55 protein-coding genes and 1 pseudogene (1 of these 56 cut by a window edge) are annotated in these 56,190 nt (G+C 58.4%); 31 read left to right on the forward strand and 25 right to left on the reverse strand.

Annotated elements, in window-relative coordinates; all coding sequences use genetic code 11:
- Window positions 1-369, forward strand: the 3' end of a protein-coding gene (locus tag F8N12_RS10965; RefSeq protein ID WP_150580449.1) for an SDR family oxidoreductase. 456 nt of this gene lie to the left of the window's left edge; the window shows 369 of its 825 coding nt (coding positions 457-825); the start codon falls outside the window, past its left edge; it ends in the stop codon at window positions 367-369.
- Between the two features lie 95 nt (window positions 370-464).
- Here F8N12_RS10965 and F8N12_RS10970 read toward each other — a convergent pair whose 3' ends face one another.
- The 4 genes from F8N12_RS10970 to F8N12_RS10985 are packed head-to-tail and all read right to left on the reverse strand — an operon-like array spanning window position 465 to window position 5,262.
- Complete coding sequence (locus F8N12_RS10970) at window positions 465-1,328, reverse strand: HlyD family secretion protein (protein ID WP_150580450.1); 864 nt, start codon at window positions 1,326-1,328, stop codon at window positions 465-467.
- 25 nt (window positions 1,329-1,353) lie between these two features.
- Window positions 1,354-1,554: a DUF1656 domain-containing protein gene (locus F8N12_RS10975; protein ID WP_007896379.1), complete on the reverse strand. Its 201-nt coding sequence runs from the start codon at window positions 1,552-1,554 to the stop codon at window positions 1,354-1,356.
- Complete coding sequence (locus F8N12_RS10980) at window positions 1,544-3,736, reverse strand: FUSC family protein (RefSeq protein ID WP_150580451.1); 2,193 nt, start codon at window positions 3,734-3,736, stop codon at window positions 1,544-1,546. Before F8N12_RS10980 ends, F8N12_RS10975 begins: the two co-directional genes overlap by 11 nt.
- Window positions 3,733-5,262: an efflux transporter outer membrane subunit gene (locus F8N12_RS10985; RefSeq protein WP_150580452.1), complete on the reverse strand. Its 1,530-nt coding sequence runs from the start codon at window positions 5,260-5,262 to the stop codon at window positions 3,733-3,735. The genes F8N12_RS10980 and F8N12_RS10985 overlap by 4 nt, the downstream gene beginning before the upstream one ends.
- A 380-nt stretch (window positions 5,263-5,642) precedes the next feature.
- Between F8N12_RS10985 and F8N12_RS10990 the strand changes: the two genes are divergently transcribed.
- The 3 genes from F8N12_RS10990 (at window position 5,643) to F8N12_RS11000 (ending at window position 8,454) form a co-directional block, all read left to right on the forward strand.
- Entirely contained in the window at window positions 5,643-6,611 is a 969-nt protein-coding gene (locus F8N12_RS10990) for a LysR family transcriptional regulator (RefSeq protein ID WP_150580453.1), read from the forward strand.
- 201 nt (window positions 6,612-6,812) lie between these two features.
- On the forward strand, window positions 6,813-7,787 hold the full coding sequence (locus F8N12_RS10995) for a 2-hydroxyacid dehydrogenase (RefSeq protein WP_150580454.1): 975 nt from the start codon (window positions 6,813-6,815) through the stop codon (window positions 7,785-7,787).
- A gap of 157 nt (window positions 7,788-7,944) precedes the next feature.
- Window positions 7,945-8,454, forward strand: a complete 510-nt coding sequence (locus tag F8N12_RS11000) for a DUF2165 domain-containing protein (protein ID WP_150580455.1) — start codon at window positions 7,945-7,947, stop codon at window positions 8,452-8,454.
- A gap of 19 nt (window positions 8,455-8,473) precedes the next feature.
- On the opposite strand, the gene F8N12_RS11005 is transcribed toward F8N12_RS11000, so the two are convergent.
- Window positions 8,474-9,376: a DMT family transporter gene (locus F8N12_RS11005; RefSeq protein WP_150580456.1), complete on the reverse strand. Its 903-nt coding sequence runs from the start codon at window positions 9,374-9,376 to the stop codon at window positions 8,474-8,476.
- 137 nt (window positions 9,377-9,513) lie between these two features.
- Here F8N12_RS11005 and F8N12_RS11010 point away from each other — a divergent pair, with 137 nt between their 5' ends.
- Window positions 9,514-10,389, forward strand: coding sequence for a helix-turn-helix domain-containing protein (locus tag F8N12_RS11010; protein WP_150580457.1), 876 nt, complete (start codon window positions 9,514-9,516; stop codon window positions 10,387-10,389).
- 76 nt (window positions 10,390-10,465) lie between these two features.
- Here the strand turns inward: F8N12_RS11010 and F8N12_RS11015 are convergent, their stop codons facing one another.
- The 4 genes from F8N12_RS11015 to F8N12_RS11030 all read right to left on the reverse strand — a co-directional run bounded on the left by F8N12_RS11015 (window position 10,466) and on the right by F8N12_RS11030 (window position 13,552).
- A complete protein-coding gene (locus tag F8N12_RS11015; RefSeq protein ID WP_150580458.1) occupies window positions 10,466-10,792 on the reverse strand; it encodes a DUF3325 domain-containing protein in 327 nt (108 codons plus the stop codon).
- Complete coding sequence (locus F8N12_RS11020) at window positions 10,792-12,372, reverse strand: PepSY-associated TM helix domain-containing protein (RefSeq protein WP_150580459.1); 1,581 nt, start codon at window positions 12,370-12,372, stop codon at window positions 10,792-10,794. Before F8N12_RS11020 ends, F8N12_RS11015 begins: the two co-directional genes overlap by 1 nt.
- Window positions 12,369-12,674, reverse strand: a complete 306-nt coding sequence (locus tag F8N12_RS11025) for a DUF3649 domain-containing protein (protein WP_150580460.1) — start codon at window positions 12,672-12,674, stop codon at window positions 12,369-12,371. Before F8N12_RS11025 ends, F8N12_RS11020 begins: the two co-directional genes overlap by 4 nt.
- A gap of 146 nt (window positions 12,675-12,820) precedes the next feature.
- Entirely contained in the window at window positions 12,821-13,552 is a 732-nt protein-coding gene (locus F8N12_RS11030; protein WP_150580461.1) for a Crp/Fnr family transcriptional regulator, read from the reverse strand.
- Window positions 13,553-13,749: 197 nt separating this feature from the next.
- On the opposite strand from F8N12_RS11030, the gene F8N12_RS11035 reads away from it, so the two are divergent.
- From F8N12_RS11035 to F8N12_RS11055, 5 genes are all read left to right on the forward strand, one after another.
- A complete protein-coding gene (locus tag F8N12_RS11035) occupies window positions 13,750-14,577 on the forward strand; it encodes an enoyl-CoA hydratase/isomerase family protein (protein WP_150580462.1) in 828 nt (275 codons plus the stop codon).
- A 165-nt stretch (window positions 14,578-14,742) separates the two neighbouring features.
- Entirely contained in the window at window positions 14,743-15,951 is a 1,209-nt protein-coding gene (locus tag F8N12_RS11040) for a CaiB/BaiF CoA transferase family protein (protein WP_150580463.1), read from the forward strand.
- A 78-nt stretch (window positions 15,952-16,029) separates the two neighbouring features.
- Window positions 16,030-17,322, forward strand: a complete 1,293-nt coding sequence (locus F8N12_RS11045) for a CitMHS family transporter (RefSeq protein ID WP_150580464.1) — start codon at window positions 16,030-16,032, stop codon at window positions 17,320-17,322.
- Window positions 17,323-17,412: 90 nt separating this feature from the next.
- The gene (locus tag F8N12_RS11050) at window positions 17,413-18,813 is read left to right on the forward strand and encodes an OprD family outer membrane porin (RefSeq protein WP_150580465.1); all 1,401 of its coding nucleotides are present in this window, start codon (window positions 17,413-17,415) and stop codon (window positions 18,811-18,813) included.
- A 147-nt stretch (window positions 18,814-18,960) separates the two neighbouring features.
- The gene (locus F8N12_RS11055) at window positions 18,961-19,116 is read left to right on the forward strand and encodes a hypothetical protein (protein WP_150580466.1); all 156 of its coding nucleotides are present in this window, start codon (window positions 18,961-18,963) and stop codon (window positions 19,114-19,116) included.
- Between the two features lie 106 nt (window positions 19,117-19,222).
- Here F8N12_RS11055 and F8N12_RS11060 read toward each other — a convergent pair whose 3' ends face one another.
- Together F8N12_RS11060 and F8N12_RS11065 are read right to left on the reverse strand one after the other, a co-directional pair.
- Window positions 19,223-19,630: an HPF/RaiA family ribosome-associated protein gene (locus F8N12_RS11060; RefSeq protein ID WP_150580467.1), complete on the reverse strand. Its 408-nt coding sequence runs from the start codon at window positions 19,628-19,630 to the stop codon at window positions 19,223-19,225.
- A gap of 213 nt (window positions 19,631-19,843) precedes the next feature.
- Window positions 19,844-20,791 (reverse strand): LysR substrate-binding domain-containing protein, encoded by a 948-nt coding sequence (locus F8N12_RS11065; RefSeq protein ID WP_150580468.1) that lies wholly within the window; start codon window positions 20,789-20,791, stop codon window positions 19,844-19,846.
- Between the two features lie 134 nt (window positions 20,792-20,925).
- Here F8N12_RS11065 and F8N12_RS11070 point away from each other — a divergent pair, with 134 nt between their 5' ends.
- Both F8N12_RS11070 and F8N12_RS11075 read left to right on the forward strand, forming a co-directional pair.
- Entirely contained in the window at window positions 20,926-22,302 is a 1,377-nt protein-coding gene (locus F8N12_RS11070; RefSeq protein WP_150580469.1) for an L-serine ammonia-lyase, read from the forward strand.
- Window positions 22,303-22,627: 325 nt separating this feature from the next.
- Window positions 22,628-22,945, forward strand: coding sequence for a DUF3509 domain-containing protein (locus F8N12_RS11075; RefSeq protein ID WP_150580470.1), 318 nt, complete (start codon window positions 22,628-22,630; stop codon window positions 22,943-22,945).
- On the opposite strand, the gene F8N12_RS11080 is transcribed toward F8N12_RS11075, so the two are convergent.
- Entirely contained in the window at window positions 22,942-23,442 is a 501-nt protein-coding gene (locus F8N12_RS11080) for a phosphate-starvation-inducible protein PsiE (protein ID WP_028623406.1), read from the reverse strand. The genes F8N12_RS11075 and F8N12_RS11080 overlap by 4 nt on opposite strands.
- A 342-nt stretch (window positions 23,443-23,784) precedes the next feature.
- On the opposite strand from F8N12_RS11080, the pseudogene F8N12_RS11085 reads away from it, so the two are divergent.
- Window positions 23,785-24,039, forward strand: a pseudogene (locus F8N12_RS11085) (YebG family protein); the annotation flags it as partial.
- A 207-nt stretch (window positions 24,040-24,246) separates the two neighbouring features.
- Here F8N12_RS11085 and F8N12_RS11090 read toward each other — a convergent pair.
- Window positions 24,247-25,266 (reverse strand): Glu/Leu/Phe/Val dehydrogenase family protein, encoded by a 1,020-nt coding sequence (locus F8N12_RS11090; RefSeq protein WP_150580472.1) that lies wholly within the window; start codon window positions 25,264-25,266, stop codon window positions 24,247-24,249.
- A 174-nt stretch (window positions 25,267-25,440) separates the two neighbouring features.
- Between F8N12_RS11090 and F8N12_RS11095 the strand changes: the two genes are divergently transcribed.
- Window positions 25,441-26,244 (forward strand): SirB1 family protein, encoded by an 804-nt coding sequence (locus F8N12_RS11095; protein WP_150580473.1) that lies wholly within the window; start codon window positions 25,441-25,443, stop codon window positions 26,242-26,244.
- A 117-nt stretch (window positions 26,245-26,361) separates the two neighbouring features.
- Here the strand turns inward: F8N12_RS11095 and maiA are convergent, their stop codons facing one another.
- From maiA to hmgA, 3 genes are read right to left on the reverse strand one after another with little or no spacing between them, the layout of a single operon-like run.
- The gene (maiA, locus tag F8N12_RS11100; protein WP_150580474.1) at window positions 26,362-26,997 is read right to left on the reverse strand and encodes a maleylacetoacetate isomerase; all 636 of its coding nucleotides are present in this window, start codon (window positions 26,995-26,997) and stop codon (window positions 26,362-26,364) included.
- A 12-nt stretch (window positions 26,998-27,009) separates the two neighbouring features.
- Window positions 27,010-28,314 carry a fumarylacetoacetase gene (gene fahA, locus F8N12_RS11105; protein WP_150580475.1) on the reverse strand — a complete coding sequence of 435 codons (1,305 nt, stop codon included), beginning with the start codon at window positions 28,312-28,314 and terminating at the stop codon, window positions 27,010-27,012.
- A 3-nt stretch (window positions 28,315-28,317) separates the two neighbouring features.
- Complete coding sequence (gene hmgA, locus F8N12_RS11110; protein ID WP_150580476.1) at window positions 28,318-29,622, reverse strand: homogentisate 1,2-dioxygenase; 1,305 nt, start codon at window positions 29,620-29,622, stop codon at window positions 28,318-28,320.
- A gap of 162 nt (window positions 29,623-29,784) precedes the next feature.
- Here hmgA and F8N12_RS11115 point away from each other — a divergent pair, with 162 nt between their 5' ends.
- Window positions 29,785-30,606 (forward strand): IclR family transcriptional regulator, encoded by an 822-nt coding sequence (locus F8N12_RS11115; protein WP_150580477.1) that lies wholly within the window; start codon window positions 29,785-29,787, stop codon window positions 30,604-30,606.
- 56 nt (window positions 30,607-30,662) lie between these two features.
- Here the strand turns inward: F8N12_RS11115 and F8N12_RS11120 are convergent, their stop codons facing one another.
- The 3 genes from F8N12_RS11120 to F8N12_RS11130 form a co-directional block, all read right to left on the reverse strand.
- Window positions 30,663-33,200, reverse strand: coding sequence for a helix-turn-helix transcriptional regulator (locus F8N12_RS11120; RefSeq protein WP_150580478.1), 2,538 nt, complete (start codon window positions 33,198-33,200; stop codon window positions 30,663-30,665).
- Between the two features lie 138 nt (window positions 33,201-33,338).
- A complete protein-coding gene (locus F8N12_RS11125; RefSeq protein ID WP_150580479.1) occupies window positions 33,339-34,706 on the reverse strand; it encodes a DUF1329 domain-containing protein in 1,368 nt (455 codons plus the stop codon).
- A gap of 23 nt (window positions 34,707-34,729) precedes the next feature.
- Window positions 34,730-36,523 (reverse strand): DUF1302 domain-containing protein, encoded by a 1,794-nt coding sequence (locus tag F8N12_RS11130; RefSeq protein ID WP_150580480.1) that lies wholly within the window; start codon window positions 36,521-36,523, stop codon window positions 34,730-34,732.
- Between the two features lie 850 nt (window positions 36,524-37,373).
- On the opposite strand from F8N12_RS11130, the gene F8N12_RS11135 reads away from it, so the two are divergent.
- Window positions 37,374-39,314, forward strand: a complete 1,941-nt coding sequence (locus F8N12_RS11135; RefSeq protein WP_224787695.1) for an S-type pyocin domain-containing protein — start codon at window positions 37,374-37,376, stop codon at window positions 39,312-39,314.
- 1 nt (window position 39,315) lies between these two features.
- On the forward strand, window positions 39,316-39,576 hold the full coding sequence (locus F8N12_RS11140; protein WP_150580481.1) for a bacteriocin immunity protein: 261 nt from the start codon (window positions 39,316-39,318) through the stop codon (window positions 39,574-39,576).
- A gap of 47 nt (window positions 39,577-39,623) precedes the next feature.
- On the opposite strand, the gene F8N12_RS11145 is transcribed toward F8N12_RS11140, so the two are convergent.
- From F8N12_RS11145 to F8N12_RS11160, 4 genes are all read right to left on the reverse strand, one after another.
- Window positions 39,624-40,535 carry an SDR family oxidoreductase gene (locus F8N12_RS11145; protein WP_150580482.1) on the reverse strand — a complete coding sequence of 304 codons (912 nt, stop codon included), beginning with the start codon at window positions 40,533-40,535 and terminating at the stop codon, window positions 39,624-39,626.
- Window positions 40,536-40,777: 242 nt separating this feature from the next.
- Window positions 40,778-41,680, reverse strand: a complete 903-nt coding sequence (locus F8N12_RS11150; protein WP_150580483.1) for an alpha/beta fold hydrolase — start codon at window positions 41,678-41,680, stop codon at window positions 40,778-40,780.
- Entirely contained in the window at window positions 41,680-42,462 is a 783-nt protein-coding gene (locus F8N12_RS11155; protein ID WP_150580484.1) for a class II aldolase/adducin family protein, read from the reverse strand. The genes F8N12_RS11150 and F8N12_RS11155 overlap by 1 nt, the downstream gene beginning before the upstream one ends.
- Before the next feature lie 149 nt (window positions 42,463-42,611).
- Window positions 42,612-43,067: a flavodoxin gene (locus F8N12_RS11160; protein ID WP_150580485.1), complete on the reverse strand. Its 456-nt coding sequence runs from the start codon at window positions 43,065-43,067 to the stop codon at window positions 42,612-42,614.
- A gap of 102 nt (window positions 43,068-43,169) precedes the next feature.
- Between F8N12_RS11160 and F8N12_RS11165 the strand changes: the two genes are divergently transcribed.
- Together F8N12_RS11165 and F8N12_RS11170 are read left to right on the forward strand one after the other, a co-directional pair.
- Entirely contained in the window at window positions 43,170-43,646 is a 477-nt protein-coding gene (locus tag F8N12_RS11165) for a PAS domain-containing protein (RefSeq protein WP_150580486.1), read from the forward strand.
- 54 nt (window positions 43,647-43,700) lie between these two features.
- Complete coding sequence (locus tag F8N12_RS11170) at window positions 43,701-44,306, forward strand: hypothetical protein (protein WP_150580487.1); 606 nt, start codon at window positions 43,701-43,703, stop codon at window positions 44,304-44,306.
- Window positions 44,307-44,321: 15 nt separating this feature from the next.
- Here F8N12_RS11170 and F8N12_RS11175 read toward each other — a convergent pair whose 3' ends face one another.
- Window positions 44,322-45,290, reverse strand: coding sequence for a MerR family transcriptional regulator (locus tag F8N12_RS11175; protein ID WP_150580488.1), 969 nt, complete (start codon window positions 45,288-45,290; stop codon window positions 44,322-44,324).
- A gap of 222 nt (window positions 45,291-45,512) precedes the next feature.
- On the opposite strand from F8N12_RS11175, the gene F8N12_RS11180 reads away from it, so the two are divergent.
- The 11 genes from F8N12_RS11180 (at window position 45,513) to F8N12_RS11230 (ending at window position 54,578) form a co-directional block, all read left to right on the forward strand.
- Window positions 45,513-46,067, forward strand: coding sequence for an antibiotic biosynthesis monooxygenase (locus F8N12_RS11180; RefSeq protein ID WP_150580489.1), 555 nt, complete (start codon window positions 45,513-45,515; stop codon window positions 46,065-46,067).
- A 304-nt stretch (window positions 46,068-46,371) separates the two neighbouring features.
- Entirely contained in the window at window positions 46,372-47,082 is a 711-nt protein-coding gene (gene folM, locus F8N12_RS11185) for a dihydromonapterin reductase (protein ID WP_150580490.1), read from the forward strand.
- Between the two features lie 21 nt (window positions 47,083-47,103).
- Window positions 47,104-47,679 carry a GTP cyclohydrolase I FolE gene (folE, locus tag F8N12_RS11190; RefSeq protein ID WP_150580491.1) on the forward strand — a complete coding sequence of 192 codons (576 nt, stop codon included), beginning with the start codon at window positions 47,104-47,106 and terminating at the stop codon, window positions 47,677-47,679.
- 2 nt (window positions 47,680-47,681) lie between these two features.
- Window positions 47,682-48,062, forward strand: a complete 381-nt coding sequence (gene folX / locus F8N12_RS11195) for a dihydroneopterin triphosphate 2'-epimerase (RefSeq protein ID WP_150580492.1) — start codon at window positions 47,682-47,684, stop codon at window positions 48,060-48,062.
- 106 nt (window positions 48,063-48,168) lie between these two features.
- A complete protein-coding gene (locus F8N12_RS11200) occupies window positions 48,169-48,465 on the forward strand; it encodes a DUF1244 domain-containing protein (RefSeq protein WP_008026968.1) in 297 nt (98 codons plus the stop codon).
- A complete protein-coding gene (locus F8N12_RS11205; RefSeq protein ID WP_150580493.1) occupies window positions 48,458-48,796 on the forward strand; it encodes a HopJ type III effector protein in 339 nt (112 codons plus the stop codon). The genes F8N12_RS11200 and F8N12_RS11205 overlap by 8 nt, the downstream gene beginning before the upstream one ends.
- 217 nt (window positions 48,797-49,013) lie before the next feature.
- Window positions 49,014-50,264: an aspartate aminotransferase family protein gene (locus F8N12_RS11210; RefSeq protein WP_150580494.1), complete on the forward strand. Its 1,251-nt coding sequence runs from the start codon at window positions 49,014-49,016 to the stop codon at window positions 50,262-50,264.
- Window positions 50,265-50,491: 227 nt separating this feature from the next.
- Window positions 50,492-51,466, forward strand: coding sequence for an amino acid ABC transporter permease (locus F8N12_RS11215; protein ID WP_150580495.1), 975 nt, complete (start codon window positions 50,492-50,494; stop codon window positions 51,464-51,466).
- Between the two features lie 5 nt (window positions 51,467-51,471).
- Window positions 51,472-52,263: an amino acid ABC transporter ATP-binding protein gene (locus F8N12_RS11220; RefSeq protein ID WP_412072142.1), complete on the forward strand. Its 792-nt coding sequence runs from the start codon at window positions 51,472-51,474 to the stop codon at window positions 52,261-52,263.
- A gap of 47 nt (window positions 52,264-52,310) precedes the next feature.
- The gene (locus F8N12_RS11225; RefSeq protein ID WP_150580496.1) at window positions 52,311-53,144 is read left to right on the forward strand and encodes a transporter substrate-binding domain-containing protein; all 834 of its coding nucleotides are present in this window, start codon (window positions 52,311-52,313) and stop codon (window positions 53,142-53,144) included.
- 150 nt (window positions 53,145-53,294) lie between these two features.
- Entirely contained in the window at window positions 53,295-54,578 is a 1,284-nt protein-coding gene (locus F8N12_RS11230; RefSeq protein ID WP_150580497.1) for an NAD(P)/FAD-dependent oxidoreductase, read from the forward strand.
- Window positions 54,579-54,752: 174 nt separating this feature from the next.
- Here F8N12_RS11230 and trxB read toward each other — a convergent pair whose 3' ends face one another.
- Complete coding sequence (trxB, locus tag F8N12_RS11240; RefSeq protein WP_150580498.1) at window positions 54,753-55,715, reverse strand: thioredoxin-disulfide reductase; 963 nt, start codon at window positions 55,713-55,715, stop codon at window positions 54,753-54,755.
- A 314-nt stretch (window positions 55,716-56,029) separates the two neighbouring features.
- On the opposite strand from trxB, the gene F8N12_RS11250 reads away from it, so the two are divergent.
- A partial coding sequence (locus F8N12_RS11250; protein ID WP_412072143.1) for an EI24 domain-containing protein occupies window positions 56,030-56,190 on the forward strand: 161 nt, incomplete at its 3' end.

Consider the following 56,190-nt stretch of genomic DNA (forward strand, 5'->3'; position numbering starts at 1 on the left):
TTGAGTGATGCCTTGCGCATGGAACTCGCGCCGTTTGGAGTGCGCGTGATGGAAGTGCAGCCGGGCGCGATCGCTTCGAGTTTCGCCAGGAATGCCGGGCATGAGGCGGAACAGCTGATCAGCGAGCAGTCACCGTGGTTTCCATTGCGTGAGGGCATCCGCGCAAGGGCTAAAGCATCCCAGGACAACCCCACCCCGGCCAGTGAGTTTGCCGCTGGATTGCTCACCGCCGTTCAACAGGACAAGCCGCCGCGACTGATTCGCCTGGGTAATGGAAGTCGGGCATTGCCGCTGCTGGCAACGTTGCTGCCCAAAGCGCTGCTGGAAACGACGTTGATGAAACAGTTCGGGTTGAAGGGCCAGCTTTGAGACCGCGCTAACGCCATCCCGGGCAAGCCACACTCCCACAGGAGCGCGGCATGGCATGGAATCGGGGTGAAGCGATCGCGAGCTCGATGCACCGGTCATGCACCCTCACCTGGCTTCACCACCACCGTACACGTGATCCCCGCCGCCAACAGCACCCCCGCCGGCACTTCATCGATGTGAATCCGCACCGGCACCCGTTGCGCCAATCGCACCCAGTTGAATGTCGGATTAACGTCGGCGATCAACTCGCGGCTTTGCGGGTTGTCGCGGTCGTAGATGCCGCGAGAGATGCTCTGCACATGCCCCTTGAGCACTTCGCCGCTCATCAACTGCATGTCGGCTTTATCGCCCACCTGCACGTGCGGCAGTTTGGTTTCTTCGAAAAAACCGTAAACCCAGAACGAGTTCATATCGACCACAGCCATTTTCGCCTCGCCGATGCGCGCGTAGTCACCGCGATGTACATTGAGGTTGGTCACGTAGCCGTCCACCGCTGCGCGCACTTCGGTACGTTTGAGATTGAGTTGTGCCGCTTCGAGTTGCGCCTGGGCATGTTGATAGTCGGCGAGCGCGGCGTCGGCGATGTTGCTGGCGTCGTCGCGGTTCTCCCGGGAGATCACCAGGTTGTCCATGTCGGCGCGGCGGTGTGCGTTAACCTTGCGCATCTCCCAGGTCGACTTGCGCGAAGCCACCAGCGACTGCGCCTGTTTGACCGCAATGCGGTAATGCTCGGGGTCGATGCGCATCAACAGATCACCCCTTTTTACCAACTGGTTATCGCGCACCGGCACCTCGACCACTTCGCCGGTGACGTCGGCGGCGACGTTGATGATGTCGGCGCGCACGCGACCGTCGCGGGTCCACGGCGTATCCATGTAATGTACCCACAGGGTCCGGCCGATCCAGAGGGCGAGGGCCAGCACCAGCAGCGTGGCGAGCAGGCTGAACAGCTTTTTCATCAGAGCCTTCTTCAGTGATAGAGAGTCAACGGTAGACGGTCAGCGCCAAGGCGCCGAACAGACAGGTAAACAAACTCAGGCGCAGCAGCGCCGGGTGCCAGAAAAATCGGTACAGATCGAAGCCGGACAGGAACCGATCAAGCGCCCAGGCCAGCGCCGCGGCGATGAAAAACATCAACGTCATGGTCGGCATGTACACGCCGTGGAAAGCAATTTCACGAGGCATGTTCGTGTCCTTCGGAAGGGGTTTGCACGCGGGCCGCGAGCGGCGATTGCGGATCCAGCAATGAGGTGCGGATGAAGTGCAGATAACTCTTAACCCGGCGCAAGGCCGAGGTGTCGAAGTGCGGCGCGAACGGTTCGTCGGTGGCTTGCACACGACTGATCGCATGGTCCACGGCGATCAATGCACGTTGCAGATTGCCTGGGTTCGGTTGCACGAACAGCCGCATCAGCGAACGACCCATGACGCGAACGGCCTGACGCCACGGTTGTGATTCGGCATAGGCAGGGTGTACCGGAAGAATCGCCTGCTCCTTGCGCAACTCGATGATCGCGTGACCGACTTCCAGCACCACGAACATCCAGCGCAGCAGGTCGCGTTGTACTTGCGGCTGGCCGGCGGCCAGACCGTAAGCCTGATGCAGCAAGTCGCGGGTGCGGCTCTCGAAACTGGGCGCCAGCCCCTTCAGCTTGCCGCTGATCGCATGCACCACTTGCCCGCGCAGATCCTGCTCGAGACGGCGCCACAGCCAGCGACTGTTTGGCGGCAGAATGATCGCGCCGGCAGCCGCACACACCAGCATGCCCAGCACCATGGCGAGGTAGTCGTTGATGAACGCGTACGGGTTGTAAACCGTCAGGTTGTCGGGCACCGACCCGGTGCTGAAGAAGATCAGCAAACCGAGGCCGACACCGGCGTATTGCGGTCGCGAAGAAAGGAATGAGCCGAGCACGATGACCGGTGCGAGCATCACGCAAAGCAATGGAAAACCGTCGATCCACGGAAACACGAAAAACATCTCGAAGAAGCCGATCAGCGCGCCTAGCAAGGTGCCGCAGGCCATCTGAAACGCCATGCGCTTGGGGTTGGGCGTAGCCGCAGACAGGCCAACGGTGGCCGCCGCAATCAAGGTCATGGTCGCACCGCTCGGCCACGCCGTGACCACCCAATAACTGCCGAGTACCAGCAGAATGAAAGCCGCGCGAATGCCCGAGGCTGCAGAAGCCATCCAGTTGGTCTGCGAGGTGAACGGCTCGTGCCAAAGTTCCCGGGCATGGCTGTGATCGGCCAGCGACGCGTGGGTTTGCGTATAGCCGTGCAAGTCGTCGACGAAGCGATAGAGCAGCTCATAGGCGGTGTGAAAGTCCAGCAATTGCGCTTCGCTCGGATGGCTTTCCTGAAATGCTGCACGCAGGCTGCGAACCCGCGCCGGCAAGTCTTCCTTATAAGCGTTCAGCGCAGTCACCAACCGCACCGCATCGGGACTGGTCAAGGCGCGACCGCTGAAACCGTCGAGCACTTCAGCGAGGTCCTGCAAGCCCGGTTTGATCGCAGCCACGGCATGATCCTCATCGCTGCTGCGCAAGCGTTCGAGCAACTGATGCAGGGCATTGAAGCGCGTAGTGATGCTCATGAACTCGCTGTTCAAACGACTCAGCCGGCCGTTGCGCCGACGCATGTGCGGGTCCTCGAACACGGTGACGCTGCGCAGCCCTTCCAGGCCAACCGCCTCGGCGATGAAGCGTACATTGCTCGCTTCAAAAGCCTCGCGCTGGCTGCGACCGCGCAAGCCGTCGGTCACAAACAAGGCGAACACGCCGAAGCGCTGATACAGGGCGTTGCGCATTGCCGCACTCGCGGTTTGCGGGAGTATCGCGGCGCTGACCAGCGTGGCGCAGAGAATGCCCAGAGAGATTTCCAGCACACGCCACACCGCCGCCATGAATGCGCCGTCCGGGTGCGCCAACGCTGGAAGGCCGACCATCGCAGCGGTATACCCGGCCAGCACAAAACCGTAGGCGCGAAAGTTACGGTAACGCGCGGCACCGGCCGAACAAATGCCGACCCAGATCGCCAGCGAGCCGAGAAACAGTTCAGTGTTTTGCGCGAACAAGGCAATCAGCGCGACCATCACTGCCGAGCCGGTCAGAGTCCCGAGAAAGCGGTAGAAACTTTTCGCGAACACCTGACCGCTTTGCGGCTGCATGACGATGAACACGGTGATCATCGCCGTGCGCGGCTGCGGCAGTTCCAGACGCATCGCCAGCCACAGCGTCAGAAACGCCGCGAGCAAGACCTTGAAGATGTACACCCAGGTCACGCCGTCGCTGCGTGCCCAGTCGAAGAAACCCCGGCGCCATTCGAGGGAATAGAGCCAGCGCAGCGGTGCGGGCACGGGAATCATGGAATCCTGCTCAATGAACTGAAGTCCGGACGCGACATTGGCGGGCGTGAGGGTGCGGCGATCCGGCTGTCCTCCGGTACATCGTTGCCCGCGCCAAGCCCGCCGCCGAGCGCTGTCACCAGTTCGGCATGAGCGCTGAGACGCCTGGCCTGAACCTGCTGCTGGACTTGCTGCTGCTTGAACAACAACGTTTGCGCGTTGAGCACATTGAGGTAGTCGGTGAGGCCGCGCTGGTAGGCAATCATCGCGATGTCGTAGGTCTTTTGCGCGGTGGCCACCGACTCGGCGGCGAAGGTCTGCTGTTTGTCCATCGATTCGCGGCGGATCAACTGGTCGGAGATATCTTTCAAGGCATCGATCAGTGTCTGGTTGTACCGCGCCACGGCGATGTCGTAACCGGCGGACGCTTCACCGAGTGAAGCACGCAACCGCCCGCCGTCGAAAATCGGTAGCGAGATCGCGGGCCCGACGTTGTAGTTGAGTTTCCTGCCGGTCAAAAACTCCAGCGCGCCACCGCCGGTGGCCATGTAGCCGAGACTGCCAACCAGGTCCACATTTGGATAGAAACCGGCATGCGCGACATCAATGCCGCGCGCCTGTGCGGCTACTTGCCAGCGACTGGCAACCACATCCGGGCGTTGACCGAGCAACTGCGCCGGCAGGCTCGACGGCAGTTTCAGCGCCGCACCCAGCGCCAGCGACGGCCGCTGCAACTGCGCGCTTTGCCCCGGGCCAAACCCCGCGAGCGCCGCCAGCTGGTTACGGCTCAGGGCGATGGCTTCGTCGAGCGCATCAATCTGCCGGTGAGTTTCCGGCAAAGGCGTCTCGGCCTGGCTGACTTCGAAATGAGTGCCTATCCCGCCGTCGAGGCGTTTCTGCGCGAGTTCGAGCATCTGCTTCTGCTGCAGCAGGGTCGCGGCGACGATGTCCCGTTGCGCGTAATGCAGCGAGAGTTCGATGTAGGCACGCACGACGTTGCTCTGCAGCTCGAGTTGCGCCAGACGCGCTTCGGCGGCGCTCATGTGCGCGATGTCGACCGCGCGTTCGCTGGCATTGCTCTCACGACCCCAGAGATCAAGGGCATAGCTGAAGCCCAGCGCAGCGTTGTTGTCCCAGGTGGTTGTATCAGCCAGCTCGCCCGGTCCGTAGAACTGATCGTTGGGCCAGTTATGCCGTTTGAGGCTGGATTGGCCGTTGATCTGCAGCGACTCGGCGGATTCCGCCAGGCCGGCCATGGCTTTGGCCTGACGTACCCGCGCCGCAGCCATGGCCATGCTCGGGCTGCCTTGCAGTGCAAGGTCGATCCAGCGATTCAGTTGCGGGTCGCCGTAGGCTTGCCACCATCTCGAAGCAGGCCAGTGCGCATCCTGCTCAGCGCTGCGGATAGCTTCGTCGGTGGCCAGTTCATTGGCGTCCAGTGCCTTGCCCTGCGCGGCAATCCCGCCGGTGCCGATGCAGCCGCTGATAATGAGGGGTAAAGCCAGAACACTGAGCGCTTGAAAGACGATGTTGATGCGACGCGGCACTGCTGAGATTTCCTGAAATGGATGGACGTACGAGGTTCACCGGTGCTGGCTTCATGTGGCGAGGGGGCTCGCCCCCCGTTGGGTTGCGCAGCGCCCCCAAGTCTTGAACATGCGTTTTTCGGAACGATCGCATTCACTTGTTTTACGTTTGCTGCGCCAACGAACGGGGGCAAGCCCCCTCGCCACGCGAGCCCCTTCGCCACATACACTTGTCGGCGACGCCCGGTTGTTACAACGGCGCGATTCTAGGGGGCGGCCGGAAAGGCGATAAGCCGGCAAACCTGTGAATCTTTGTTACCGTTCACGCGATAATCCTCAGGTCGGGGTCTCAGACCTTGAAACCATGTGTCACAATTTGCCATCGCACCCGAGAGCACCCCATGGACACTTTGCAAAACATGCGCGCCTTCAGCTACGTGGCCGAGGCCGGCAGTTTCACCGCTGCGGCCGTGCAGCTCGATACCACCACGGCCAACGTTTCGCGCGCGGTCTCCAATCTCGAGGCCCATCTGCAAACCCGACTGCTCAACCGCACCACGCGGCGCATTGCCCTGACCGAGGCCGGCAAACGCTACCTGTTGCGTTGCGAACAGATACTCGCGTACGTCGAAGAAGCCGAAGCCGAAGCCAGCGACGCCCACGCCCGCCCAGCCGGACAGCTCAAGGTGCATACCATGACCGGCATCGGTCAGCACTTCGTGATCGATGCGATCGCCCGCTATCGCAAGACTCACCCCGATGTCACGTTCGACCTGACCATGGCCAACCGCGTCCCGGACCTGCTCGACGAAGGCTATGACGTGTCCATCGTGCTTGCCAGTGAGCTGCCGGATTCGGGCTTTGTTTCCCAGCGCCTGGGCATCACTTACAGCATCGTTTGCGCCTCCCCGGCGTACGTCAAAGCCAATGGCTGCGCGCACAAACCCAGCGACCTGCTCAACCATGCCTGCCTGCGCCTGGTAAGCCCGGTGATTCCGCTGGAAAAGTGGACGTTCGACGGTCCGGAAGGCCAGGAAATGGTCACCATCAACAGTTCACCGTTCCTGGTGAATTCCGCTGATGCAATGAAAACCGCGATCATCAGCGGCATGGGGGTAGGCGTTCTGCCGGTGTATGCGGCCATTGAAGGCTTGCGCAACGGCACGCTGGTGCGGGTAATGCCTAACTACCGGTCTCAGGAACTCAACCTGTACGCCATCTACCCTTCGCGGCAGTACCTGGATGCGAAGATCAAAACCTGGGTCGAGTATTTGCGCGGTTCGCTGCCGGAAATTCTCGCCGCGCACCAGGCGGAACTGGTGGCGTATGAAGTGAGCGGCAGTCTGGCTGGCGCGCGGCTGGCGAATTAGCCCTGGACGCCGTTCCTCCTCTGTAGGAGCCGGCTTGCTGGCGATGCGGCCAACCAGCCCTGATGTTCAGGCCACAATCGCTATCGCCAGCAAGCCGGCTCCTGCAAAGTTCGCGCGCGTAAGGCCGCTTGGCCGCTCGCACAATAGCAAAGAAGAATGTTAGCGTGCTTGGCATCTCCACGCCCGACGAGCCTTCCTCTCATGAAAAAGACTGTCCTCGCCTTCAGCCGCATCACGCCTGACATGGTCGAGCAACTGAAGTCAGACTTTGACGTCATTGTGCCGAACCCGAAAAACGGCGACATCAATGCCCAATTCAACGAAGCCCTGCCCCACGCCCACGGCTTGATCGGAGTCGGCCGCAAGCTCGGCCGTGCGCAACTGGAACATGCGCGCAAGCTCGAGGTGGTGTCCAGCGTCTCGGTCGGCTATGACAATTACGACTTAGGCTATTTCAACGAGCGCGGCATCATGCTGACGAACACCCCCGACGTGCTCACCGAAAGCACTGCCGACCTGGCGTTCGCCTTGCTGATGAGCAGCGCCCGCCGCGTGGCCGAGCTGGATGCCTGGACCAAGGCCGGTGAATGGCAGGCCAGCGTCGGAGCACCGTTGTTCGGCTGCGATGTGCATGGCAAAACCCTTGGCATCGTCGGCATGGGCAATATCGGCGCGGCGATCGCCCGCCGTGGCCGTCTCGGTTTCAACATGCCGGTCATCTACAGTGGCAACAGCCGCAAAAGCGCAATTGAGCAAGAGCTGGGCGCGCAGTTGCGCAGCCTTGATGAGCTGTTGGGCGAAGCGGACTTCGTTTGCCTGGTGGTGCCGCTCAGCGAAAAAACCAGACACCTGATCAGTCACCGCGAATTGGCACTGATGAAGCCCGGCGCGATTCTGATCAACATCGCGCGAGGCCCGGTGGTGGACGAGACTGCGCTGATTGAAGCACTGCAAAGCAAGCGCATTCGCGGCGCCGGGCTGGACGTTTATGAGAAAGAACCGCTGGCCGAATCGCCACTTTTCCAGTTGAAAAATGCCGTGACGCTGCCCCACATCGGCTCCGCCACGCACGAAACCCGTGAGGCGATGGCCAATCGTGCCGTAGCGAATTTGCGCAGTGCCCTGTCGGGTGAGCGACCGCAGGATCTGGTAAACGCGCAAGTCTGGAAAGGTTAATAAAAGGGCGGGCGTACATAACGCCTGCCCTTTTTTGTATGCCGGCATATCACTGATACACACCTTGCAATTCAGCCGCCGCCCAAACTAATGGGTCACACGATAAGCTCTCCTTACTTGCCCATCATACCGGGAACCCATTTGGAGAACGCGCATCGTGAACTATCTGACAACTGCTCAGATCATTAGAATCAGCAAAGCCCTGCTTATGTCATTTGTAAGTATCTTTGGATTACTGGTGATGTACAGCAACTTCACCGACTACCCCACCAATTACGAATACCTGGGCCACATCCTCAGCATGGACACGGTTCGGGCTGACGCCTTGTACAAGTACCGCGCCATCACTTCGCCGATGGCCCATCATCGTATTTACTGGTTGATCATCACCCTTGAAGTGCTTTCTACCTGCTTTTGCGTGGTGGGCACCTATCACTTGTATAAAAATATAAACAGCAGTGCAAAAAAATTTCACGAAGCAAAGAAATTCTCGCTGATTGGCTTGTTGATCGGCATTACCATTTATTATGTTGGTTTCCAGGTTATCGGCGTTGAATGGTTCAACATGGATGAGTCGGAGCGCTGGAATTATAAAGACTGGGCGCGGCATATTGTCGACTTCTTATTGCCTTTGATGATGTATATGGCGCTAAGGATCGATCGTTGAGCCTTAGTTGCCTGATGTATCAGGCAAGGCTTCGATGTGCTTGCTCCTGCGGGGCTTTGGGTTTGCGAAATACCAGCACATTACCCAGCATTACCAACACCAGCCCCGCAAGGGCCGGCGCGGTCCACTGGTAGCCTTCTGCGTACGCCGAAACGTTGAGCGCCACCACCGGGAACAGCACGGTGCAGTAGGCCGCACGCTCCGGCCCCATACGTCCCACCAGCGTCAGGTAAGCGGTGAAGCCGATGACCGAGCCCGGAATGACCAGGTACAGCAGCGAGCCGATGTAGCGCGCAGTCCACTCCATATCGAATGGAATACCTTTGACCAGGCACCACACTGACAACATCGCTGCACCGTAAGCCATACCCCAGGCGTTGGTCGTCAGGGGCCTGAGCCCTGCTTTTTGCTGCAGGCTTGAAAGCATGTTGCCTGCCGAAAAGCACAGCGTGCCGAGCAAGGCCAGTGCCAGGCCAAGCAGTGTCTCAGGGCTGGCGGTGTGACCGGCCAGCTCCGGCCAGAACAACAGGCCAAGCCCCAACAGACCAAGCGCGCCGCCCATCAACACATTGCGAGCAATTTTTTGAGAAAAAAAGACCCTCGCATTCAGCGCATTCCACAAGGTCGCCGTCGAGAACACCACGGCGACCAGGCCACTCGGGATCCACTGGCTGGCCGTCAGGAAACACATGAAATTGATGCAGAACAGGCACAAGCCCTGCGCCACACAGATGAGATGCCCGCGACGGTTCATCACTTGCAGCTTGCGGCTGAGCAACAACATCACGAACAGCACCAGCGCGGCGAGACCGAAGCGATAGACAATCGATGCCGGAATGGCCACCACACCCAGTTGCCATTTAAGGGCAATCCAGGTGGTGCCCCAGATCAGCACAGTCAGCAAGTACAGGGAAAGGTTCATGGCATGGCTCCTCAGCAGGCGCTCAGTGTCCCGCTACACGCCTTGCCGCACTTGCATAATCTTGCGCTTTTGTCAGCGCACGGGCTGGCAGATCCGGGTCTACGGAGTAGGATGCAAATCGACAGAGAGAACCAATCATGCCCGCACTGGAAACGCTGCAAGTCTTTCAAGCCCTCAATCGCTCGCCCCATGCTCGTCTCGAGCACAGTGCCGAGCTTGGTGACGGCATGGCTGCGGCTTTGTGGAGCAACCATCATGACGCGCAGGATTACGCAGGGCCGAGCCATCACACACTGTCGTGCTACATCGCTGGCGGGACTGGCACATTTCGCCGTGATCGACCCGGCACCAAAGGTGCTCCGGACAAACTGTGCACGCTCCCGGCCGGTCATGAGTCAGCCTGGGTAATCAACGGTGACATCCGGCTCGCTCATGTCTATTTCAACCCCGAACAATTCGCCCTCGGCTGCGTCACCTTACTGGACCGGGAGCCTCGCGAACTCCAGCTGCACGAAAACACCTTTCTCGATGACCCGCTGCAGGCCCGCCGTTTCAGGCAGTTGATCCTGCTCAATTGGGACGAGCCTGGCGAACGTCTGCTAACCAGCAGCCTGGCCCATGAAATACTCAGTCACGCGCTGCTCAGTCAGGTCGGCCTGCGTGAGGGCTTGCGGCTCAGGGGTGGATTGGCGGCACATCAGCGCAGGCAATTGGTCGATTTCATCGACGGCCATTTGGCAGAAGCCATCAGCCTGGGACAACTGGCGGGGTTATGCGCGTTATCGGAATATCACTTCGCACGGATGTTTCGCGCAAGTTTTGGCTTGCCCCCGCATCAGTATGTTTTGGCGCGGCGCTTGAATCGGGCGCAGGCATTGCTGCGCAGCACCTCCAGGCCTGTGGGAGAAATAGCATTGGCCTGCGGCTTTGCCAGTGCGAGTCATTTCACCAATCGGTTCCGCCAGGGGCTGGGTGGGTCGCCCAAAGAGTATCGGCAGGCGTTCTTGCGTTAGTAATCAGCGCCTGCCCACAGAGCACGATGACGCGGTCTTGCGCCAAACTGTAAAGTGCCCGGACAGCAAAAACTGCTCAAGTTTGCGCAAATGCCACGACGGGGCTGACGAGCAGGCTCAGCCCGGCCAATGCCAAGGCAAGTCGTGGGCGATAGGGCATCAGCAACACCAGCAGCAAAGCGCTGAGCATCAATACCGCACACCACTCGACAAGGCCGAGGCCCCATCCGGTCGAAGCCACCGCCGCCCACAAAGACAAACCCAACAGCGACCATCCACCCAGCCTGATCGCTCGGCAACGAGCAGTCGATGGCTTGCGTCCAAGCAGCTCGACATGGTGACGGTCCATCGATAAACACAGCGCGCTGAAGCCGCCGTAACAGAGCAACAGGGCCAGCAACATCAGTTCGCCTCGTGCTCAAGTGAGATCGATTGTCGGCGCCGGCGCAGCACCACTTCTGACCGCCCTGCCCGTTGCATTTTCCACGCCGCCCAAGCGAAAAACAGGCCGCTGCCCAGGCACGTCAAATCGAACCCGGCCATGGCCCAATCGCCCTGCGTCAGCGTGAATCCCAAGTGATAAGGCGTAGTCAGCGCATTCAACAGCGGCAGCGCGGCGAACACCAACGCCGCCAGTGCCAATTGCTCCACCCATGCCCTGCGCCCACGGCGAACCACGGCGTGCAGCAGACTGAGCCCCCACATCAGGAAGAAGCTGTTGACTTCCCAGTCCGAGCGCCCAGGCATCTGCGCCGGCAGCAACCGATTGGCCCAGAAGAATGCAGCCACGCCGATCATCAGCCCCGACATGCTGGCAATGTTCAGCACTTCCACCAGGCGCAACTCGAAGGGCATGACGCCGCTCTTCACATGTTTGAGTTGGCGTTTGCCCAACCAGATCACCAGCCCTGTGCCGATCATCGCCGTACCGGCCAACCCGCAGAAAAAGTACAGCCAACGCAATACCGGGTCGGCAAACCGGCCCATGTGCAGGCCGTAAAAACTCCCGGCGACGGCTCGCGGCAGGGATTGTTCAGGCGTCGCACCCAGCAACTGCCCGGTCACGCCGTTGAAGGTCACCGCGCTGCTGAAATCATAAACCAGGCGATCGCCGGCATCGCGCAACAACACCACCGAGGCGTTGACATCGCCGGGATTATTCACCGTAAGCCGTCCGACATTACCGCCCGACCACAGCTCACGCGCCTGTTGCAACAGCGGCGCGAGCGGCGCCAACGCCGCCGGTTTACCCGCCAGTTCCGGGGTAGTGGATGCCGGGAAAATTTCATCATAAAACCCCCGGGCATCACCGTTATACGAAGCCAGGATGCTCGCCGGCATCACCATCGACATGAAGATCACCAGGCTGCTGTAGGTAATCATCAAGTGAAACGGCAACACCAGCACACCGACCGCGTTATGCCCGTCCAGCCAGGAACGCTGGCCCTTGCGCGGGCGGAACGTGAAGAAGTCCCGGAAGATTTTCTTGTGGGTGATGATCCCGCTGATCAACGCGACGAACATCACCATCGCAGCAATGGTGGATAACCAGCGACCCCACGGGTGAGGCATCTGCAACTGAAAGTGGAAGCGGTAGAAGAATTCACCGCCCATGGTGGCGCGGCCCTGCACTTCGGCACCGGTCTGTGGGTCGAGGTGTTTCTGGGTGAACTGGCCGCGCTCACCGCGCTTGGCCGGGGTTTGCTGCCATCGCACAGACAGGCCTGGGTCACGGGCATCGGGCAGATCGATGAGCCAGCGCGAGGCGCCTGCTGCGTGCTGCTGCAGATAGTCCTGCGCCAAGGTCATGCTGGCTTCGGAGCTTACGGAACGCGCCGCAATCTCTGGCTGCATCCAATGGCTGATCTCGTCCTTGAAGTAAGCCAGGGTGCCGGTCAGGAAAATGGCGAACAACAGCCAGCCGAAAATCAACCCGGCCCAGGTGTGCAACCAAGCCATTGCCTGACGAAAGCCTTCTTTCATGGCTGGCCCGTCCAGTAAGCGAGACCGGCAAGCGCAGCCAGCAACAGGCTGGCCACGATCAGCCCGAACCAGGCTCGACACGCGCTGTGGCAGGCGAAACACCACAGCACCGCGCAGAGATAGGCAACGAATGAGGTCATCATCCCGGTCACCGCCGCGTCGGCCCGGGCCATGGGCAACCACAACGTCAGGCTGACACTGGCCAGCGAAGCAACGACGTAACCGCCCAGAACAGCGGCCAGCGCCCGCGAAGCGACGGCCATGCGGTAGGAAACAGGGAGCGTGGGGATTTTGCCTTTCATGTCTCAACCTGAAACGGGGTGACGCCTCGTGCTAATCACGGCGCCAGCAAGGGCGCAATAATAATGATAAATATTCTCATACGCAAAAGGGATCTGACGCTATGCACGTCTGGCGCAACGATGCCACTGCGTCTGCCTGGTCGAGCCTAGGCGTGCAGGGTTTCAAATTCTTCGTTGTGAAGATAATTGGCTTTCGAAAGCTTCGTCAGACGTTCAAAATCTACTATTTCGACCCCCCTGTAACGGGTGCTGAGTATTCCCTGATCGGCCCAGCCCGTTAGAATCCGCCCGACACTTTGGCGCGTCGCCCCGATCATCCGCCCCAGATCTTCTTGTGAATGAGACACCACGAGCTGTGCGTCATGCGCCTGGGCGACCTCAAGCAAACACAGCGCGAGCCGGCAAGGAATGGGCAGAAGCAGAGAACGCTCCAGCAGCCAGAACATATGTTGTAAGCGTCGCGCGCTCCGCTGGAGCAGTCTGATAGCCACCGACGGGTAGGCTTTCAGCAGCTGTTCGAAGTCTGGTTTCGTCAGCTCAAGCAGCACCGTGTCGCCGATGGCTTGGGCATGGTGTGAGCGCGGACTGTTGTTCAGCAAAGACAACTCACCGAACCACTCGCTGATACCGAGCACTGCGGTTAATAGCTCATCGCCTTGAATATTCTGCCGGGTAAAACGCACCCTCCCCTGCGCGATAATAAACAAGGAAGTGGCTTTATCGCCTTTTAAAAAAACTGTTTGCCGGTCATCGAAATAATGCTCTCGAAAGAAGGTTATTGCGAAAGTGACCGCGTCTACTTCGCAGCCTTTAAGGAGGGTGCTGCCGACGATTTGCGCGAGGGCCTCTGCCCCTACCAGCGGTGTTCTTGATGTCATTTGAGGCCCTGTTTTTTTATGATTTTATTGATCAATTGCCCGCTATGTTGCAGTCCTTGTCAGTGCAGGAACCCTAGTATAGGCACACGACGCGAGAGCAAGGGCGATACCGCCGCTCGCCGAATGCACGCCGAGTGGCATCTGCCAACTTGGACCCAGGCGGCCGATCAGGGCCATCCAACACAGAGGACACGCACATGAGCGAAACATTGGTAAAGCCTGCAGTGGAGGAAGGAACGCTTCCCATTCTGACCGTCTCCGGGTACCGCGCGGAGATTCGCCTGAACCGGCCAAAAGTGCTCAACCGTCTGCAGCCTGAGGACGTCCTGGCCTTACGCAAGATGTTTTCGCAGATCAACAATAATCCAGAGATTCGGGTCCTGGTGCTCACAGGCACTGGCCGGGTGTTCAGCTCGGGCTTTCACCTCGGGGACCTTGCTCAGCGACGCGCGAGTTCGGACGCTCCCGTGAAAGCGGAAGAACTGCAAGATTCACCCGACAACTTTGGCGCAATGACGGTGGAGCTGGAGAATCTGCGAGTGCCGACCATTTGCCGCCTTAACGGCAGCGTTTATGGGGGCGCCACGGACCTCGCTCTCAGCTGCGACTTCCGCATTGGCATGCAGGGCACAGAGATGTTCATGCCAGCTGCTCGCTTGGGTCTGCATTACTACTCTGAGGGCCTGGTGCGCTGGTCGCATCGCCTGGCACCCGGGGCGGCAAGAAAACTGTTCCTGACCGCGAAAACCATCAGTGCCGAAGAAATGCTGCGGGTGGGTTACCTGACTGAGTTAAGGGCTCCAGAAAACCTCGACAAGACTGTCGACGAATGGGCAGAAAACCTGGCCGCGATGGCGCCACGCGCTGTTGAAGGCATGAAGCAGGCACTCAATGAGATTGACCGCGGTGAGTTTGACCGCGTCGCTTCGGATGCGCGCAACGCGGCGAGTCTAAGCAGTGAAGACGTGCGGGAAGGTCTTGCAGCCTGGCATGAAAAACGCTCGCCCGTGTTTGTTGGACGCTAACACTTATTTCAATAATAAATTTCAAGATAATAGATTTTAAAACAATAAATTCTAAAAACAACAACAGATACTTTGCCGCATTTCAGGCCGTAAGGCATCAGGAGAAAAACAATCGATTGTGTACCTCCTGAAAGATCTGCCTGTTATTAAAGAGAGACTCGCTCAATGAACAACGGACCATTGTTTGGACTCAAGGTTATTGAACTCGCCCAGATTATGGCGGGCCCCACCTGCGGGATGATGTTGGCCGACATGGGAGCGGACGTCATTAAAGTAGAGAAACTGCCGGGGGGCGATGATGCACGTAACTATAAGGAGGAGTCAGCAGGAGAAATATCCCACTCTTTTGCGATGCTGAATCGAAACAAACGGAGTATCGCGCTCAATGTCAAGAAACCGGAAGGTCGAGACGCATTACTGCGCATGATCAAGGACGCAGACGTAGTCATAGAAAACTACCGCCTGGGTACGATGGAGAAACTCGGGATCGGCTATGAGACATTAGCAAAGATCAATCCTGGCCTGATCTACTGCTCGATCTCCGGCTATGGCCGGACCGGTCCCAAAGCCAAGGAAGGCGGGTTTGACCTTATTGCGCAGGGCTTTGCCGGCTTGATGAGCGTGACTGGAGAAAAAGGCGGCCGACCGATCAAGGGTGGAAATTCGGTGGCAGACATCAATGCCGGGATCCTGGCGAGTGTGGGTATCCTCGCTGCCTACGTACATAGGCTGAAGACCGGCAAGGGCCAGTTAGTTGAAACTTCGCTATTTGAAGCTGGGCTGCAGCAGATGTATTGGTTTGCAGCGATGTATTTCGCAACGGGAGAATCCGCGGGCGCATCCGGTTCTGCACATCCACTTATTGCACCGTATCAGGCCTTCGAAACGGCTGATCGCTGGATTACCCTTGGCGGTGCCAACCAGCGAAACTGGGTCAAGATCGCCGAGGTTCTTGGTCATCCTGAGTGGGCGCAAGAACCTCGCTTTTTGACAGGCCCCCTGCGTAAGAAGAACGAGGAAGCGCTGGTCGCACTTATCGCGCCAGTGCTGCTTACCGAGTCTGCAGACCACTGGATGTGCTTGTTAGAAGCAGCAGGGGTACCAGTGGGTCCGGTCAATACCATCGCGGAAGCACTTAACCATCCACATACACTAGCTCGGGAAATGGTGGTGGAGACTGAGCATCCAACCGCGGGGCGGATGAAGTCCCTTGGATTGCCGATCAAGTTCTCAAGAACACCCGGCGGTGTAAAACGCCCCGCAACTTTGCTCGGCGAGCACAGCCGGGAAGTTATGCACGAATATGGTTTCTCGAACGCAGAGATCGAGCAGATGCTCGCGTGCGGGGCGTTATTTGCAATCGAGTCAGCCTAGGCGGTGTCTGGAACACCAGTTCTGCCCTAACCACCGACAGGGTGGTTCACTCATTACAAAAATAAGAAGGAAAGTGATATGGCTTGGATTGGATTCGGCATGGTAATCACCTTCATGGTGCTGATCATGACCAAGCGGCTATCGGCTGTGGTCGCGCTTACTCTTGTCCCCGTGGCTTTTGGTCTGGCCGCGGGCCTGGGGGGTGAAATGGGTGGCATGATCATGGGCGGCATGCGTCAAGTCGCGCCCGTGGCGATCATGCTGATATTCGCGATACTGCTGTTCTCGATCATGTACGACGCGGGCCTGTTCGAGCCCTTGGTCAAGGCGATTACACGCTCTGCCGGGAACGACCCATTACGGATTACCTTGGCCACAGCCTTTCTGAGCGCGGTCACCTCGCTGGATGGTGATGGCACCACCACGGTGTTGATTGTGGTGACTGCTTTCTTACCGGTCTATCTGCGCATCGGTATGAACCCGCTGATCATCGCGGTGCTCATACTGCTGACCAATACCATGATCAATATTGTCCCTTGGGGAGGTCCGTCGGCCCGGGCAGCCAGCGCGCTGAACCTGGATGTGATGGACATTTTTGTGGGGTTGATTCCAGCAGCCATGCTGGGTCTGGTGTATGCGGGCGGCATGGCCTGGTGGTTTGGCTTGCGTGAACGCAAACGACTCGGCTGGGTGGCGGGCAGGAACATGCTCTTGCCGGAAATCGGCAAGAAGGTTGCGGAAATTGATCGCAGCCATCAGCGGCCCAAGCTTGTATGGGTAAACCTCGCCCTGATGTGTGGGATGGCCGCAGCTATGGGGACTGGGCTGGGACCCTTGCCGGCAGTCATGGTTGTCACTTTCGCGCTGGCGCTGGTGATCAATTATCCGCGCCTGGCTGAGCAAAAGAAACGCATTGCCGCCCATTCAGCGAATGCCATTACTGTAGCGATGCTCATATTCGCGGCGGGTGTGTTTACAGGAATACTCACCGGCTCCGGTATGGTCGATGCCATGGCCGCGTCAATCCTGGCGATCATTCCGGACTCTGCGGGCAGTTCCATGGCGCTGATTACGGCTTTCGCCTCCCTGCCCATCACGTTCTTCATATCCGATGATGCGTACTACTTCGGCATCATTCCTATCCTGGCTGCCGCCGGTGCGGAATATGGCGTCGACCCGATGCATATCGCTCGCGCCTCGATGATGGGCCAGCCGGTCCGCGCGCTCAGCCCGTTGATAGCACCCATATATGTCATCGCTGGCCTCCTCACCAAAGAGGTAGGTGAGTTGCAAAAGTTTGCACTGCTGCCCGCCATCGGTGCTTCGCTGGTCTTCATCGTGGGTGCCTTGCTGACCGGCGCCATTTCTTAACGCTAAGGATGATCTTGAAGTGTGCTGCCGCCCTGTCGCGGCGGCGAAGGGTTTCTGATGTCAAAAATAAATATAAAACGGACAGTTCAGATGAAAAACAAGAATGCGAAACTGGCAGTTCTTTCAGTGGCTTTATTGGGTGCCCACCCATCCGTTATTGCTTCAACCATTCATGATTCCAATCGCACTCATAACGCGGGGAAGTTCAATCTTTACCTGCGCGCAATCCATATTGATACCCGTATTAAAAATGATCTGATCGAAAAAGACTTCGGCGGATTCCCTACCGGCGATCGGCTGGGCGGTACGGCACTGGGTATTATTGCTGATTACAATTCGGGCTACTGGCAAGACAGTATCGGCTTTGATACCTCTCTTTATGGTGCGGCTCAGATCGATGCGCGGCCTGAAGACCGGGACCTGCTTGATGACACCTCGGGCGATAATCGCTCCTTTGCCAAGTTAGGTCAGGCCTACGTCAAGTTGCGCCGTGGTGGTGAAAACTGGACTGCCGGGCTTCAAGTCGGGCGCGGCAGGTTCGATGCAGGCACGGTGGTGACTTCCGATACCCGAGCAGTTCCCGCAAGCCTGCAAGGTGCCCGCGGGCAACTCCTGGTAGAAGGTCTGGACATAGGCCCGCTGCCAGGCGTGCTGTTTATCGATGGCGCCTACATCAATGGCGCCTCCCCGCGGGACCGTGAGGATTTCGACAAGATCCTTAGCGAAAGCGGAGCCGGGATCGACACCATCAAGACCTACAGCATTGGCTACGACGCCAAGTTGTTTGCCCTCAAGTACTCGCGAGGCGTGGCGAAGGATTTCAATAAGAACAGCAGTTACGGTTTGACGCTGCGGGCCCCCATCGGCGAACGCGGTGGGGCGATTTTAGAATCCTACTACTATGACCTGCGCGCGGCAGGTAACGTCTGGGATCGTGACTGGGCCGCCGGCGATGCGGGGTTCGACGACAAGGCCAGTTGGCTGAATATTAACCTTGGGCTGGAAATTGATAACTGGAGCGGCGGTATCTCCTACTCCAACACTAAGGCCGAGCTGACCAACGGGAAGTTGGGTTACGCCTATTTTGATCATGGCGACAATGTGGACGGCTCGCTCGAGGCGTGGACCCGCTCAGGCAGCGATTTCAACAATGATGGAGAAGAAACCTGGCAAGTAGCTGCCAAGTACGACTTCAAGGGTAACTCCCTGGGCGGGGTGCCATTGGATGGATTCAACTTCACGGCGCTGTTCAAGCGTGGCAAGTTCGATGCGACCAACCCGTTTACCGGAGCGGGCTCAGACATTCAGGAGAACGAGGTGGGGTATCTCCTCAACTACCGATTTGACGAACCTGATTACCAAGGACTTTCAGTGGGAGTGTTATTCACTCGCTACTGGATAAACGAAGACTTTGTAGCACTGGTATCGGCGCAACCAGAGAACGTTGTAAGCGGTAAAGACTTGCGCGTGTATCTGGATTACGCATTTTAGCCTTGCGCAGCGGGACCGGAGGCGCTGGAAGCCGGATAGATTCATTGAACGCTTTAGCCCCGCCTGAATCCAAATTTTCACCCCGGCGCTCACATCACCGTATCGCGCCGAAGAGTATCTGACTCATCGCCAAATAAAGGAATTCTCATGACCGACCCACGTAACATTGCCCACGACAAAAAAGTTCAGCAAGAGAAGAAGAACCATGGCGAAGAAATTGCGCCGGATGCAGAGCACACACCTCAGCCAGGTATGAAACCAGCGCTCAAGCACGACGATGACGAACAAAACGAGAACGCTTGAACCCGGCAATACCCTGATCTGAAGATTCAGTGTGGCGGCGCGGCACCAACAAAAACGGGCCTGCATGTGCAGGCCCGTTGTGTGGAGTTGAATGGTCAGTCAGGCATTAACCGTTCTGGGTAGCCTGTTCGTTTTCAAGAAACTCGTCTTCAAGCAGCGCATCGGCTGCTACATGCTCAAAGGGCACGACGGCGGCACGGGGTTTGCCCCGCAACTTGCCGAACAAGTGGTCCAGCGCGTGTTCCAGCTTTTCAGCTGCTCCGTCAATGGCCTGTTCCAGGGAGTCTGCCTTGTGGGTGACTGAAATAGGTTGATGGCCTTTTGGCCGCGCTTCCAGCTGGCAGCGCATATCGTGGGGACCGGGCTTGTCGCCATTCTCGTCCCGCAGATGGACCTCGATGCGGGTCAGGTCCTCTTCATAACGTTCGAGCGTGCTCTCAATGGTAGTACGTACCCACTCCTCCAGTCGGATGCTGCTTTGAATATGGTTATCACTGTTGACTTGGATTTGCATAGTTCATCCCTTATTTCAGCTAGCTCGCGAGAGGCCGTTCAGCTCGCCCTTGGGCGTCATCACTGTGACCTCTTACTTACACAATCGGTTCGCCCGGAGAACAATTCAACCCCTCAAAAAAGATAAATATTCATTCGCAAAAAAAGCCGGACATTAGCCGAAAGCGCTGTTAAGGTCGGGAGTTGGGTCGCCCCTCTCCCGCGCCGGATTTATTCACATCTGTTGCTCTGCCAACGGATGCAAGCTGCGAAAAACCTCCGCCTCTTCCACCAGCCAGTCATGCACCACGCGCACGCCCGGATGACTCAGTGCACCGGGCGCGTATAGCAGCATGTAGCGTTTGTGATTGGGCACCGCGAGGCCAAATGGCACGATCAACGCCCCGCGCTCCAGCTCATCGTTGAGCAACGTTCGTCGCGCAATGGCTACACCCATTCCGGCTATGGCCGCCTCAATGGTCAGGTGATTGCGATTGAAGGTATGACCGCGCCGTACATCCGCGCCCTGGAAACCGATGGCGTCGAGATAGAACTCCCATTCCGCATATTCGTAGCTGCCGCGCCAGGCAGTGATGTCATGTAGCAGCGGGAAATGGATCAGGTCCGCCGGACCGTGCAGCGGCGGTCGGCCACGCAACAGACCAGGCGCACACACTGGAAAAATCTGCTCGTCCAGCAGGGCTGTGGATAACAGCCCGGGATAGCTGCCGTCGTTGAGGTCGATCGCCAGATCGAAATCTCCTTCATGCAACGGCACACTGCTGTCTTCGGCGACCAGGCGTAGCTGAATGTCGGGGAAGCGCTGCTGCAACCGCGGCAATCGCGGCGTCAGCCATTTGCTCAGAAAGGATGGAATTGAACGAACGCGCAAGATACCGCTGATTATTCCTGCATCGAGCCGGCGTAATTCCGCATCGATGCTGCCGTAAGCCTCGTTGACGGTGACTGCCAGGCGCTGCCCCTGCGCACTCAACTCGACGCCTCGGGCGCGGCGATGAAACAGGCGGAACCCCAGGCGTTCTTCCAGTTGCCGCATCTGCTGGCTGACTGCCCCCGGCGTGATGTGCAGCTCCTCGGCGCATCGCGTGAATGAGAGGTGCCGGGCAGCACAGGAAAACACGTGCAGCCAGACGTAAGTCTGCGCATGCAATTGACGACTCATCGTTTAGTCCTGCTAAAGGGTATCTTAGGAATTTTCGTTGGTCACGTAGAACGCTAACGATCAGTATCGTCGACATTGCGCTCGTCCTACAAAAATGGCAGCGATTTTCTACCATTGCTTGTATAGGGTTTAGCATGGCTATCAGTGTTTTCGATCTGTTTAAAGTGGGTATTGGTCCTTCAAGCTCACACACCGTCGGCCCTATGCGCGCTGCTGCAACCTTTGCTCAGGCGCTCGCCGACCAGCGAATACTCGGTGACACGCGTCGCGTTGAAATCCGCCTGTACGGTTCGCTTTCGGCTACGGGCGTCGGACATGCCACCGACCGCGCCTGCGTCATGGGCTTGATGGGCGAATGGCCGGACAGTATCGACCCTACGACCATCGATGGCCGTATCCAGGCGTTACGCGAAACCGGCGAGCTCAGCCTGGCGGGGAAGATCACCATTGCCTTTGACTGGCAGCGTGACCTGCTGCTGCTCGACGAGAGCTTGCCCTACCACCCTAACGCCATGTCCCTGACCGCGTTCGGCGAGACCGGTGAACTGTGGGAGCAGACCTATTACTCGATCGGCGGCGGTTTCATCGTTGAAGCAGCTGAAGCCGAGTCGGGCATCGCGCCCACCAGCGACGTCGTCCTGCCATACGAATTCTCCACAGCGGTCGAGTTGCTCACGTTGTGCAACGAGCATGGCCTACGGGTATCCGAATTGATGATGGCTAACGAACTGGCCTGGCGTAGCGAGGCCGAGATCCGGCAGGGCCTGTTGCATATCTGGTCGGTGATGCGCGAATGCGTCGAGCAGGGTCTGCGTCACGAAGGCATCCTGCCTGGCGGTCTCAATGTGCCGCGACGTGCGGCGAAACTGCACCGCAGCCTGTTGGAAATCGGCAAGCCGAATGTCATTACTTCCACGTTGTCGGCAATGGAATGGGTCAACCTGTTCGCCCTTGCCGTGAATGAGGAAAACGCCGCCGGCGGGCGCATGGTTACTGCACCGACCAATGGCGCGGCGGGGATTATCCCGGCGGTACTGCACTACTACATGAAATTCAATCCGCACGCCTCGGACGATGACGTCGTCGCGTTCTTCCTGGGTGCCGCCGCGGTCGGCATTCTCTGCAAGAAAAACGCGTCGATTTCCGGCGCGGAGGTCGGATGTCAGGGCGAAGTCGGTTCAGCGTGCGCCATGGCGGCTGCAGGCCTGGCGGACATCCTCGGAGCGACGCCGGAACAACTCGAAAATGCTGCTGAAATCGGCTTGGAACACAATCTCGGCCTGACCTGCGATCCGGTCGGCGGACTTGTTCAGGTCCCGTGCATCGAGCGCAACGCCATCGCAGCAGTAAAGGCTATTAACGCCACGCAAATGGCCCTGCGCGGCGACGGCAAACACTTCATTTCACTTGATCGGGTAATCCGGACCATGCGCGACACCGGCGCCGATATGCACGACAAGTACAAGGAGACTTCGCGCGGTGGCCTGGCGGTGAACTGGGTGGAGTGCTGATCGCACCGCTTGAGGACGTTTCCCTGTTCCTGCCCGAAAACGGGCAGAAATCGGCAACCCGGCTCTTTCGGCCATTACGCCCCCTGTAGCAGCTGGCGAAGCCTGCGTCTGGTTTGCGCTGCGCTCTAACGTCAAACCCGGCCGAGCCAGACGCAGGCTTCGCCAGTTGCATAGGTCATAGAACATTGTCCGACAATGTTTGCGGCATGCCCCTTGCTAGATCACCCCTGAAGGTAATCGCTGTACGAGCCGATGGTCCGGTGTTGCGAACTAATCCCGATCCCGGTCGTCAACAACTGCACGTTCAATCAGGCGGTGACGCATCATGGACAACCCTTTTCAGCTCATTACCGACGCGTTTGCGCCGGATTATCAGGTCAACCTGAGCATTCAAGGACTCGACGGCAACATCATGCTGACTCTGTCCAACAGCGGCCGCGTCGTGGCCAAACGAATGATCAGCGCCGAACAGCGCAATGACCCCAAGCGTCTGAAACGTCTGGTGCAAAGCATCCAATTTGGCATCGCCATCGAACAGGGCCACAGCGCCATGTCGATCCTCGAAGCCATGACTGACAGCGACAGTCGTAGCCTGCCGCCACCACTGAGCAAAGGTCAGCCACGACCTGCGATGGGACTTTAAATTTCGCCCTTCTCGACCTCGGGATGTTCGCCGGATCCCGCACCGACCTTGCGTTGCGGGTGCTCGATCTTAACTGAAGGAAATTGTGACGAGGCATAGCGCACCACGAGGATCGCAAACGCCAGCAACAATATCCCGCCGCACAGATAAATAATCCCCAGATCGGGCGGGTTATGGTGTGACACGTTGGAGATCAGCAACCGCGTCAGTGCGGTGATCGCCACATAGATCAGAAAGCGCACAGGCATATGATTGGTCTTGAAATAGATGCCGACCATTGCCCCCAACTCGAGATAGATGAACAGCAACAGGATGTCATCGATCTTGATGTGCCCTTCTTCGAGCATCCCCAAAAACTCCATCACCGCCGCCCACGCGGTTACTGCACCGATGGCGAACAGCGCCAGATAATGGAACGTCTCGACGAAGAGATTGCCCAGCGACTCGGCCAGTTGATGCACGTTTTGCCGTAGTTTTTCGGCCCAGTTGATTTTCACGGTGATACTTCCTTAGCTCGGCTCGAGCGGATGATGCGCGATGGACGTGACGGTTCTGCATGCAGAAAAAAGGCCATTCACGGCTGTGACATGATGGCGAGGCGCCCTGAAACAAGCGCCGTGGCGTTTGGTCGCACCCTGGCAGGCCTCGGATCCGCAGGGGCAGGCGGGCGCAGATTCCGTCTTGACTGCCAAACGCATCCACAGCGACCTGACAAAGCCGGAATTGCGTCTACATTGAAAAGCCACTATCCAAACCGCAGCGATTCGCTTATCCTTTTCGCTGTATATAAATACAGTAGTCGATACAGACAACTTTTGTGAAGGCATGTGAGGTGGTGAATGGCCGTCGAAGTGGTATACCGCAGCAGCCGAGATCTGGAGCGCTTGTTCATGGATAAAGCCGAAGCTGACCGTCATGACAAAATGCTCGAGCTGGCCGAGTTGCTGGCTGAAGTGCTGCACAAAGCCGTTCCGTCCCTGACTGAACAGCAAGTAGAAGAAGCCGGGATCTACATGGCGAAAAATCGCGATGTGTTCGCCAAGGCATTCAAGAGCCAGCCGGATGCCTTGTCCGAATTGCTGAGCGCGCCAGCCGAAGTGATCGAGCCGGTTGCAGAAGCTGAGCCTGATCAGGCGGATGTTGCGCCAGTCAAACCCGTCAAGGCTGCAAAAGCTGTGAAATAAGCAGCTCAGAATTGAATAGGCCCTGATTCGAACGGCTCAGGGCCTTTTTAATGGCAAGATCTTGATCAGTATCCCGCAGGAGCCGCCGCAGGCTGCGATCCTTGATGCGCACGCAGGTCAACGATACAAAACCCTCTGCGCCAACTCGTCCGCCACCCGCGCCGGGGAGCGCTTCTCCGCTTGGGCGTGAGCAAAGACTTCGGTCAGTCGCGAGCTTATTTTCGACAGGTGCGCGGTGATAGTGGTGAGCTCTTCGCCCCGGTGCTTGAGCGACACGTAGATCAGGCCGCCGGCGTTGATCACATAGTCGGGCGCGTAGAGGATGCCGCGCCGCTCCAACTGATCGGCAACGTCCAGATGGATCAGTTGATTATTTGCTGACCCAGCCACCGCCGAGCAGCGCAACTGCGCGACCGTGACGCTGTTGAACACCCCGCCCAGCCCGCACGGCGCAAGAATGTCGCACGGTGTACTGAGCAGGGAATCGTTGGCAACCGGATGCGCGCCCAGTTGTTCCATGGCCAATTGCACCTTGCCGTGATCGATGTCGCTGACCAGCAGTTCGGCACCGGCGGCGTGCAACTGCTCGGCGAGAGCGAAACCGACATTGCCCAAGCCCTGGATGGCCACGCGCAGGCCTTCAAGGTTATCGCTGCCCAGTCGGGCCATCGCCGTCGCACGAATGCCCGCGAAGACACCCATGGCCGCATGGGGCGCCGGATCGCCCGCCGAGGTCGTACTGGTGACGTGTTGTGTTTGTTGGGCAATGCAATCCATGTCTGCCATCGAAGTGCCGCTGTCGATGGCGGTGATGTAGCGCCCGTCGAGCTGATTGATGCAGCGACCGAACGCTTCAAAGAGCGCGCTGCGGCTTTCCACATGGACCGGCCGCATGATCACGGCCACACCACCGCCCTGCGCAAGGCCGGCCAACGCGGCCTTGTAACTCATGCCTTGAGCCAGGCGAATAGCGTCCTCAACCGCAGACTCGTCGTCCGGATAGGACAGGTAACGGCATCCACCCAAGGCAGGTCCCAGGCGGCTGTTATGAATGGCAATGACCGCCTTCAGCCCGGAGGTCGGGTCGACGCTCAGATGCAGCGATTCAAGGCGAGTGCTTTGCATGAGAGCGAACATCGTAAAGCTCCCGAATCACTTCTTGTCAGACGCCAGTATAGGCCTGCACCCAAAAAATGCTGAAGCGGACCGGAATAAGCGCTGCCTTTATTCAGGCTTTCAGACATAACCCTGCGCGGTACTGGACGAATGCTGCAGACGAGGCTAAAAACGAGGCATTGCCCGGAGACTTTGATGACACCGCGCCAACACTTCTTCGATTGCCTGCACCGATCACCGCCTGCGCTGTTCGAGGCAGCGCTATGGATTGCAGTCGAGCACGACAAGGACGTGAATCCGCAGGCCGTCATGACGCAGTTCCAGGAACTGCATCAGCGCGTCAGCTACGGCTTGCCGATGTTGCCGGTCAGCGAACTGGCGCAACCTCTGCTGCGCCGTCTTAACGATCTGGGTTACGCCCAGGATGATTTCACGCCGCTGCGCCCGCAGGTGGCGCTGCTCGACAAGGTGCTGGAACGTCGCCGTGGTCAGCCATTGGCGCTGGGATTGATTGCACTGGAACTGGCCAGAGTGCTGGAGATTCCGCTGGTGGGAGTCAATTTTCCGGGGCATTTTCTGCTGCGGGTGCCCGGGGCCGATCACCTCCTCGACCCGTGCGGAGGCCGCCGCCTGTACCCCAACGATTGTCGCGAATTGTTGCAACGCCAATATGGCCCGAACATGAAGCTCAGCGCAGATCATTTACTCACCGCCCAGCCGGTGCAAATGCTCCAGCGTCTGTCACGCAACCTGCGCCAGTTGCATCTTTCCCACGATGATTACATCGGCGCGTTGATCGACGCCGAGCGGGTGCTGGAATTGGGTAACGCAAGCGCCGCGGACTATCTGGCACGGGCCAGCCTGTATCAGCGACTCGACTGTCCGAACGCCGAGCGATTTGATCTGGAGCACGCGCTGATGCTCAGCGATGATCCGATCCAGCGCATTCGACTGACAGAGCGACTCGGGCATTTACCCCCCAACTCAATCGTCCATTGAGCACAAGGTCCCGTAGAAGCAAGCTAGCTCGCGATTCAGCCAACGCGGTTCATCAGCCAGACCGCCCCACCGTTCATCGCGGGCAAGGCCGGCTAACACGAGTTTTGCGGTCAGCCTTCAAGGGGTATCTGGCTGATTGGCCGGGTGCGCCTTGATGAATGCTGGATGAACTGCGGCCAATGCCGCTACCCGACGAATCCGTGGATACGCCTCAAGGGAAATAGCGAAACGCTCAGCCGCGTACAACTGCGGAATCAAATACACGTCTGCCAGACCCGGTTCGGCGCCAAAACAATAACCTTTGTCGCCAATCAGTTGCTCGACCGTCGCCAGCCCCTGGCTTACCCAATTGCCGATCCATTCAACCACCTGCGGTTCATCATGGCCCCACTGACGCAGCTTGTTGAGCACGCTGACGTTGTGCAGCGGATGCACATCACAACCTATCACCGCCGCAATGCCTCGTTCACGGGCCCGCGCAGCGAGGTCTCTGGACAGCAACGGGACCTGTGGATAACGCTCTTCCAGGTACTCGATGATGGCGGGCGACTGGATCAGCAACTCGCCCTCCTCGGTGCGCAGGACCGGCACGCGCCCTTGCGGGTTGATCGCCAGATATGCGGCCTGCCGGTGCTCGCCCCCGGACGGGGCGATCAGGTTGATCGGCAGCGCTGCAACGTCCAGTCCTTTGAGGGCCAGCGCGATACGCACACGGTACGATGACGTTGAGCGATAGTACGTGTAGAGCTGCATGCCTCGATCCTCTTAGCGCGCCGGAGTCACGGTGCCGCGGCACTCGCCGAAACCGATAGACGCAAATCCTTCCCGGCTGCAGCGTGCACGCAGGATGATTTCATCACCGTCTTCGAGAAATTTGCGCACCTCGCCCGAAGCCAGTGCGATCGGCTTTTTGCCGCCCTCGGTGATTTCCAGCAGGCTGCCGAATTGTCCATTTTCCGGCCCCGACAAGGTGCCCGACCCGAACAGATCTCCGGCCTGCAACTGGCAGCCGTTGACACTGTGGTGCGCAACCATTTGCGCCACGGTCCAGTACATGTGTTTGGTGTTGCTGGACGTCAGGCGATGGGCCGGCAGTTTTTGCTCGCGCATGGCCTCGGTAAGCAGCAGCACTTCCAGTTCGATATCAAATGCGCCGCCGGCCTGATCGCGTTTATCCAGCAAGTACGGCAAAGGCTGCGGATCGCCTTCAGGACGTGCCGGTTGCGCACGACGAAAAGGCTCCAGCGCTTCAGCCGTCACGACCCACGGCGAAATGCTGGTGATGAAGCTCTTCGACAGAAACGGACCCAGCGGCTGGTACTCCCAGGCCTGAATGTCTCGAGCCGACCAGTCATTGAGCAGGCAGAAACCGGCAATGTGCTCGGCAGCGTCGCCGATGGCGATCGAATCGCCCATGGCGTTGCCCTGACCGATCCAGATCCCCAGTTCCAGCTCATAGTCCAGGCGCGCACACGGACCGAAGGTCGGCTCGGTTTGCCCGGCCGGCAAAGTCTGGCCTTTAGGTCGACGCACGTCGGTGCCGGAGGGGCGAATGGTCGAAGCGCGACCGTGATAACCAATCGGCACGTATTTGTAGTTCGGCAGCAGCGGGTTGTCTGGACGGAACAGTTTGCCGACGTTCTGCGCGTGCTCGATGCCGACGTAGAAGTCGGTGTAATCGTTGATTTTCGCCGGCAGGTGCATCACACAATCCGCCGCCAGTGGCAGCAGATTTGCGCCCTGTGCTTCGATCTTGCCATGCAGGGTGCTGCCCTCTGCAAACAACTCCATCAGGCGCTCGCGCAGGGCGACGCGCGCGGGGCGGCCCGATTCAAAAAAAGCATTCAACTGACCGCCACGAGTTGCTTCGACGGCGGCTTTCGCTGCGCCATCGAACAGACCGGCGTCCAGCGCCGCTTCCAGATCGAAAATATGCTCGCCGATGGCCACGCCACTGCGCGGCGCCGAACCCTGCACGCTGAACACACCCAGCGGCAGGTTTTGCAGCGGAAAATCGGCGTGATCGTTGGCGGAGGCAACCCAGCTACGAGTGATGGAAGTCTGAGTCATGGGTTATCTCCGGGTTGGGTCGAAAGTCGCGGGCAGGGTCGCCCAGCACGCGTCATAACTGGTTTGCAGTTGCGGGCAATCCAGCGCGAAACGGCTGGGGCGCAACACCTGGCTGGTCTCGAACATGAACGCCATGGTGTTGTCGATTTTTGTCGGTGCCAGCTCGGCATTGATCGCGCGGGTGCAGGTCTCGCCATCAGGCCCGTGAGCGCTCATGCAGCTGTGCAACGAAGCGCCGCCGGGCAGGAAGCCCTCGGCCTTGGCGTCGTATTCGCCTTTGATCAAGCCCATGAATTCGTTCATCAGGTTGCGGTGGAACCAGGGCGGACGGAAGGTTTTCTCCGCCACCATCCAGCGTGGCGGGAAGATCACGAAGTCGAGATTGGCCAGACCGTGGACACTGGTGGGCGAAGTCAGGACCGTGAATATCGACGGATCGGGATGATCGAAACTCACCGTGCCGATGGTATTGAATCGGCGCAGGTCATATTTGTAGGGCACGTTGTTACCGTGCCAGGCGACCACATTCAGCGGCGAATGATCAAGCTCGCACGCCCACAACTCACCGAGGAATTTCTGCACCAGCGTGGTCGGTTGCTTGAGGTTTTCGTAGTGCGCGACCGGGGCCAGAAAGTCTCGTGCATTGGCCAGGCCATTGCTGCCGATCGGCCCCAGGTCCGGCAGACGCAACGGCGCACCATGATTTTCCGCGAGGTACCCGCGGGCTTGCGCGTCGAGCAGTTCGATGCGGAACTTCAGACCGCGAGGCAGCACGGCAATTTCCAGCGGCTCGATTTCCAGCACGCCCAATTCGGTTACGAGACGCAGACGACCCAGTTGCGGCACCAGTAGCCATTCGCCATCAGCATTAAAAAACACGCGCTCCATCGAGCGATTGGCGCGGTAACTGTAAATGCTGATACCGGCCGGTTTCTCCGCGCTGGAGTTGGCGACCATGCTCACCAGGCCATCAATGAAATCGGTGGGTTCGGCGGGAATCTCCAGCGGGTTCCAGCGCAGGCGATTGGGGGTCACGTCACCCAAAGGCCCGCCAGCCAATTGCCGATCCAGTTTGACGAACGCCGGATGATTGGCTGACGGCTGAATACGGTACATCCAGGTCCGCCGTGCTTCACTGCGCGCCATGGTGAACGCGGTGCCGGAGAACAGTTCGGTGTAGAGGCCATACGGGGCTTTTTGCGGAGAGTTCTGGCCGACGGGCAGCGCGCCGGGCAACGCTTCGCTGCTGAAATGGTTGCCGAAGCCGGACTGATAGGCGAGCTCGGTCGCCGTTGAATCGAGGTTCATGGAGCCTCCTGAACAAGGATCAGGCAATGGCCTGTCACTCATTACAAGAGAATTGGCAGGCCCGTTTATTTTTATCGTAATTCAATTACGCATAACGTAATTTGATTGGTTATGACCGTCAAGTTATAAAGACGCCCATTCGTCCCGGGATCGACAGCCTTCATGGAAACGCCGCGCACCAACGACAAGCAAAAAGTCCGCTCGGCGGAGGTCGGCACTGACATCCTCAAGGCCTTGGCAGAGCTGTCGCCCTCCACTTCATTGTCGCGCCTTGCCGAGCACGTGCAGATGCCCGCGAGCAAGGTTCACCGTTATCTGCAGGCGCTGATTGCCAGCGGTTTTGCCGAACAGAACACGGCCACCAACCACTACGGCCTGGGTCGCGAAGCTCTGCGTGTGGGGCTGGCCGCGCTCAACAGTATGGACGTGCTCAAGGTTGCCGCCCTGCCCTTGGCGGAACTGCGCGATGAATTGAAAGAGACCTGCTTTTTGGCCGTGTGGGGTAATCAGGGCGCAACCGTTGTGCATATCGAACCGGCGGTGCGCGCGGTGACGGTCGTGACGCAACTTGGCTCCGTACTGCCGCTGCTTACCTCGTCTACAGGTCTGGTATTCGCTGCATATTTGCCCAAGCGCGAAACTGTGGATTTGCGCGAACGGGAACTGCAGGCCTGCGCTGTTCACGCCTTGGCCGACGCTCAGGACTATGAACGACTGAGTCAGCAAATTCGTGATCGCGGCCTGCACCATGTACACGGCCTGTTGATGCCCGGGGTCGATGCGCTGTCGGCTCCGGTATTCAATGCAGTTGGAAACGCAGTGGCAGTGATGACGATCGTCGGACCGGCATCGCTGTTTCACGCCGACGAAAACGGCCCGGCGGCGCAGCGATTGCTGGCGGCGACTCGGGCCGTGAGCTGGCGGATGGGGTACGAAGAGCGTGCCGGCTCAGAGCAGAAAACCGTGGATAAAATCGATGACTGAAGTGCTAACGTCACTCGGGGTCAGATTCGGGGGTTTGAATACTGGGCAATGAACATTTAGCAACCTGCCCCCATTGTCTTCAACCTGGCAACCGCCTGCGTGCGCCGTTGAACGCCCAGCTTGCTGTAGATCCGTCGTACATGGGTTTTAACCGTATGCAGGGAAATATACAGTTGTTCGGCGATTTGCTGGTTGGAGTTGCCCAACGCAATCAGGCTCAGCACTTCAAGCTCGCGGGCACTTAGCACTCCCGCATCGACGACCTGCGCGTCGACGGGTAGCTCGCCCTGCAAGCGGCACAGCAGTTCTGGCGCTCGCAACTGTAATTCGCTTAACGCCTGCTGAACATTGCAGCGGCTTACCAGCTCCAGCCCTGCGTCCAGCGCAGAGCGTGCAAGCGTGGGCTCGTCAATCAGGTCAGCCACTTCACACATCGCCAACTGCAGTTCGGATTCGAGCGCCAGCATGCCGTGCTGCTGCGCGTGATCAAGCAACGCCTGCAAACGATCCAGGGGCTTGTGCGCCTGATGCAGACGGGTCTGCGCCAGCACCAGCTGATATTCGATGCGGGGGATGAGTTCCAGTGTTGCCGGGGGCGCTTGTCGCGCATGCGGCCCACGGTAATGACGCAACACGCGGGTCAGCGCTTCGCGGGCCAATTCCGCACGTCCCTGTTGCAGCCAGATATGACTGCTCAACTGCAACAGCGCGCCACGGTAGACCGTGTCGGGGATCTGCCGCTGCTGCATCAATCGCTCGGCTTCTCGCAAGCGATCAAACGCCTGTGCGTAATTACGCTGGTTCGCGGCCAGTTGCGCCAGCCCGAGAAAACCATACAAAGCGCGTTTGTCCTCACTTTGCAGGCAATCTTCCAGCCCCGAACGAAAGAACACCGCTGCCCGTTCATCCTGCCCCTGGCACAGCGCCAATCGCCCTCTACGCAAAGCTACCCGGCCGATTAACGGTGTGGGCCGGTCAGCCTCACGACAGAGCCGTGCATGCACGTCCGCCAGCAGCCGCTCGGCCCGGCAAGGCGCGCCACGCTGTTCCAGCAATTGCGCGTGATCCAGCTCCAGCAGCCCTTCGAACAACAACGAACCATGCGCGCGTGCCAGGCATACCGCTTCGCGGTTTATCGTGTGCGCAGCATCGAGGTCGCCATTGAGCAGCGCCTGCTGCGTCAACCCGGACAGGCACAGCAGCCGGGATGACCAGGCGCTGATGTCCAGTTCCACGAGCGCCTCGATGAAATGCGCGCGGGCGCAAGCCATACGCCCCTGCAAATGCAGAAGCCACCCCTGTTGCGCCTGCCAGCGTGCCAGCAGCTGCCGGTGCAGGGTATCACTGGGTTGTGGCGCGAACCGGACCATTTGCTCGATACAGGCAGCGGCCTGTTCGAACCGCCCGGCGAACAACAACGCCGCTGTAATCAGCCCAACCCGCTGCGGCGTACCCAGTGTCAGGTGGTCGCCCAAAAACTCATGCAGGCGCAACAACAATGTCACGTTGTTACGGATGAACAAATGCTCGAAGCTGAAATGTTGCAACAGGCTGACAGCCGATTCGAACTCCTGCGCCAACATTGCCTGTTCGAACGCGCCTTGCCAGTCTTCGCGGGCACTGAACCACTGACACGCACGACGATGCCAAGAGCGTCCAGCGGTGCTTTGCTCATCGCGAATGGCCAGCGCCACCGGCACGAACACTCGTAACCAATCGGCGGAGTCTTCCCACGGTTCGATGAAACAGCCCATGTCCTGCAATGAATGCAACCACTGCGCACCTTCGCCGGTGCCGAACAGGTGCTCACACAGGCTGGCATTGAAACGAGGCAAGTGAGCCAGCACTTTCCACACCTCTACCAGTTCGGCAGGCAAGGTGTTCAGCAGCTCATGTTGCAGGTAATCGAGCAGCGTCGCAGAGCGAACCTGCTCGCAACCTTTGTGATCCCCTTCCATCATTGCGATGCGCACCCCGGCGCACCAGCCGCCGGTGCGTTCGAACAGTTTTTCAGCGCTCGGCAACCGGGACGTGGGCGCTACCCGGCCGGGCATCTGTTCGATCTCGGAAGTGGTAAAAGCCAGCGCGCGCCCTTCGCACTCGAACAACTCGTCATCGAGCAACAGCCGCGGCCAGTTGCATGACGGACGTCGGCGCGAACTCAACCACCAGGTGAGTGCCGGGCTGGCGATGGCCAGAAGGCGATCCAGCAAGCGATCAAATTCAGGATCAGGGGCGCGGCACAGGTCATCAAGAAACAGCCAGGTTGGCTTTTGCAAACGACTCAGGCAATCCACCAATACAGCCTCATCGGCCGCCTCCAGCCCCAGCACCTGGCCCAGTCGCTGCCGTAAATCTGCAGCACTCAACGATACACCTGACATTGGCAGCCAATGCACCCGGCAGTGTTCCGGCGCCTGCAACAGGCATTCGACCAGCAACGCACTTTTGCCGCTGCCGGCAGGCGCGCACAGCAATTTCACCCGGGCTGTCGAGGCCAGCAACGGTTCGATCAAGCGTTTGCGCGACAAATGATGAGACGACAAACGGGGCAGAAATCCCGCAAGGTCTGGCCACTGGGTCATGGCAGTCATAGGAAGGCGCCTTCTTATAGTTGTGCCGTCACCCTAGCCCTCTCTGTGCAGCTTGTTGAGAAGTATTCAAAACGCTTATTGGCCCTCATAAAAAAGGTGACCGCAAAGTCACCTTTTCCGTACCACCTGTAGGACTGCTTACCTCACACCTGTGCTCCGCAGCGCTGCTGGCGTGTAGTCTCCCGCTTTGGCATCGATACCAAATTCAAAACTGCGCTTCTCCTCGTTTTTCATGCCAAGCGCGATATAGCGACCAGCGATCAGGTCATACAGCGCTTCCACCGTATAAGCCGGTACCTGATGATCGTAATAGAACTGCGCGTGGCCTTCGGCAACCCGCCAGAGTTGACCGCGACCGTCATAGTGATCGGCCAGTGCCACCTGCCAGCTGTCCTCATCGATATACATGTGGCGCTTGGCATACACGTGGCGCTCGCCAGGCTTGACCGTGGCCACGACCTCCCAGACGCGGTGCAATTCGTATCGGGTCAGGTCCTGGTTGATATGCCCGGCCTTGATCACGTCGGTGTATTTGAGGTTGGGCGAGTCGAGCTTGTAACTGTTGTACGGAATGTACATTTCTTTTTTGCCGATAAGTTTCCAGTCGTAGCGGTCCGGCGCGCCGGAAAACATGTCGAAGTTATCGGTGGTGCGCAAACCGTCGGACGACGTACCGACGCCGTCATAGGCCACTTGCGGAGCACGACGCACGCGTCGCTGGCCGGCATTGTAGATCCACGCCTTGCGCGGTTCCTTGACCTGATCGAGCGTCTCGTGAACCAGCAGCACGTTACCTGCCAGGCGCGCCGGCGCGGTGACTTCCTGCTTGAAATAACTCAGGACGTTTTCGTCGCTGCCCGGCTTCAAGTCACCGAGCAAGGAAGGCACCGCCACTTCATCCTTGAAGCGGATCACGGTGAAATCACCATTGGACTGCGGCGTCGCCTGAGTGATGGTGCGGCGCAGGTTACCGCCGTGATACCGGGTGACGTGGTTCCAGATAACCTCAACGCCATTTTTCGGAATCGGGAACGCGTAATAGCGATTGCCGGTGAAATTGGCCAACCCGTTGCCGTCATTGATCGGCGTGACATTGAGGGCACTGCGTTTGGCTGACTCGTAGATATCCGCTGGCACAGCCACCGTGCGATGTGACGGATAAACCGGGATTTTGTAGGTCTCTGGATAGCGCTTGAACATCGCTATCTGGCCATCGGAGAGTTTGTCCTTGTACTTGTCCACCGTTGCCGCGGTGATCGTGAACAGCGGTTTTTCATTGGCGAACGGGTCAGCCAGGAATCCTTTGCTGTCCACCGCACCGGCGTTCTTGCCGATGCCACCGGTCCAGGCCGGGATCGAGCCGTCGGCGTTGCCGGCCTTTTCCGCGCCCAGCGGTGTCAGGCTGGTCCCCAGTTTGCTGGCTTCTTCCGGCGACACCGCGGCCATCACGTTGGCAGCCAACAGGCTCAGGGCCAGAACACCATATTGCAGAATCATCTTGCGCATTGAAATCATCCTTCTCAGCCAGATCAGAAGTTCACGCCGAAGCTCAGCGCCAGGAAGTCGCGATCTTCCAGGGTGTTGTAGTCACCGCCGAAGAAATCGGTGTAACTCAAGCTCGCGGTGTAGGTGTTGCGGTAGTCGGCATCGACACCGACGCTGATCGCTTTCGCGCCTTCATTGAACAGGCCGTTGGGGCCATAGCCGGCGACGTCGTGGGACCACGACAGGTTGGGTTTGAAGTTGATCCCGGCGATCACGTTGTTGTACTCAAGGATCGCGCGGGCCCGGTAGCCCCAGGAGGTCGACGTGACAAAACCGTCGGTGTCACCGCCAAAACCGTATTGGCCGTACACCGAGTCGCGGCCGTAACGCAGTTCACTTTTGTCCTCCAGCCCGCCGACATGCACCACCGCCGCTTCACCCACCAGGGTCAGCCGATCGGCGCCTGCCACTTGATCGATGAAGTGCGTCAGGGTGCTCTGGATCTGCGTCACGTCCTTGCGCCGATAACCTTTGTTGTCAGCCCCCGGAGCCGTGGCGATCGGTGATGCTGCGCCACCGGAAATGGGGTTGAGCAGGGCCAGCGTCAGGTCATTGGTATTGATCTGCACCGGCAGGTTGGGACGGTAGCTGATCTCGCCGGTCCACGCCGTGCCGGTCGGCAAGGTAGTGGAGAAACTTGCGCCATACAGGCGGATGTCTTCCGGATACTCGAGATAATACTGACCGCGACCCAGCATCACGCTTTGCGCAAGACCGCCACCGCTGCCAGGCGCAATGCCATTGGCCGCACCGATGATGCCGGGGATTCGCGCCAGCGTGCCGGGACCGGCCGTCGTGGTGCCAACGTTCGGTGTGCGGCTGTGATAATTCATGAAGTACAGACCGTACTCGGTGTCATCGCCAAGCCAGCGCAGGGCCGTCCCCCATTGTCCGGAATCGCGGGCGTCGCGGTCACCACCGCGTGGCACGATCACACCTTCGCGACTGACCTGGAAGCCTTGGCCGAATGCCGCCGCAATCGGTTGCAATGGCGCGATTGCCGGGCTGGCAACGGTGTAGCCGGTAGTGCAACCATCTGCTGCTACGTCTCCACCGAAGAAGGTGCCGCAGTTGTCGAGAACCGTCTGGTCCCACTCCAGCTGATAGAAACCTTCCACGGTGAGCTTGTCAGTCAGGCCCTGCGAGGCGAACAACATGTTCACCGGAATCAGGCCCTCCTTGATCTCCGCGCCGGGGCGTCGAAACGCGGAAACGTCCACCGGATTGATGCTGTTGATCGAGTTGCCGATGAAGGTACTTTCGCCCCAGCTGACCACCTGTTTGCCGGCCCGCGCGGTACCAGGCAAATTGCCGATCGAATAATTGTGATAGACGAAGGCATCGAGGATCTGCGCACCGGAAGACTTTGAGCCTTCCTTGCGGTTGTGATCGCTGATCGGCTTGAACTCGCGGTCTTCGTCCTTCAGTTCGAAGTCGTACCAGTACTTGCCACGGACGAACACGCCGGTGTCGCCATACTTCAATTCGAGGTCATGGATGCCCTTGAAGATCTTGGAGAAGGTTTCACCTTTCTTGAAATTCAGACGCCCGTCATCTCCGGTCGACGCCTGGCCGGTTCCGCCGTTGGGAATGCCCACCAACGAGCTGTCGGCATCGCGCATGCCCCAGCTCGCCCCCACAGACAGCGAGGAGTCGAAAGTCCCCTCGATTTCCCCGATATTGAATGAAACCGCCTGTGCCTGGGCGCAACAACCCATGGCCACCGCAGCGGCGAGCGCGTGCGGTTTGAAGATGGCGCGCATTGTTGTTTTTGTCATGCGTCTTCCCCGGTGAGTGACAGAAGGCCCCACCCTACTGCCGCACGCCGAGAGCGATAAGCGCACGAAGGAGGTATTTGGCGTGTACCTCGAAAGGATGAACGGGCTTGTGGTGGGGGGATTTGCGCGGGGTATGGGCGGACTGGATGAAGGGTTATCAATGGAACGCATGAGGCAAGGCCACCACTGTCTGTAGCAGCTGGCGCAGCCTGCGTCCGGCGGTCCGGCGGTCCGGCAGGTGCGATGTGCACTCCATACGATTGATTGACGACTGCTACGCAGCCGGACGCAGGCTGCGCCAACTGCTACAGGGAAATTTGTCGTGGACTGTTGCCGAGGCTGCAACAGTGCTTGTCTGGAATCACTATTTTTCCTTTGCGGACAAGGGCTTATTCTCAGCGCGATGCAAGGCAACTGACGGGTAGCACCTGGCGATGGAAACTGCTCCGCTCAGTCCGCCGCGAAAAATTCAGATGATTTGAAGCGTTTCGAATTATCAACCCGCGTTCTCTGACGTTGATTTGTTGCTCCTTGATCCACGTCTTGCTTTGGCCGCTGCGTTTGCAGCGGCCTTTTTTATGGGCAGGAATAACAGGTATCGCGACACTGAACGCCTACGTCGCGGGATACAGTAGTGTAAGAGAAGTCCTTTTTTTCAAAAGGATAATGTGCATTTATAAGCTGCCCGAATGATTCTTCCTTCATGAATTAATTAAATGAACCACTGGATTTTCAGACCCTGAAATTTAACTTTTACATTATGATGACCAACAAGTAGCAAGAAATTAATTTCAGCTTTATAAATGAGATATTTCGCAAAACAAACTGCACGCACATTCAAGGAAAGAATATGCTCAATCAAAATTTCACGCTGCCTGCGACTTACGTAGGGAAACAGCCGGTGTCAGGTCTGGACTCAGTCGGAGGAGGATTTTCGAATATACCCAGTCAGGGCATGTCAGTTCACCACATGCTCAACAACATACAGATTCAAGTATTCAATCAAATAGATGCGGTAGTATCTTTAACCTCTAGCACATACATGACGCAATCTTTGCAATTACCGCAGACAATCGAAAATGAACTCTCTGCCGTCAGAGCAGAAACAGCCAGCGGATCGCAATCTCCCACTGCAGCAGCTCTTCGGGAAATCGGTATAACGAGTACACTTATTCACCGAAAAGAGGTAGAACTAAGCAGCACAAGGATCCTGGCTAATTCATTTTACGGAAGTAATCCTCATGATAAAACCATGGCGCAATTTTCCGATAGAGCGAGCCAGATTGATCGTAATATTTATAATATTAGCCCCATAATTCAATCATGGGCAGATGCTTACCAAGCCGAATACTCCGCCAGACTTTTAACCCAATCCATTGAATTATTGATTCAGAAACGCGCCAACTTGCAGAGCCAATTGGCCATCGCACAGGCTGAAGAACAGAGGCTCTCGGCAGCGCGAGAGGAAGCACAACGAGTAGCGGCGGAGCTTGTCCGGGCTAATGAGGAAGCCGAGGTCCGCGCCCGAGAGCAAGCAAGACTTTCAGCCCTTGAAGAAGCCCGACGCGCGGCTGCAGAGCAGGCAAAAATTGCAGCAGAGGCACTTGCGCAGCAGGTGGCAGCAGAACAGGCGCGCGTTGATGCACTTGCTGAGTTGAAGCGGCTCGAAGAGCAGCGGCAAGCGGAAGAAAATGCAAAAATATCGACACTTCCGTTGTCAGGTTTTACAGCGGCGACCGGCCCCCTCTTCGCTGGCACAGCCGGGACGGTGGGAGTTAGCGCGGCAACATCGCTGGCGATCAGATCCGCTCTTCAATCAGCACTCTCCGCAGCTATCTCGGCCGCCGTCGGTTCAGCCGGTGCCGTGGTCAGCGGATTCGCGGCTCTGGTATATCCCTCGCCTCTAGGCAATAGCGACCTTTACACTTTGAGCGTTCCGCTCGCCGACCTTTCGCCAATTGCAGATCAGAACTTGAGGGCAGGCGTGCAATCAAGTGGCCCCGTCAGACTGACTGTCGGCATTGGCTCAAAAGCTAACCGCAACGCGATCGAATATTTTGTTGTCGCCCTGAACGGCACTGCAGTGCCTTATGACGTGCAAGTCCAGCACGCCACGTACGATCCGGCCCGCAACGTCTATACGACTCAGAGCCCGGACGTGCATTCCATTGGCATGACCTGGACGCCGATTGTTAAACCAGGTGACGCATCAACATCCTTGCCCTCGGGCCAGCCGGGAGTTGTCGTTTACGAGGGTGCCATCGTTACAGCCCTCGAAGGACGTATTGATCCATTCCCTGAACTGGATCTCGACACTCTGCGAGGCTTCATCACCGTTTTCCCTGCAGATTCGGGGATACCTCCTATCTATACGATATTCAGGGATAGGAGGAATGAACCTGGTGTAATTAGCGGATTCGGGCAGACAGTTTCGGGGGATTGGGTAGGTGCCGCATCAACGATGGATGGCGCACCGCTTCCAACTCAGATTGCAGATATACTTCGAGGAAGGGAATTCTCCAGTTTCAACGCTTTTCGGAGAGCCTTTTGGAAGGCGGTTGCGGCGGATCCTGTCTTGAGCTCACAGTTACCTCGGATGAGTAAAATAGAAATGCAAAAAGGACTTTCCTTAAAAGCGCCTTTAGCCGATCAAATCGGGAAAAGGACGAAATACGAGCTTCACCATTTAAAACCTATCGGTGAAGACGGAGCAGTCTACGATATTGATAACATTCGAATATTGGGACCCAGGCAGCATATCAATGCCCACTCCACCAAAGGGGAACAGTGAGATGACTCTTAAAAACAAGCTGGAAGATTACACCGAATCTGAATACAAGACTCTTATCGAGCGCTTATTCGCAGGTGATTACTCCTCGGAAGCCGAGCTGGACGAAATCGTCGAGATCATCGTCATTACGTCTGAGCATCCGAATGGCTCAGACATTATGTATTACCCATCGGCTGGAGCTGAAGATAGTCCAGAGGGGGTATTGAACACCATAAAAATCTGGCGCGCAGCTAATAACAAATCCGGATTTAAACCCGAGTAATGTACATCAACAGGGGCAGGACATGAATTCTGCCCCTGTAGCAATCTTTAAATCGAATACCTCTGCAAATTCCCCATCATTTCCTTCAACGCGTCAATATTATCCTTCGGATGCACCGCGCCTTCGAAATCACAGATCTGCGCCCAATTCGCCGCCACATCGTCCGGCGAGAATCCTACCCGTGGATCGAACCCGGCACCCAGGCTGCGCTCCCAGCGAACCTTGCCCATCCAGCCGCCACCCACTTCAAACAGGCCCGACGTTTCCTGACAGTTTTCGCTGGCCAGATAGACCACCAGCGGGCTGACCAGTTCGGGCTTGAGCTGTTCGAACACTTGCGGCGGAATCAGGCCTTCGGTCATGCGCGTGCCGCCGGTGGGAGCGATGGCGTTGACAAGAATGTTGTGCTTACGCCCTTCGATGGCAAGGGTGCGGGTCAGGCCGTAGAGGCCGAGCTTGGCCATGCCGTAGTTGGATTGACCGAAGTTGCCATAGATGCCCGAGGTCGAGGCGGTGAAGATCACTCGGCCATAGTTTTGCTCGCGCAGATGCGGCCACGCCGCGCGGGTAACCTTATAAGCGCCCTCAACGTGGACGCGGTAAACCAGATCCCAGTCGGCATCGTCCATCTTGTGGAAGGTCTTGTCCCGCAGGATCCCGGCATTGTTGACGACCACGTCGACGCGGCCGAAAACATCCAGCGCATTCTGGACGATTTTGTCGCCATCGGTGACCGAGTCGTGGCTGGCCTCGGCAACACCGCCCGCCTGACGAATTTCCGCTACGACGCGGTCCGCCGCCGATGCGTTTGCGCCCTCCCCCTGAGCCGAACCGCCGAGATCATTGACCAGCACTTTGGCTCCCTGCGCGGCGAATAGCAACGCGTGCGCACGCCCGAGGCCGCCGCCGGCCCCGGTGATGATTACGACTTTATCTTCGAAGCGCACAGACTCATTCATGGGAGGACTCCAGCAGGCCAAAGGGACGATGTGTCCGAGTGTCAGGCACGGCGCCGCGGGTCACAATGAATACGGGTGGGGCTGAATGGTGTTCGATAAGGCTGGGGGATGATGCGGATTTGGGATTGGGGGGACCATTAGAGATCGCAGCCTCGTGTTACTCGACAGCTCCTACATCGGGATCACCGATATCCCTGTAGGAGCTGTCGAGTAACACGAGGCTGCGATCTTTCAGCATCGACTCAGGAAAAAGCCACCTTACGCGGCAAAGGGATCAACCGGCCGCGAAACGCCAGATAATGCTGCAGCACCTGCACCGGCGCTTCGGTCTGCGGGTAATGGCCGATGCTTGGCAACAGCACTGTATCAGCGTCTGGAATCAATTCCTGATAGCGCTTGACCATGTGCGCTCCGGAGATCGGATCGACCTCGCCATCAATCACCCTCAACGGCACTTCGCCGCGCTGCATCGCCAGCACCCAACGGTCCCGCTGAACTCGCCGTTCGGGAATGTAGGCGATGAGTTTGTGAATAATCCGCGTCCCGTTATTGCTAACGATCAGGCTCCAGAAATCGTCCATCTCGCTTTCCGTAGGGCGGCTATGCGGACCGAATATCTGCCGGAAACTCTTCACCAGCGCCTCGCGCGAGAAGGCTCGCCCAATCATCCAGCCCAATGGGCTGAGCAGCAGTTTTTGCATGAGTACCGGGCGATGGGTTTCCGGAAACAGGCCGCCGTTGAGGAACACACAACTGGCGAGTTCGATGCGCGCCTCATAGTGTCGCGCCAGCAGTTCCTGCGCCACGCTGTCGCCATAATCGTGGGCAATAATGTGCACGGGCGTCTCGACGTGCAGGTGTTCGAGCAGTGCCTGTTGCAGATCGGCCTGTTCGAGCAAGCTGTATTCATGGTTGACCGGTTTGGCTGAATCGCCGAAGCCGAGCATGTCGCAAGCTATCACGCGATAGCGCTGGGCCAGTGGCTGCCAGAGGAAATGCCAGTCCCAACTGGCCGTCGGAAAACCGTGAATCAGCAACAGTGGCTCGCCCTGCCCTGCCGTCCAGTAACGAATGGCATGGCCGCGGAACATGAACGTCTGACTGCGCTTGCGCCAGACACACAGCGGGATCTCGGCGAGTGGCATCAGAATTTGTATCCCGGGTCCAGTTGATCGAGCTTACGTAGCAACGCCGGCCAGGCCAGCGCGCCCCCCATGCCTTGAGAACTTTTGGTGACGCCAGCGATCATCGCCTTGGCACCCGCCAGGATCTGCGGATCGATGGCGATCAATTCCGCCCCACCGTTCTGCGCCAGCACTTGGATATCGCAAGCGCGCTGGAAGGTAAACATCATCAGGAAGGTATCGGCAACGGTACTGCCGCAGGTCAGCAAGCCGTGGTTGTGCAACATCAGAAAATTGTTGTCGCCGAGGTCGGCCTGCAACCGCGCCTTCTCTTCGTGGTTCAACGCAACGCCTTCATAGGCGTGATAAGCCAGGCTGGACAGCACGAATAACGACTGCTGGCTGATTGGCAAGACGCCCTGTTTCTGCGCCGACACCGCGACACCCGCCGCAGTGTGCGTATGCAGCACGCACACCACATCATGACGCACTTCATGCACGGCGCTGTGGATCGTGTACCCCGCCGGGTTGATGTCGTACGGGCTTTCCATCAATTTGTTGCCGGCCTGATCGACCTTGACCAGGCTGGATGCGGTGATCTCGTGGAACATCAGGCCGAATGGGTTGATCAGGAAATCTTCGGTACCCGGCACCTTGGCCGAGATGTGCGTGAAAATCAGATCGTCCCAGCCGTGCTGGGCGACCAGACGATAACAGGCCGCCAGATCGACGCGGGTCTGCCACTCGGCGGCGCTGACCTGATGTTGAACGCTCGGTGTCGACTGGATGGGGGCTACGCTCACAGCAAGGAACTCCTGTTCTTGTTTTTATGCTCACGTGAAGCAGTCTAGTCAGCCCTCGATAATCGGGTAGTTGCATTGGCAGCCAGCTTGATGGCCTAGCGAGTCAGTGCCTCGAAAGGCCCGCAGTCACAGGTTTCGCCAGCGGCGGATCAGTGGTTCAGCGCATCGATCAGTTCGGCCAGCCAGGGCTCCGCGTCGGTTTCCGGGGTGACACTTTCGCTGGCGTCCAGACGCAGCATCGGCAGCACTTCACGCACGCCCAACTCGGTAAACAGCTCACGCATCTGCTCGCCACCGCCGCAAAAAGTATCGCCATAACTGGCATCACCCAAGCCGATCACGGCACCCGGCAAACCACGCCATGCCGCCGGCAACTGATCGCGGATGGCGCTATACAAAGGCTGCAGATTGTCGGGCAGCTCGCCCATGCCGGTGGTCGACGTCACGGCGAGAAAAGCGTCCGGACCGAACGCCTGTATGTCCGCAAGGCTTGCCCGTGGGTTGTGGAACGTATCGAAACCGGCAGTTTTCAGAATGCTGGCGGCATGACGGGCGACTTCTTCGGCCGTGCCGTATACCGAGCCGGAAAGGATGGCAACTTTCATCAATCGGGTCCTGAAGTTGAATAAAGGGAAGGATCTTAACAGCACGACCCTGATTGTTCTTTTAGAATGCAGACGATCAATCACCCGCAAAGGACTCTGCAAATGATCAATGCGCAGCTGCTGCAAATGGTCGTCAATGCTTCGAATGAAGGCATCGTGATCGCGGAAAAAGAGGGCGAGCAAGACAATATTCTGATTTACGTCAATCCGGCGTTCGAGCGCATGACGGGCTATTCAAGCGAAGAAATCCTCTATCAGGACTGCCGCTTTCTGCAGGCTGGAGATCGGGATCAGGCGTCCTTGCGCGTGGTTCGCGAGACACTCGATCAGGGAGGCTCTTGCCGCGAGATTCTGCACAATTATCGCAAGGACGGTACGCCATTCTGGAACGAGCTATCGCTTTCGACAGTAAAAAATTCCGCTGACGGCCAGACCTATTTCGTCGGAGTGCAAAAAGATGTCACTCTTCAGGTCAAGGCTCAGCAGCGTATCGTGCAGCTTGAAGCCCAAGTGAACGAGCTGCAGAACCAACTGGCCGCGCTGAAAGCGACCAACGGTGCAAACAAAAATGCGAATTAGTTGTCATTAACTACAATCACCGATGACTTTGTTAGCATTTCTTTCGAGTAGATCATGCAACGCGACGCGCTCCTGACCCAGGATGAGCTGGATTTCATCCAGACCATGCAGCATAACCCGCAACTCAATGTGCGGGATGCGACGTCGAGCCTGCTGGTCAATGGCGGTTCGCAGATTCGTGATCTGCTCACGCGCCTTGCTGCCCATGAGCAAGTGACCATCCAAGCCAACTTCGACAATCAGCAAATGACGTTCCCCCTGCACTTGGTTGAAGACGAATTTCATGCGCTGCATCTGCGCCTGGGCGTTCCGAGCATTTATGAGGATGGTCCGATGGTGCGGCCCTGGCGTTTAGTGCTGGAGGAGCCGGTAGCGTTGGAGAATGCCAGTGGCCAGCCCGGGACAATGTGGGTGCACGAAGTGTCCTTCAAAGGTGTTCTGCTGGAAGTACGCAACAAGACCAAGCCGCCAAAGCATTTCGCACTATGGTTCAGTCCTTCGGGCTACGAACGTATCGCCTTGCGCGGCACCTTCGAAAAGGAAACGGATAACGGCTACTTCGCCTATCAGTTGAACCAGGGCGACAAAGACGAAACCGAGCGCCTGCGCCAGTACATCCTTCAGCAGCATCGCCTGACCCACCCCGCCTTGCACCTCTGATTCACACCGCCCGCCTCAAGTGTCCAGGCTGCCTGCCAGGAACTGCTTGAGCCTTTGGCGCATCTGCGTTCCATCACTTCCCAGACAGCCGATCGAAGATCCAGCCAGGTTCTCCTGCGCCAGCTCAGCGACTTCACCCGCCAGCATCAGCTGACAATCAATGCTCAAGGCCAGTCGCTTCAGCAATAACGGCAGTTGCGGCAGCGGCGCATTGTTGGAGAAAAGCACGAGTGCTTGAGGCTTGATCCTCTCGCACACCAGCGTCAATTCATCGAACGGCTGACCGACCGCCATGACCTGAATTGCGCAATCGGAATTACTGAGCAGTAACGCCGCGGCCAGCAGTTCGACTTCGTGACAGCGATCGTTCAAGGCGCATACAACGACTCTGCAGGCTCCCGTGACGGGTGCCAGCGACAGGCGCTGTACGATGCGGGAGCGCAAGAAACCATCGAAAAAAAACCATTCACTGGCGTGTCCGAACTCATCTCGCCGGTGCTGCGCTTGCTGAAAATGTTTCCATAACGGCAGCAGGATGTCCTGAAACACTACCGATAGCGGGTAACTGGAAAAAATCCGTCCATAGATCTGATCAAGTGTTACCACATCGAACGCGCGAACCGCGCACTTGAGCTGTTCCTGCCATTGCGCATGGTCGGGGTGCACTCGCTCGCTGGGGATAATGTGCGCCAACGCCTGAAGCGGCGCGACCTTGGCCAGTATCTTGCCGACTTTACTGACAGCGACGCCGCGATCAATCCAGTCGAGAATACTGCGCACCCGCTCAATATCGCTCATCGAATACAGGCGATGCCCGCTATCAGTGCGCGTCGGCTGAATCAAACCGTAACGCCGCTCCCACGCGCGCAAGGTGACCGGATTCACTCCGGTGAGCCGCGCCACTTCACGGATAGGGAGCATCTGCTCCAGGGCAGGTGCAAGATCGGGCTGAAGACCCAGGGAGGCGTCAATGATGGCAGACATTCGGCAATCCACGTCCTTGTATGAGTTGGATCCCAGTGTAACCCTCAGCGCCCGGGATAATTCAAGACATCGACGATCGACCTGCCATGCGGGCCACGCCTGTAGAATCCGGAATGTTTTTTGCTGGTTTTTTAACGGGTTGCAAGGCCGCAGCACCCTACCCACCGCTGCGCCTGCCGAACTCCTACCCGGAGCGAGGCATCAGTCTCATGGAGATACACAATGTCTACCTCACCCGTCACGCTGATGGTCGCCCGTCGCGTTGCCGAAGGGCGTTATCAGGATTTGACGCTCTGGCTGCGCGAAGGCGAACAGCTGGCCACCGATTTTCAAGGTTATCTCGGCTCTGGCGTGCTTGCACCACCGCCTGACGATAATGAATTCCAGATCATTTTTCGCTTCGCCGATGAGCAAACGATGCACGCCTGGGAGCATTCCGCCTCGCGAACCGCGTGGCTGGAGCGTGGCAGTGATTTGTTCGCCGACCCCACCGAGCATCGTGTCAGCGGCATTGAAGGCTGGTTTGGCGCGGCCGGCCAGCGCCCGCCGCGCTGGAAGCAGGCAGTGGCGATCTGGATGGCATTTTTCCCGGTGTCGTTGCTGTTCAACTTTGGATTGGGCCCGTTACTCGATGAATTGAGCCTGCTGCCTCGCGTGCTGATCAGCACGCTGTGCCTGACGCCATTGATGGTTTACCTGTTCATTCCGTTGTCGACGCGACTGCTGGCCGGTTGGCTGAACACCCCGACGAAGCTCCGCAAAACCGTCAACCCGTAGCCGGCTTGCTCGCGATGAAGGCGGTACAGGCGACAGATTCTCGCGACTGTCCCACCGCCTTCGCCAGCAGGCTGGCTCCCACAATTGACCTCTGCCAGACATAAAATGTGAGCACCCCCCCCATCAGCTGAGCAAGCTTGCTCGCGAAGAACGACAACGCGATCATCCCATGGCGCCGCTTTTCCACTGATCGCGAGCAAGCTTTGCTGCCACCACGCTTTGCCCCCCACAACCTCGTTCCCATAGAGGTGTGAATCCGCCGTCGCTGTTATAGTTTTTGTTCTCTCCGCGACGCGAGCCGTTCATGACCTCTTCCTCTGCTCCGATCCTCCTTACCGGTGCCGGCCAGCGTGTGGGCCTGCACTGCGCGCAGCGTTTGCTCAAAGATGGCCACCGGGTGATTTTCACCTACCGCACTGAGCGCAGCGGTGTGCAGACATTGCGCGACCTCGGGGCGACGGCGCTCTTCGCGGACTTTTCCACTGAGGCGGGCATCCTGGACTTCATCAGCGAACTGAAAACCCTTACCGACAGCCTCCGGGCCATCGTGCACAACGCATCCGAGTGGCTGGCAGAGTCCACGGACAGCGACGCCGCAGCGTTTACACGCATGTTCAACGTGCACATGCTGGCGCCCTACCTGATCAATCTGCACTGCGCCGAACTGCTGCAACGGTCTACCCAGGCCGACATCGTCCACATCAGTGACGACGTCACGCGCAAGGGCAGCAGCAAACACATCGGTTACTGTGCGAGCAAGGCCGGGCTCGACAGCCTGACGCTGTCCTTCGCTGCCCGGTACGCGCCCGCCATCAAAGTCAACGGCATCGCGCCGGCCCTGCTACTGTTCAACCCTGAAGACGACGCGGCGTACCGCACCAAGGCCCTGGCGAAGTCCGCACTGGGCATCGAACCCGGCAGCGAAGTGATTTACCAAAGCTTGCGCTACCTGCTCGACAACCCCTACGTCACAGGCACTACCCTGACCGTCAATGGCGGCCGGCACATCAAATAAGCGGCCCCGCGAGGATGCTCCATGACGTTATCCCTGCACCACAATTCCTTGCCCGAGAACTATCGCGACATTCTCATCGGCCTGGGTGAAAATCCCGACCGCGAAGGTCTGCGCGATACACCGGTGCGCGCGGCCAAAGCCATGCAGTACCTGTGTCATGGGTACGAGCAAAGTGTCGACGAAATCGTCAATGGCGCATTGTTTGCCTCGGACACCGATGAAATGATCATCGTCGCCGACATCGAGCTCTATTCGCTGTGCGAACACCATTTGCTGCCGTTCATCGGCAAGGCCCATGTGGCTTATATTCCTACGGGAAAAGTCTTGGGGCTGTCGAAGATCGCGCGGTTGGTGGACATGTTCGCCCGGCGCCTGCAAATTCAGGAAAACCTCACCCGGCAAATCGCCGATGCGGTGCAGCAAGTGACCGATGCCGCCGGCGTTGCGGTGGTCATCGAGGCGCGGCACATGTGCATGATGATGCGCGGTGTCGAGAAACAGAATTCGACCATGAACACCTCGGTGATGCTCGGCGCCTTCCGCGACTCGAGCAACACCCGCCAGGAGTTTTTGCAATTGATTGGACGGAGCAAGTAGCAATGCCACAACTTCAACCTGGCACCGCACGCATCCGGGTCAAGGACCTGTGCCTGCGGACCTTCATCGGCATCAACGAGGATGAAATCCTCAACAAGCAGGATGTCTTGATCAACCTGACCATCCTGTACGCGGCCCAGGAAGCGGTGCGTGACAACGACATCGAGCACGCGCTGAATTACCGCACCATCACCAAGGCGATTATCGCGCATGTCGAAGGCAATCGCTTTGCATTGCTGGAACGCCTGACCCAGGAAATTCTCGATCTGGTGATGATTAACGAATCAGTGCAATACGCCGAAGTCGAAGTCGACAAACCCCACGCGTTGCGCTTTGCCGAATCGGTGTCGATTACGCTAGCGGCAAGCCGCGCTACTGCGTAGCAGCTGCAAGCTTCAAGCTTTAAGCTTCAAGCGGTAAGCTAACAGCCACCGCAACCCATCTTGCAGCTTGCAGCTTGCCGCTTACAGCTGTCTCGAAGAGACCCCTATGACTGATCAACAACGCCTGGAACTTGAAGCCGCCGCCTTTCGCCGGCTCGTCGCCCACCTCGACAGCCGCAAGGATGTGCAGAATATCGACCTGATGAACCTCTCGGGTTTCTGCCGCAACTGCCTGTCCAAGTGGTACAAGGCCGCTGCCGACGAACGCCAGATCGAAGTCAGCCTCGATGACGCACGCGAAGTGGTTTACGGCATGCCCTACGCCGAATGGAAGGCTCAATACCAGCAAGAAGCCAGCGCCGAACAACAGGCCGCGTTTGCCAAAGGAAAACCCAATGAGTGATCTGAACACCCTGCGCGCCAGCCTCAACAGCGGCGAACACGTTTTCGCCGATACCCTGGCGTTCATCGCGGCTGGATACGACTACCAGCCTCAGGCGTTCAGCAATGGCGGCGTGCAGAATGCGGCCGGGCAGAACGAAGGTTCGTGCAAAACCCTCGGTCTGGCGCTGCTGGAAGGCTTGAGCGATAAAGAAGCATTGCTGGCGTTCGGTGAGCATTACCGCTCGGTAGTAGCGACGCCTGAAGGCAGCGATCATGGCAACATTCGCGCGCTGATCGCGCAGGGTCTGGCCGGCGTGAAATTTGCGCAACAGCCGCTGACTCGCCGCTGATTCAAATCAAAAGATCGCAGCCTCGTTTCACTCGACAGCTCCTACAGAAAAACACGATCCCTGTAGCAGCTGTCGAGTGAAACGAGGCTGCGATCTTTTGATCTTCCACCACACATCCCGACTTTTAAGATTGACCCACCCACTTTATTTCGTTTGCCCGCCAGCACCGCTCACGGCTTAGATAAAAGAAGCCTCCCACCTTCCGAGTCGGTCATCCATGAGCAGCGAAACCATCAGCCGGTCGATCAACATCGTGCATCCCGTCACCCTCAGCCACGGCAAAAATGCCGAAGTCTGGGACACCGATGGCAAACGCTACATCGACTTTGTCGGTGGCATCGGCGTGTTGAACCTTGGTCACTGTCATCCGCGCATCGTCGAGGCCATTCGTGATCAAGCGACCCGGCTGACCCATTACGCCTTCAACGCCGCCCCGCATGTGCCCTACCTCGACTTCATGGATCGCCTCGCGGCGTTTATTCCCGTGAATTATCCCGTCAGCGGCATGCTGACCAACTGCGGCGCGGAAGCAGCGGAAAACGCCTTGAAGATCGTCCGTGGCGCGACCGGTCGCACGGCGGTCATCGCCTTCGATGGCGCGTTCCATGGTCGTACCCTCGCCACGCTCAACCTCAATGGCAAAGTCGCCCCGTACAAACAAAAAGTCGGCGTATTGCCGGGGCCGGTCTATCACCTGCCCTTCCCGAGCAAGGACAACGGCGTGAGCTGCGCCGAAGCGCTGAAGGCGATGGACCGATTGTTCAGCGTCGAAATCGATGTCGATGACGTGGCCTGTTTCATCATCGAACCCGTGCAGGGTGAAGCGGGTTTCCTGGCGCTGGACGTAGAGTTTGCTCAAGCGCTGCGGCGCTTCTGCGACGAGAAAGGCATCGTGCTGATCGCCGATGAAATCCAGTCCGGCTTCGGTCGCACCGGGCAACGCTTCGCGTTTTCGCGGCTGGGCATCGAGCCGGACCTGATCCTGCTGGGCAAAAGCATCGCTGGCGGCGTGCCGCTGGGCGCGGTGGTCGGGCGCAAGGCGCTGCTGGATATTTTGCCCAAGGGCGGGCTCGGCGGTACTTACTCGGGCAACCCTATCGCCTGCGCTGCGGCGATGGCCACCCTGGATGAGATGAGCGACGCCAACCTGCAGGTCTGGGGTTCGCAGCAGGAAGAAGCGATCGTCAGCCGCTATCAAGCCTGGCGCGCGAGTAACCTTTCGCCCTACCTGGGACGTCTGACCGGCGTCGGTGCGATGCGTGGCATCGAGCTGGCTCACGCCGACGGCACGCCAGCCTCGGCACAACTGACGCAATTGCTGGCGCTGGCCCGCGACGCCGGTCTTTTGCTGATGCCCAGCGGCAAGTCGCGGCACATTGTTCGGCTGCTGGCGCCACTGACCACCGAAGCGGCGGTGCTGGAGGAAGGTCTGGACATTCTGGAGGCCTGTCTCGCGCAACTGTCCTGACCGCAAGATGCATTCCGGGACTGACGTAGTGAAATATGTTCGCTTGTAGTCGCGGAATTTGCGTCGCAATACTGGCCAAAGAACCTGATTCGAAACCGCAGGAACCGGCATGCCGGCAGTGGCAGATTAAAAGACCCATCGTCAGCGAGCCGACTCCTGCGCAAGGCGATTCATCGAAGTACCCATTCATTCAGCGAGATCATCAGTACCGACCAGCCGAGGCATGCATGTATCACGACAATATAATTTATAAGAAAAAGTCCAACGATCCTCAGTTCCTGCTCGGCGTGGCCGTGGTGCTGTTCCTCGGCGCCTACCTGATGAATCTCGGCAACAGCGGCCTCGGTCACTTTCTGCACCCGCTGCTGGGCGATGCCCCGGACAGCCTGACCTCACGCAACATTGCCATCGGCCTGGCCATCGCCGTCCTCGGCACGCTTAACTTCCACGTCCTTGGTCGCCTGAAGTTCAAAGTGCAAACCACTGTGGTGTGGATCGAGTTGCTGATTCTGTTCCTGGCATTCTTCGACACCTTCGACCTGTCCTACAGCTTCATTCTCGACAAAGTCGGCTTTCTGATTATTCAGGGCGCCGCAACCACGTTGTATATCTCCGCCATCGCCATCGTGATTGCCTTCGTGCTGGCGCTGATCGGCGCGGTGGCCAAGTTGTCGAACAACGGCCTGGCCAACGCGCTCGCGTCGTTTTATACCTCCTTCTTTCGCGGCGTGCCGTTGCTGATTCAAATCTACCTGATTTATCTGGGGTTGCCGCAACTCGGTTATGTAGTCGACGCGGTGCCCGCTGGCATCCTCGCGCTGTCGCTGTGCTACGGCGCGTACATGACGGAAATCTTCCGCGCCGGTATCCAGAGCATACCCGTAGGGCAGTGGGAAGCTTCGCGGGCGTTGAACATCAGTCCGTTCAAGACACTGAGCAAAGTGATCATGCCCCAGGCCCTGCGCGTGATTATCCCGCCCACCGGTAACCAGTTCATCGCCATGCTCAAGGACAGTTCGCTGGTCTCGGTGATCGGCGTGTGGGAACTGATGTACCTGGCCAAGACCCAGGGCCGAGCGGATTTCCGTCACCTGGAAATGCTCATCACCGCCGCGATGATCTACTGGGCGCTGTCGTTCATTCTCGAACGGGTGCAGGCGCGCATCGAAAAACGGGTCAACCGTTCCACCGTGAGGAGCTGATCGTGATGACTCCAATCCGTACCGCCGAAAGACCGCAACCGACGCCGGTGGCGCAAAGCGCTCCGGCGATGATTTCCATCGCCGGCCTGAACAAGTGGTATGGCAATTTTCACGCTTTGCGCGACGTCGACCTGACCGTTGCCAGCGGTGAAATCCTGGTGGTGTGCGGGCCATCAGGGTCGGGCAAATCGACGATGATTCGCTGCATCAATCATCTGGAAAACTTCCAGAAAGGCCACATTGAGGTCAATGGCATCACCCTGACCAGCGAAGCGGAAAGCGTCAGTGCCGTGCGCAGTGAAATTGGCATGGTATTCCAGAGCTTCAATCTGTTCCCGCACCTGAGCGTGATGGACAACCTGACCCTGGCACCGCAACTGGTGCAAGGCGTGTCCTCCACCGAAGCGAAAAAACGCGCGCAGGTTTACCTGGAGCGTGTACGCATCGCTGAACACGCGCACAAGTATCCGTCGCAATTATCCGGTGGCCAGCAGCAACGCGTGGCGATTGCCCGGGCGCTGTGCATGAATCCCAAGGTAATGCTGTTCGACGAGCCCACCTCCGCGCTCGACCCGGAAATGGTCCACGAGGTGCTGGACGTGATGGGCGAGCTGGCCACCGACGGCATGACCATGATCTGCGTGACCCACGAAATGGGCTTCGCCAGCAAAGTCGCCGACCGCGTGCTGTTCATGGATCAGGGCCAGGTGATCGAACAAGCGACGCCGGCCGAATTTTTCAACAACCCACAGACCGAACGCGCGCAGAAATTCCTCTCGCAGATCATCGGTCACTGAGAACCGTTTTACCCGCCGCAAAACAATAACGAAAAATGGAGATGGACATGCTCAGCAAAAAACGCGCAATCACCCTCGCAGCCGCCATGTCGCTGTTGTTCGTCGGCGCCGCCAATGCCGGTGCGGTGCTGGACAAGATCCAGAGCAGCAAGACGTTGACCATCGCCACCTCAGCGACCTGGCCACCCCAGGGCTTCATCAATGACAAGAATGAAATCGACGGTTTCGACATCGACGTATCGAAAGAGATCGCCAAGCGTCTCGGCGTCGAAGCCAAATTCATCACGCCGGACTGGGACGTGATTACTGCAGGCAAGTGGAACGGTCGCTGGGACGTGTCCGTGGGTTCGATGACCGCCACCAAAAGTCGCGCGCGAATTCTCGACTTCCCCGGGACTTATTATTACGTGCCCTACGTGTTTGCCGTGCACGACAAATCCAAGGTCACTGATCACAAGGCACTGAATGGCAAGACCATCGGTGTCGAAGGCGGCACCACGTCCGAAGATTACTTCAGTCAGGCGCTGGCGATTGAGACCACCGACGTGCCGCCGGTGGTCTACGACGTCAAAACCGAAAAAATGAAAACCTACGCCGGCTCGGTCGGCCCGCTGGACGACCTGCGTCTGGGCGACGGTGCGCGTCTGGACGCGATCCTCACGCAACGCAGCACGCTCGATGCAGCAGTTAAAAAGGGTTACCCGTTGCGGGCCGTCGATGACAACGTTGCGTTCTACGAACCGCTCGCCGTGGCTACCGACAAGGGTGACCCGGAGCTGAAAGCCAAGCTGGCGGAAATCATCGCCGCGATGCACAAGGACGGCACACTGACCAAGCTGTCGGACAAGTGGTACGGCGTCGATTACTCGACGATCAAATAACCACCTGCCCCAATCTTTGTAGGAGCGAGCCTGCTCGCGAAAGACTCAAGGCCCACGCGTAGATCCAGATATCGCGTCATCGTTGACGTCCATCGCGAGCAGGCTCGCTCCCACAGGGTTGGGTGTGAGGCTTATCTTCAGGGATCAACCATGTCCTTCCCCAACACCTGGTATGCCCAGACCTCGCTGCCTCGCGCGGCCAGGCCCGAATTAAATACCGTTGAAACCTGCGACGTCTGCATCATCGGTGCCGGTATCGCCGGGCTCACCGCAGCCCTCGAACTGGCCCGACGCGGCAAACGCGTGGTCATTCTCGAAGCCCATCAGGTCGCCTGGGGCGCGTCCGGCCGCAATGGCGGCGTGGTTTCGCCGGGCTGGGCGGAAGGGTCCGCAGCGATTCGCAAAAAGCTCGGGCTCGAACAGGCCCGGACGCTGTTTCACATGTCTGTCGAAGGTGTGGAGATTGTTCGGCGCAACATCGCCGAGCTCGCGCTGAGCGGCTGCGCGCCATCGGCCGGAACGATCCGGGTCAAGCGTTACGACGACGCTGCCGGGGTGAAGAGCCACATTGAAACGATGCGTCGCGACTTCGGCTATGAAGTGAATTTTCTCGACACCGCCGAGGTTCGGGAACGGGCGCACACCTTGCGCTATTTCCAGGGCGTCGAAGACCCCAATGCCCTGCACTTCCACCCGCTCAATTATTGCCTGGGCCTGGCGATGGCCATCGAGGCGGCGGGCGGCAAGATTTTCGAACAGTCAAAAATGCTCGCCTGGCGTCATGAGGGCAGCGATAAAGTCGTCGAGACCGCGCAGGGCAGCGTGCGTTGTCAGGACCTGGTGTTCTGCGCCGGTGGCTACGGCGGCCCGGAGCTGCAAAAGCTCAGCCGCGCCTATTTGCCAATCGCCACCTACGTGGTGCTGACCGAACACCTGGGCGACTCGATCAAAAACGTACTCGATTCCGCCGCGGCATTCTCCGATGATCGCCGCGCCTCGGACTATTACCGCGTCGTCGAGGGTGATCGTTTGTTGTGGGGCGGTCGCATCACGACCCGCAACGAGCAAAATGAAAAGGCTCTGGCGGCGATGCTCAAGGCGGACATGGTCTCGGTTTATCCACAACTGGCGCAGGTCCGGATCGAGCTGGCCTGGTCCGGGCTGATGGGGTATTCCACCAACAAGATGCCCAACCTCGGATTGCTTGAACCGGGAATCTGGGCGTGCACCTCGTTTGGCGGTCACGGACTGAACACCGGCTCGATCTGCGGCCGGGTGATCGCCGAAGCGGTGTGCGGGGAAAGTAACCGCTACGCGTTGTTCAAGCCGTACCTGCTCGACTGGAACGGCGGCCCGTTCGGCCGGGTAGCGGCGAATGCGATTTATCAGTCGCTGAAGGTGATGGATTTCGTCCAGGAGCGATTGAAAGGTTGATGACAGGTCCTGTGGGAGCGGGCTTGCTCGCGAAAGCGGTGTGCCAGGCAACATCAATGGCGACTGATATGCCGCTTTCGCGAGCAAGCCCGCTCCCACATTAAAAATGTATCGGCCGTGAATCGTGGGACACAAAAAAAACCGGCCGAAGCCGGTTTTGTAATTTCTGCGCAGTCAGAACGAAGCGTTCTGCAGACCGTCCAGATAACGCTCGGCGTCCAGTGCCGCCATGCAGCCGGCGCCGGCCGAGGTGATCGCCTGGCGGTAGACGTGATCCGCTACGTCACCGGCGGCGAAGATGCCGTCGATGTTGGTGGCGGTAGCGTTGCCTTCACGGCCGCCATGCACCACCAGGTAACCGTCTTTCATGGTCAGCTGGCCTGCGAACAACGAAGTGTTCGGGGTGTGGCCGATGGCAATGAACACGCCGTCGACTTTCAGCTCGTCGAAGCTGCCATCGTTGTTCTTCAGACGGGCACCTGTAACGCCCATGTTGTCGCCCAGGACTTCGTCGAGGGTGGCGTTAAGCTTGAGGATGATCTTGCCCTCGGCAACGCGAGCGTGCAGCTTGTCGATCAGAATCTTCTCGGCACGGAACGTTTCGCGACGGTGGACCAGGGTCACGGTGCTGGCGATGTTGGCCAGGTACAGCGCCTCTTCGACAGCAGTGTTGCCGCCACCGACCACAGCCACTGGCTTGTTGCGGTAGAAGAAACCGTCGCAGGTCGCGCAGGCCGAAACGCCTTTGCCCATGAACGCCTCTTCCGACGGCAGGCCAAGATAGCGAGCGCTGGCGCCGGTGGCGATGATCAGCGCGTCGCAGGTGTAAGTCGCGCTGTCGCCGGTCAGGCTGTAAGGCTTGGAAGCGAAGTCCACCGCGTTGATGTGATCAAAGACGATCTCGGTTTCAAAACGTTCAGCGTGCTCTTTCATACGCTCCATCAATGCCGGGCCGGTCAGACCGTGGACATCGCCCGGCCAGTTGTCGACTTCGGTGGTGGTGGTCAGTTGACCGCCGGCCTGCATGCCGGTGATCAGCAGCGGCTTGAGATTGGCACGGGCCGCGTAGACAGCAGCGCTGTAACCGGCAGGGCCGGAACCGAGAATAATCACTCGCGAATGACGGACTTCAGACATGACCTGCTCCTGTTGACCGGCCCGAAACATCTGGCGCGGAACGCCGGGTTGGCCGGCGTGAATAAAAAAGGACCGTTGAAAGCACTTGGGGAAGGCTTGAACTCGACAGTCCTGTAAAAGAATGGGTGCAGCGTATCGAGGGGGCGAAGATTAAGGAAATACCGAATAACAATCCAGCTCATAGGCGGTCTCTATTCGGTTACCGCAAATATATAGACGCCTTTGTTACCGTTGATGTCGATGCTGCCGCTGTGCTTTCGCCCGTGTGGCAAAGCCGGTAAGGTCGGCGCGTTTCCCTTCGCTCGGAGCACGATATGCCTGCACCCGTACTGTCTGGCCCGCAATATTTGCGCGAAGGACTCAAGCTGGTCCTCAGTCCCAGCCTGCGTTTATTCGTCCTGCTGCCACTGGTAATCAACCTGTTGCTGTTCGTCGGATTGATTTACCTGGCTGGCCATCAGTTCAGCCTGTGGGT

Source organism: Pseudomonas fluorescens (genome assembly GCF_902497625.1).
GTDB classification, from domain to species: Bacteria; Pseudomonadota; Gammaproteobacteria; order Pseudomonadales; family Pseudomonadaceae; genus Aquipseudomonas; species Aquipseudomonas fluorescens_BQ.

Excerpts from the sequence above, each read along its gene's own strand:
- F8N12_RS11205 (WP_150580493.1), top strand. The coding sequence starts at position 48,458 with ATGAGTGATCTGAACACCCTGCGCGCCAGCCTCAACAGCGGCGAACAC.
- F8N12_RS11170 (WP_150580487.1), top strand. The coding sequence starts at position 43,701 with ATGCAACGCGACGCGCTCCTGACCCAGGATGAGCTGGATTTCATCCAG.
- F8N12_RS11050 (WP_150580465.1), top strand. The coding sequence starts at position 17,413 with ATGAAAAACAAGAATGCGAAACTGGCAGTTCTTTCAGTGGCTTTATTG.
- F8N12_RS11145 (WP_150580482.1), bottom strand. The coding sequence starts at position 40,535 with ATGAATGAGTCTGTGCGCTTCGAAGATAAAGTCGTAATCATCACCGGG.
- F8N12_RS11090 (WP_150580472.1), bottom strand. The coding sequence starts at position 25,266 with ATGTTCGCTCTCATGCAAAGCACTCGCCTTGAATCGCTGCATCTGAGC.
- F8N12_RS11130 (WP_150580480.1), bottom strand. The coding sequence starts at position 36,523 with ATGACAAAAACAACAATGCGCGCCATCTTCAAACCGCACGCGCTCGCC.
- hmgA (WP_150580476.1), bottom strand. The coding sequence starts at position 29,622 with ATGAACCTCGATTCAACGGCGACCGAGCTCGCCTATCAGTCCGGCTTC.
- F8N12_RS11035 (WP_150580462.1), top strand. The coding sequence starts at position 13,750 with ATGAGCGAAACATTGGTAAAGCCTGCAGTGGAGGAAGGAACGCTTCCC.
- F8N12_RS11045 (WP_150580464.1), top strand. The coding sequence starts at position 16,030 with ATGGCTTGGATTGGATTCGGCATGGTAATCACCTTCATGGTGCTGATC.
- F8N12_RS11095 (WP_150580473.1), top strand. The coding sequence starts at position 25,441 with ATGACACCGCGCCAACACTTCTTCGATTGCCTGCACCGATCACCGCCT.
- F8N12_RS11030 (WP_150580461.1), bottom strand. The coding sequence starts at position 13,552 with ATGACATCAAGAACACCGCTGGTAGGGGCAGAGGCCCTCGCGCAAATC.
- F8N12_RS10980 (WP_150580451.1), bottom strand. The coding sequence starts at position 3,736 with ATGATTCCCGTGCCCGCACCGCTGCGCTGGCTCTATTCCCTCGAATGG.
- F8N12_RS11165 (WP_150580486.1), top strand. The coding sequence starts at position 43,170 with ATGATCAATGCGCAGCTGCTGCAAATGGTCGTCAATGCTTCGAATGAA.
- folM (WP_150580490.1), top strand. The coding sequence starts at position 46,372 with ATGACCTCTTCCTCTGCTCCGATCCTCCTTACCGGTGCCGGCCAGCGT.
- F8N12_RS10970 (WP_150580450.1), bottom strand. The coding sequence starts at position 1,328 with ATGAAAAAGCTGTTCAGCCTGCTCGCCACGCTGCTGGTGCTGGCCCTC.
- fahA (WP_150580475.1), bottom strand. The coding sequence starts at position 28,314 with ATGACTCAGACTTCCATCACTCGTAGCTGGGTTGCCTCCGCCAACGAT.
- F8N12_RS10990 (WP_150580453.1), top strand. The coding sequence starts at position 5,643 with ATGGACACTTTGCAAAACATGCGCGCCTTCAGCTACGTGGCCGAGGCC.
- F8N12_RS11220 (WP_412072142.1), top strand. The coding sequence starts at position 51,472 with ATGACTCCAATCCGTACCGCCGAAAGACCGCAACCGACGCCGGTGGCG.
- F8N12_RS11140 (WP_150580481.1), top strand. The coding sequence starts at position 39,316 with ATGACTCTTAAAAACAAGCTGGAAGATTACACCGAATCTGAATACAAG.
- folX (WP_150580492.1), top strand. The coding sequence starts at position 47,682 with ATGCCACAACTTCAACCTGGCACCGCACGCATCCGGGTCAAGGACCTG.
- F8N12_RS11150 (WP_150580483.1), bottom strand. The coding sequence starts at position 41,680 with ATGCCACTCGCCGAGATCCCGCTGTGTGTCTGGCGCAAGCGCAGTCAG.
- F8N12_RS11005 (WP_150580456.1), bottom strand. The coding sequence starts at position 9,376 with ATGAACCTTTCCCTGTACTTGCTGACTGTGCTGATCTGGGGCACCACC.
- F8N12_RS11200 (WP_008026968.1), top strand. The coding sequence starts at position 48,169 with ATGACTGATCAACAACGCCTGGAACTTGAAGCCGCCGCCTTTCGCCGG.
- F8N12_RS11015 (WP_150580458.1), bottom strand. The coding sequence starts at position 10,792 with ATGTTGCTGGCCCTGTTGCTCTGTTACGGCGGCTTCAGCGCGCTGTGT.
- F8N12_RS10975 (WP_007896379.1), bottom strand. The coding sequence starts at position 1,554 with ATGCCTCGTGAAATTGCTTTCCACGGCGTGTACATGCCGACCATGACG.
- F8N12_RS11210 (WP_150580494.1), top strand. The coding sequence starts at position 49,014 with ATGAGCAGCGAAACCATCAGCCGGTCGATCAACATCGTGCATCCCGTC.
- F8N12_RS11020 (WP_150580459.1), bottom strand. The coding sequence starts at position 12,372 with ATGAAAGAAGGCTTTCGTCAGGCAATGGCTTGGTTGCACACCTGGGCC.
- F8N12_RS11180 (WP_150580489.1), top strand. The coding sequence starts at position 45,513 with ATGTCTACCTCACCCGTCACGCTGATGGTCGCCCGTCGCGTTGCCGAA.
- F8N12_RS11070 (WP_150580469.1), top strand. The coding sequence starts at position 20,926 with ATGGCTATCAGTGTTTTCGATCTGTTTAAAGTGGGTATTGGTCCTTCA.
- F8N12_RS11120 (WP_150580478.1), bottom strand. The coding sequence starts at position 33,200 with ATGACTGCCATGACCCAGTGGCCAGACCTTGCGGGATTTCTGCCCCGT.
- F8N12_RS11160 (WP_150580485.1), bottom strand. The coding sequence starts at position 43,067 with ATGAAAGTTGCCATCCTTTCCGGCTCGGTATACGGCACGGCCGAAGAA.
- F8N12_RS11060 (WP_150580467.1), bottom strand. The coding sequence starts at position 19,630 with ATGCAAATCCAAGTCAACAGTGATAACCATATTCAAAGCAGCATCCGA.
- folE (WP_150580491.1), top strand. The coding sequence starts at position 47,104 with ATGACGTTATCCCTGCACCACAATTCCTTGCCCGAGAACTATCGCGAC.
- F8N12_RS11175 (WP_150580488.1), bottom strand. The coding sequence starts at position 45,290 with ATGTCTGCCATCATTGACGCCTCCCTGGGTCTTCAGCCCGATCTTGCA.
- F8N12_RS11125 (WP_150580479.1), bottom strand. The coding sequence starts at position 34,706 with ATGCGCAAGATGATTCTGCAATATGGTGTTCTGGCCCTGAGCCTGTTG.
- F8N12_RS11055 (WP_150580466.1), top strand. The coding sequence starts at position 18,961 with ATGACCGACCCACGTAACATTGCCCACGACAAAAAAGTTCAGCAAGAG.
- F8N12_RS11025 (WP_150580460.1), bottom strand. The coding sequence starts at position 12,674 with ATGAAAGGCAAAATCCCCACGCTCCCTGTTTCCTACCGCATGGCCGTC.
- F8N12_RS11010 (WP_150580457.1), top strand. The coding sequence starts at position 9,514 with ATGCCCGCACTGGAAACGCTGCAAGTCTTTCAAGCCCTCAATCGCTCG.
- maiA (WP_150580474.1), bottom strand. The coding sequence starts at position 26,997 with ATGCAGCTCTACACGTACTATCGCTCAACGTCATCGTACCGTGTGCGT.
- F8N12_RS10995 (WP_150580454.1), top strand. The coding sequence starts at position 6,813 with ATGAAAAAGACTGTCCTCGCCTTCAGCCGCATCACGCCTGACATGGTC.
- F8N12_RS11075 (WP_150580470.1), top strand. The coding sequence starts at position 22,628 with ATGGACAACCCTTTTCAGCTCATTACCGACGCGTTTGCGCCGGATTAT.
- trxB (WP_150580498.1), bottom strand. The coding sequence starts at position 55,715 with ATGTCTGAAGTCCGTCATTCGCGAGTGATTATTCTCGGTTCCGGCCCT.
- F8N12_RS11040 (WP_150580463.1), top strand. The coding sequence starts at position 14,743 with ATGAACAACGGACCATTGTTTGGACTCAAGGTTATTGAACTCGCCCAG.
- F8N12_RS11225 (WP_150580496.1), top strand. The coding sequence starts at position 52,311 with ATGCTCAGCAAAAAACGCGCAATCACCCTCGCAGCCGCCATGTCGCTG.
- F8N12_RS11215 (WP_150580495.1), top strand. The coding sequence starts at position 50,492 with ATGTATCACGACAATATAATTTATAAGAAAAAGTCCAACGATCCTCAG.
- F8N12_RS11230 (WP_150580497.1), top strand. The coding sequence starts at position 53,295 with ATGTCCTTCCCCAACACCTGGTATGCCCAGACCTCGCTGCCTCGCGCG.
- F8N12_RS11135 (WP_224787695.1), top strand. The coding sequence starts at position 37,374 with ATGCTCAATCAAAATTTCACGCTGCCTGCGACTTACGTAGGGAAACAG.
- F8N12_RS11115 (WP_150580477.1), top strand. The coding sequence starts at position 29,785 with ATGGAAACGCCGCGCACCAACGACAAGCAAAAAGTCCGCTCGGCGGAG.
- F8N12_RS11065 (WP_150580468.1), bottom strand. The coding sequence starts at position 20,791 with ATGAGTCGTCAATTGCATGCGCAGACTTACGTCTGGCTGCACGTGTTT.